The 50726-nt window shown below is 42.4% G+C and carries 50 protein-coding genes; 33 read left to right on the top strand and 17 right to left on the bottom strand.

All coding sequences use genetic code 11. The annotated features are described in order from the left end of the window. The 5 genes from Q8865_02530 to Q8865_02510 all read left to right on the top strand — a co-directional run. On the top strand, positions 1-1776 hold a 1776-nt coding region (locus tag Q8865_02530; GenBank protein MDP4152305.1), incomplete at its 5' end, for an S-layer homology domain-containing protein. Between the two features lie 38 nt (positions 1777-1814). Beyond that, positions 1815-2570 carry a nucleoside phosphorylase gene (locus Q8865_02525; protein ID MDP4152304.1) on the top strand — a complete coding sequence of 252 codons (756 nt, stop codon included), beginning with the start codon at positions 1815-1817 and terminating at the stop codon, positions 2568-2570. 62 nt (positions 2571-2632) lie between these two features. Then, on the top strand, positions 2633-3265 hold the full coding sequence (locus Q8865_02520; GenBank protein MDP4152303.1) for a methyltransferase: 633 nt from the start codon (positions 2633-2635) through the stop codon (positions 3263-3265). Positions 3266-3436: 171 nt separating this feature from the next. Beyond that, a complete protein-coding gene (locus Q8865_02515; protein MDP4152302.1) occupies positions 3437-3772 on the top strand; it encodes a helix-turn-helix transcriptional regulator in 336 nt (111 codons plus the stop codon). After that, a complete protein-coding gene (locus tag Q8865_02510) occupies positions 3753-4316 on the top strand; it encodes a hypothetical protein (GenBank protein ID MDP4152301.1) in 564 nt (187 codons plus the stop codon). Before Q8865_02515 ends, Q8865_02510 begins: the two co-directional genes overlap by 20 nt. A 99-nt stretch (positions 4317-4415) precedes the next feature. On the opposite strand, the gene Q8865_02505 is transcribed toward Q8865_02510, so the two are convergent. After that, positions 4416-4781: a hypothetical protein gene (locus Q8865_02505; GenBank protein ID MDP4152300.1), complete on the bottom strand. Its 366-nt coding sequence runs from the start codon at positions 4779-4781 to the stop codon at positions 4416-4418. 306 nt (positions 4782-5087) lie between these two features. Here Q8865_02505 and Q8865_02500 point away from each other — a divergent pair, with 306 nt between their 5' ends. The 10 genes from Q8865_02500 to Q8865_02455 all read left to right on the top strand — a co-directional run bounded on the left by Q8865_02500 (position 5088) and on the right by Q8865_02455 (position 14304). Further along, on the top strand, positions 5088-5531 hold the full coding sequence (locus tag Q8865_02500) for a DUF4234 domain-containing protein (protein MDP4152299.1): 444 nt from the start codon (positions 5088-5090) through the stop codon (positions 5529-5531). A gap of 201 nt (positions 5532-5732) precedes the next feature. Further along, on the top strand, positions 5733-6044 hold the full coding sequence (locus Q8865_02495) for a DUF6442 family protein (GenBank protein ID MDP4152298.1): 312 nt from the start codon (positions 5733-5735) through the stop codon (positions 6042-6044). A gap of 5 nt (positions 6045-6049) precedes the next feature. Next, complete coding sequence (locus Q8865_02490) at positions 6050-6259, top strand: helix-turn-helix transcriptional regulator (GenBank protein MDP4152297.1); 210 nt, start codon at positions 6050-6052, stop codon at positions 6257-6259. A 100-nt stretch (positions 6260-6359) separates the two neighbouring features. Then, entirely contained in the window at positions 6360-6572 is a 213-nt protein-coding gene (locus Q8865_02485) for a hypothetical protein (protein ID MDP4152296.1), read from the top strand. Positions 6573-6809: 237 nt separating this feature from the next. Then, complete coding sequence (locus Q8865_02480; protein MDP4152295.1) at positions 6810-8216, top strand: cadherin-like beta sandwich domain-containing protein; 1407 nt, start codon at positions 6810-6812, stop codon at positions 8214-8216. Between the two features lie 96 nt (positions 8217-8312). Further along, entirely contained in the window at positions 8313-9047 is a 735-nt protein-coding gene (locus tag Q8865_02475; protein MDP4152294.1) for an RNA polymerase subunit sigma, read from the top strand. Next, complete coding sequence (locus tag Q8865_02470; protein MDP4152293.1) at positions 9028-9960, top strand: hypothetical protein; 933 nt, start codon at positions 9028-9030, stop codon at positions 9958-9960. Before Q8865_02475 ends, Q8865_02470 begins: the two co-directional genes overlap by 20 nt. A 200-nt stretch (positions 9961-10160) precedes the next feature. Beyond that, positions 10161-12959, top strand: coding sequence for a cation-transporting P-type ATPase (locus Q8865_02465; protein MDP4152292.1), 2799 nt, complete (start codon positions 10161-10163; stop codon positions 12957-12959). 12 nt (positions 12960-12971) lie between these two features. After that, positions 12972-13622 carry an NAD-binding protein gene (locus Q8865_02460; GenBank protein ID MDP4152291.1) on the top strand — a complete coding sequence of 217 codons (651 nt, stop codon included), beginning with the start codon at positions 12972-12974 and terminating at the stop codon, positions 13620-13622. A 16-nt stretch (positions 13623-13638) separates the two neighbouring features. Then, the gene (locus tag Q8865_02455; GenBank protein ID MDP4152290.1) at positions 13639-14304 is read left to right on the top strand and encodes a TrkA family potassium uptake protein; all 666 of its coding nucleotides are present in this window, start codon (positions 13639-13641) and stop codon (positions 14302-14304) included. Between the two features lie 53 nt (positions 14305-14357). Here Q8865_02455 and Q8865_02450 read toward each other — a convergent pair whose 3' ends face one another. Then, on the bottom strand, positions 14358-14996 hold the full coding sequence (locus Q8865_02450) for an SGNH/GDSL hydrolase family protein (protein ID MDP4152289.1): 639 nt from the start codon (positions 14994-14996) through the stop codon (positions 14358-14360). A 136-nt stretch (positions 14997-15132) separates the two neighbouring features. On the opposite strand from Q8865_02450, the gene Q8865_02445 reads away from it, so the two are divergent. The 7 genes from Q8865_02445 (at position 15133) to Q8865_02415 (ending at position 22488) form a co-directional block, all read left to right on the top strand. Beyond that, the gene (locus Q8865_02445; protein MDP4152288.1) at positions 15133-15441 is read left to right on the top strand and encodes a hypothetical protein; all 309 of its coding nucleotides are present in this window, start codon (positions 15133-15135) and stop codon (positions 15439-15441) included. A gap of 253 nt (positions 15442-15694) precedes the next feature. Next, on the top strand, positions 15695-18373 hold the full coding sequence (locus Q8865_02440; protein ID MDP4152287.1) for a calcium-translocating P-type ATPase, PMCA-type: 2679 nt from the start codon (positions 15695-15697) through the stop codon (positions 18371-18373). Between the two features lie 113 nt (positions 18374-18486). After that, complete coding sequence (locus tag Q8865_02435) at positions 18487-19344, top strand: hypothetical protein (GenBank protein MDP4152286.1); 858 nt, start codon at positions 18487-18489, stop codon at positions 19342-19344. 240 nt (positions 19345-19584) lie between these two features. Beyond that, positions 19585-20487 (top strand): lysylphosphatidylglycerol synthase transmembrane domain-containing protein, encoded by a 903-nt coding sequence (locus Q8865_02430; protein MDP4152285.1) that lies wholly within the window; start codon positions 19585-19587, stop codon positions 20485-20487. A 120-nt stretch (positions 20488-20607) separates the two neighbouring features. Continuing rightward, positions 20608-21336, top strand: coding sequence for a 30S ribosomal protein S2 (gene rpsB / locus Q8865_02425; protein ID MDP4152284.1), 729 nt, complete (start codon positions 20608-20610; stop codon positions 21334-21336). A gap of 37 nt (positions 21337-21373) precedes the next feature. Continuing rightward, entirely contained in the window at positions 21374-22288 is a 915-nt protein-coding gene (gene tsf, locus Q8865_02420; protein MDP4152283.1) for a translation elongation factor Ts, read from the top strand. A gap of 62 nt (positions 22289-22350) precedes the next feature. Further along, on the top strand, positions 22351-22488 hold the full coding sequence (locus tag Q8865_02415) for a hypothetical protein (GenBank protein MDP4152282.1): 138 nt from the start codon (positions 22351-22353) through the stop codon (positions 22486-22488). A 181-nt stretch (positions 22489-22669) separates the two neighbouring features. On the opposite strand, the gene Q8865_02410 is transcribed toward Q8865_02415, so the two are convergent. Both Q8865_02410 and Q8865_02405 read right to left on the bottom strand, forming a co-directional pair. Beyond that, entirely contained in the window at positions 22670-23176 is a 507-nt protein-coding gene (locus tag Q8865_02410) for a ferritin-like domain-containing protein (protein ID MDP4152281.1), read from the bottom strand. A 94-nt stretch (positions 23177-23270) separates the two neighbouring features. Beyond that, complete coding sequence (locus Q8865_02405) at positions 23271-24041, bottom strand: DeoR/GlpR family DNA-binding transcription regulator (GenBank protein ID MDP4152280.1); 771 nt, start codon at positions 24039-24041, stop codon at positions 23271-23273. Between the two features lie 213 nt (positions 24042-24254). Here Q8865_02405 and Q8865_02400 point away from each other — a divergent pair, with 213 nt between their 5' ends. The 6 genes from Q8865_02400 to Q8865_02375 all read left to right on the top strand — a co-directional run bounded on the left by Q8865_02400 (position 24255) and on the right by Q8865_02375 (position 31263). After that, positions 24255-25721: a rhamnulokinase family protein gene (locus Q8865_02400; GenBank protein ID MDP4152279.1), complete on the top strand. Its 1467-nt coding sequence runs from the start codon at positions 24255-24257 to the stop codon at positions 25719-25721. A gap of 28 nt (positions 25722-25749) precedes the next feature. After that, the gene (fucO, locus tag Q8865_02395; protein ID MDP4152278.1) at positions 25750-26901 is read left to right on the top strand and encodes a lactaldehyde reductase; all 1152 of its coding nucleotides are present in this window, start codon (positions 25750-25752) and stop codon (positions 26899-26901) included. Positions 26902-26920: 19 nt separating this feature from the next. Next, entirely contained in the window at positions 26921-28174 is a 1254-nt protein-coding gene (gene rhaA / locus Q8865_02390) for an L-rhamnose isomerase (GenBank protein MDP4152277.1), read from the top strand. A gap of 1 nt (position 28175) precedes the next feature. Then, entirely contained in the window at positions 28176-28991 is an 816-nt protein-coding gene (gene rhaD, locus Q8865_02385; protein MDP4152276.1) for a rhamnulose-1-phosphate aldolase, read from the top strand. Between the two features lie 131 nt (positions 28992-29122). Then, complete coding sequence (locus Q8865_02380) at positions 29123-29509, top strand: BlaI/MecI/CopY family transcriptional regulator (GenBank protein ID MDP4152275.1); 387 nt, start codon at positions 29123-29125, stop codon at positions 29507-29509. A 2-nt stretch (positions 29510-29511) separates the two neighbouring features. Further along, a complete protein-coding gene (locus tag Q8865_02375) occupies positions 29512-31263 on the top strand; it encodes a M56 family metallopeptidase (protein ID MDP4152274.1) in 1752 nt (583 codons plus the stop codon). A gap of 8 nt (positions 31264-31271) precedes the next feature. Here the strand turns inward: Q8865_02375 and Q8865_02370 are convergent, their stop codons facing one another. From Q8865_02370 to pyrE, 13 genes are all read right to left on the bottom strand, one after another. Then, positions 31272-32261, bottom strand: coding sequence for a tyrosine recombinase XerC (locus tag Q8865_02370; protein MDP4152273.1), 990 nt, complete (start codon positions 32259-32261; stop codon positions 31272-31274). Between the two features lie 49 nt (positions 32262-32310). Continuing rightward, a complete protein-coding gene (locus Q8865_02365; GenBank protein ID MDP4152272.1) occupies positions 32311-33075 on the bottom strand; it encodes a hypothetical protein in 765 nt (254 codons plus the stop codon). A gap of 358 nt (positions 33076-33433) precedes the next feature. Continuing rightward, a complete protein-coding gene (gene radA / locus Q8865_02360) occupies positions 33434-34798 on the bottom strand; it encodes a DNA repair protein RadA (protein ID MDP4152271.1) in 1365 nt (454 codons plus the stop codon). A gap of 3 nt (positions 34799-34801) precedes the next feature. Beyond that, positions 34802-35530: an N-acetylmuramoyl-L-alanine amidase gene (locus Q8865_02355; protein MDP4152270.1), complete on the bottom strand. Its 729-nt coding sequence runs from the start codon at positions 35528-35530 to the stop codon at positions 34802-34804. A gap of 48 nt (positions 35531-35578) precedes the next feature. After that, on the bottom strand, positions 35579-36181 hold the full coding sequence (locus tag Q8865_02350; GenBank protein MDP4152269.1) for a hypothetical protein: 603 nt from the start codon (positions 36179-36181) through the stop codon (positions 35579-35581). A gap of 87 nt (positions 36182-36268) precedes the next feature. Further along, positions 36269-38092: a translational GTPase TypA gene (gene typA, locus Q8865_02345; GenBank protein MDP4152268.1), complete on the bottom strand. Its 1824-nt coding sequence runs from the start codon at positions 38090-38092 to the stop codon at positions 36269-36271. A 91-nt stretch (positions 38093-38183) separates the two neighbouring features. Continuing rightward, positions 38184-38693: a hypothetical protein gene (locus Q8865_02340; protein ID MDP4152267.1), complete on the bottom strand. Its 510-nt coding sequence runs from the start codon at positions 38691-38693 to the stop codon at positions 38184-38186. Position 38694: 1 nt separating this feature from the next. Continuing rightward, positions 38695-39300 (bottom strand): DnaJ domain-containing protein, encoded by a 606-nt coding sequence (locus tag Q8865_02335; GenBank protein ID MDP4152266.1) that lies wholly within the window; start codon positions 39298-39300, stop codon positions 38695-38697. Beyond that, complete coding sequence (locus tag Q8865_02330; GenBank protein ID MDP4152265.1) at positions 39297-40133, bottom strand: DUF5685 family protein; 837 nt, start codon at positions 40131-40133, stop codon at positions 39297-39299. Before Q8865_02330 ends, Q8865_02335 begins: the two co-directional genes overlap by 4 nt. 6 nt (positions 40134-40139) lie before the next feature. Beyond that, positions 40140-42989: an excinuclease ABC subunit UvrA gene (gene uvrA, locus Q8865_02325; protein MDP4152264.1), complete on the bottom strand. Its 2850-nt coding sequence runs from the start codon at positions 42987-42989 to the stop codon at positions 40140-40142. Then, positions 42989-44950 carry an excinuclease ABC subunit UvrB gene (gene uvrB / locus Q8865_02320; protein ID MDP4152263.1) on the bottom strand — a complete coding sequence of 654 codons (1962 nt, stop codon included), beginning with the start codon at positions 44948-44950 and terminating at the stop codon, positions 42989-42991. Before uvrB ends, uvrA begins: the two co-directional genes overlap by 1 nt. 13 nt (positions 44951-44963) lie before the next feature. Then, positions 44964-45644, bottom strand: a complete 681-nt coding sequence (radC, locus tag Q8865_02315; protein ID MDP4152262.1) for a DNA repair protein RadC — start codon at positions 45642-45644, stop codon at positions 44964-44966. An 11-nt stretch (positions 45645-45655) separates the two neighbouring features. After that, entirely contained in the window at positions 45656-46234 is a 579-nt protein-coding gene (gene pyrE, locus Q8865_02310; protein ID MDP4152261.1) for an orotate phosphoribosyltransferase, read from the bottom strand. A 164-nt stretch (positions 46235-46398) separates the two neighbouring features. On the opposite strand from pyrE, the gene Q8865_02305 reads away from it, so the two are divergent. The 5 genes from Q8865_02305 to Q8865_02285 all read left to right on the top strand — a co-directional run. After that, entirely contained in the window at positions 46399-47364 is a 966-nt protein-coding gene (locus tag Q8865_02305) for an RluA family pseudouridine synthase (GenBank protein ID MDP4152260.1), read from the top strand. Positions 47365-47448: 84 nt separating this feature from the next. Continuing rightward, positions 47449-48498, top strand: coding sequence for an ABC transporter ATP-binding protein (locus tag Q8865_02300; GenBank protein MDP4152259.1), 1050 nt, complete (start codon positions 47449-47451; stop codon positions 48496-48498). Beyond that, positions 48495-49331, top strand: a complete 837-nt coding sequence (locus tag Q8865_02295; protein ID MDP4152258.1) for an ABC transporter permease — start codon at positions 48495-48497, stop codon at positions 49329-49331. Before Q8865_02300 ends, Q8865_02295 begins: the two co-directional genes overlap by 4 nt. Continuing rightward, positions 49328-50146 (top strand): ABC transporter permease subunit, encoded by an 819-nt coding sequence (locus Q8865_02290; protein MDP4152257.1) that lies wholly within the window; start codon positions 49328-49330, stop codon positions 50144-50146. Before Q8865_02295 ends, Q8865_02290 begins: the two co-directional genes overlap by 4 nt. A gap of 1 nt (position 50147) precedes the next feature. Then, positions 50148-50726, top strand: a 579-nt coding sequence (locus Q8865_02285) for a spermidine/putrescine ABC transporter substrate-binding protein (protein MDP4152256.1), incomplete at its 3' end; no start/stop codon positions are given.

Below are 50726 nucleotides of genomic sequence, written 5' to 3'. Positions count from 1 at the left end.
ACAGTGGCTTCTCATACTGAACAGATCAAGGATCAGCCTGCGCCAACGGGATTAACAGGAGTAGCACCGACGACATCGGCGAACACCGATGGGCAGATAACGGGTGTTTCGACGGATATGGAATTTAGACTAAGCGGCGATTCCACATATACGCCTGTAACAGGGACAACGATTACAGGTTTGATACCGGGAACCTATTATGTCAGATATGCGGAGAAGGACGGATATAACGCAAGCCCGGATACAGAGGTAACAGTGGCTTCTCATACTGAACAGATCAAGGATCAGCCTGCGCCAACAGGATTAACAGGTGTTGCGCCGACGACATCGGGGAACACCGATGGACAGATAACGGGTACTGATTGGGCAATGGAATACAAACTCTCGGCAGACACAAATTATACTGCCGTTACAGGAACTGTGATAACCGGTCTTGCAGCTGGAACATACGACGTGAGGTATGCGGCTAAAGACGGATATAACGCAAGCGCAGACGTAATAGTAATTGTTCCGGGATATACGGCAGCGCAACCAGGCTTTTCAGGAGGCGGGACAACAAAAACGGCATCGGATGTACAGCAGGAGACAAGCGGAAACACTACGACCCTTACTGCAACAACCGCCGGAAAAAGTGACGCGCTGGGAAAAGTAACAGCAAGTGTCGCAGCCTCTGCGTTAAATAATATGGCAGACAGTGCCGCTGACGCAGAAAAACAAGGCAAATCTTCAAATGTTATTATAAGTGTAAATTCATCCTCAGATAGTGCATCAGTTACTGCAGATATGCAGAGGAGTGCGTTTGACAATATTGCCGACAAAACAAATGCTGATGTTAAAGTTCAGACCGGTTTAGGATCAATTACATTTGACAGTAAAGCAGTTGACAGCATCAGCAAAACGTCTTCTTCAGGCAATGTCGATGTCAGCATCGCTGTTATGGATAATTCAGCCTTGTCTTCTTCGCTTCAGAAAGCTGTTGGAGACAGACCGGTTTACGATTTGTCTGTCATGGTTGGCAGCGCACATGTTTCAACATTCGGCGGCGGTGCTATTAACGTTGCTTTGCCGTATGCTTTGAAAGACGGAGAAGATCCGAGAGCAATAGTAGTTTACTGGATAGACGATTTGGGAAAACTTCAAACTGTCAAGGGCGCATACAATACAGCAACAGGCATGGCGGAATTCACAACCTCGCATTTTTCCAAGTATGCGGTGGGATACAACAAGGTCATGTTCAGTGATGTTTCGGGAAGCGCATGGTATAGTGGTGCGGTAACATTTATTGCCGCCAGAGGCATTACAACAGGCACCAGCAATAACTGTTTCGATCCGGATGCCCCACTTACAAGAGGTCAGTTTCTCGTAATGCTGATGCGTGCTTATGGAATCAGCCCTGATGCTAATTCCAGCAATTTTTCAGATGCGGGCAATACTTACTATACAGACTATCTGGCGGCTGCAAAGCAGCTTGGAATAGCTGGGGGTGTTGGAGACAACAAGTTTGAACCGGACAAAATGATAACAAGACAGGATATGGCGGTATTGCTTTATAGAGTGCTTAAGGCAATAAATGAACTTTCAGTAAGTGCAAACGGCCAAACTGTTTCGAGCTTTTCCGACGCTGACTCTGTTTCGAGCTATGCGCTTGACGCCATGAACGCATTGGTGTCGGGCGGGATAATCTCCGGAAGCAGCGGAAAGCTTGATCCGTTGGGATATACAAGCAGGGCACAGATGGCTCAGGTGTTGTACAACCTGTTATCTAAAACGTTTTGATATTTTGTGAATTTTATTTATGACAGTGAGGAGAGAAAATGATAACCGATACTTTTGATGTGGCCACTGAAGTGATTATATCTCCGGAAAAAATTTATGGAACTCACAAGGCGTTATGCGACATATGTATAATTACTTTTTCTAATCAAATCATAGCTAAAATTATTAATCAATTTGCATGCGTAAAAATTGCTGAAATTAAAAGCGCTAACGGGTCTATACCTTGTTATAAATTGAACTATAAAGGAAAAGATATTGCTTTTTATATGACAATGATCGGTTCGGCTGGCGCAGGAGCGTGCATTGAAGAAACACACTGTCTCATTGGTGCTAAAAAATATATCATGTTCGGAACATGTGGTTGTCTTGATAAAGATATTACCGAAGGTAAAGTTATTGTTCCGACGGACGCCTATCGGGATGAGGGGCTTTCATATCATTATGCAAAAGCATCAAATTATATAAAGATAAAGAACTCTGATTTTGTTGCTTCATTTTTAAGTGAAGCTGGAATTCCATATGTAACAGGAAAAACTTGGACAACCGATGCATTTTACCGTGAAACGCGCGGCAACATGGAAAAGCGGAAGGCTGAAGGGTGTATTGCTGTTGAAATGGAATGTGCAGGGGTTCAGGCAGTGTGTGATTTCAGAAATCTTGAATTATATAATTTTTTAATTAGCGGTGACCTTTTAGACTCTCCTGAATGGGATCGGCGAATACTCGGGGATGCAGGTGGAACCCATCAGATAAAAAGTTTTTATATGGCTTTAGAGTTAGCTTTAAGAATCTGATTAGAGAATAAATGAAGCGATAGGCGTTTTAATTTGTAATTACGCTTAAAGGAGATATAATTATGCGGAAATATGAAGAGAAACTTCATTTTGATAAATACTATAACAAGCTGCAGGAAAACAACGTTCTACAGAGGTACAGTGGTGTTGTATGGGGGATCGCAGGGTATGTTTTACTTTATTATTTCGCCAGATATATCCTTGCCTATATTCCGGATTTTCGACCCTGGGGTGACATCGAAACATGGTTTGCTGTTGGTGGCGTAAGATTTATAAAAGCTGATTTAGTCTATTTTACGTTCGGACTTATCCTAAACTGCTATGGCACCGTTAGACTTTCAAAGATAACGGTTCAAAACCACAGTGCTAGAAGTGAAACAGGCCATATGCCGCAAAAATTACTGGTTAATGGCTTTTATGCCAAGGTGAGGCATCCAATGTACGGAACATTTATCATACTGCAGGCTGGCTTTATGCTTTCTCTCCGGTCTTTTGCGGGAATGATCATTGCACTGATAGTTATAATTATTCAATATTCCAATGCAATTATCGAAGAAAAAAAGCAGCTAAAGCCAATCTTTGGCGAAGAATATAATGTATATATCAAGAATGTAAGTTGCATCCTTTTAACAAGGAGCCAAATCGCCGCACTTGTATTAGCAGCACTATTTAGTGCTGCCGGCTTCGTATTTTGAGTAAAATGCCGGCAGTAAATAAAAAAATGTCCAGATATACATATTCCTTAAGCAGCAGCAGACGATAATTTCTGCTGCTGTTTTTTATATAGAAAAAATTTCTTTCTATATACATTGACATTCTAGGTATATAGTATATAATGATATATAGAAAAAGGAGGTGACGACATTATGCCCAGCAACTCAATAAAAGGAAATATGTCTCTGATATTGCTTTCGGCACTGCTCGAAGGCGATAAGTATGGTTATGAGATTACAAAAGAGATTTCACTATTAACTAACGATGAGGTTCAATTAAAAGAGGGCAGCCTCTATCCGGCACTTCATAAGCTGGAGAAGGACGGGCTTGTCGAAAGCTATTGGAGCCAGCAGGAACAGGGAAGACCGGGAAGAAAATACTATAGGATTACCCAAAAGGGCGAAAAGACAGTTGAAGAGGAAAGAAAAAAGTGGAAAACCTTTATGGGTACTATGGGGAGAATCATTTATGGAGAGCAGAATTCCTGAATTTGATGCTTACATAAAAGCATTATCGGGAGGGTTGAATACAAACTCGGATGTCAACAAGCATATTTGTCTGGAGGTTGAACAGAACCTTTATGACAAATATAACGAATATTTGATACAGGGTTACGGATTAAGCGGCAGTATAAGCTATACTATCAAAACTTTTGAAGAACCGAGTAAACTCGCAAAAATGTTCAATAAAATTTATCGGGAGGACCAAGTTATGGATATCAAAAAATTAATCTACAATAAATGGGTAATAGTCAGCAGTTTTATAATAATATTTCTAATGACTGTATACGGATTTTCATTCTCTCTCTCCGGTTTTTTATCTGTTGCAGGTCAGGATAACGGAAGACTGGGCTGGCATGCAATCGATTCTAATGTTATAAACGGAATGGTTTTATCGGCGCCACTATTAGTTTTGTATATCGGCAGTCTATTCAATATAATTTTCAAAAAGCTGCTTCCGCCGAAAATAGTTATATGGACGGCATATATTAACTTTTTCCTCATTATGTTTTTTAACCTTGCCACAAAGTGAGCTGTTTAATTACAGCTTAGGAAAAAGCAGGTGTAGGTACAAAAGCTGTACCTACACCTGCTTTTTTCACTGTTAAACCGTAAATCGTCCCAAAAAAATCTATTTTCGTTTTACGCTATTAAAAATCTCCGTAGCCTTTGCATTAGTTGATTCCAACACGAATACACCATTTACTGGCCAGCTAGAAATCATATTATAATCTTTTTTTGACTTTTCATAAGTAGCTATATCTTTATATTGATAAATTTTAACAGTACTGCCGTTTATGTCAAAGATTACCCCATCTATCGCCCCGATCATTGAGAAAAAGGGCTTTTCACTTTTATCAACCGTAATTCCTGCATCTTGATATGCTTTGATAAAATCATCCATCGTTCTTTTGTCATTATTGCTGCTGCATGATGCAAAACTAATGCACAATAGCAGGCAACACAAGAAAACCCCCATAAGTTTAAAATGTTTCACGTACAATTCCCCCTTTATATATTGCAACATATTATGGCACATATTGTAATAATTTTCAATATGTAGAATTACAACTGATATGTTAAAACAAGCAAGGGAACTGTATATTCGCTATGAATAAGAAACATTAACGTTGCAATATAGGCGATCGCTAATAGAATGTTTGAAGAAACATAATGTTACGAAAACAGCAGTTAAATACAATTATGCTGACAATATCCATTTTAAACATATTGACATAAAAGGAGAATTGAGGTATTATATAAGAAATTTTAGCAAAAAATGTATTATATTGGGGGCTTTCGAATGGGTGCGCAAACACCACAAAGTTATCAGGTATCAACTGCGCCGATTGGGCAATTGAAAAAAAATCGTAGTTTAGCTAAATTGATCCTTTTAGGAATAGTTACATTAGGAATTTATCCTATAGTGTTTTTCTCAGGCATTTCAAGTGACATTAACATCATTGCAAGTCGTTACGATGGTCAAAAAACGATGCATTATTGTCTATTAGCGTTTTTAGTCGGTCCGGTAACGATTGGTATTGCTTTTTTAGTATGGTTTCACAAAATTTCAGAACGTATTAGCTGTGAGTTGATACGTCGTAACATAAAATACGATTTTGGCGCAAAAGATTATTGGTTATGGAATGTGCTTGGCTCTTTAATTATAGTCGGGCCTTTTATTTACCTACATAAACTTGCAACTGCCAGCAATAAGCTTGCAGAACACTATAATATAAATGGTTAATTTAATTATAAATTTCAAAATTATAACGCGAGAATACTATGCCTCCAGTCGTAATCAAAATACGATTGGAGGTTTTTAATATATTGTTACAATGCTTGTCATATATAAATAGCCAAGTATGAAAGAAATATTGTCTTGCATACTTGACAAAAAGCCAAGAATATTATACAATCCATTTATATTAGAAAGGTGGTTTTATAAATGGATCGTGACGAAATATTAAACCGTAATAAAGCTGGAAAGCCTAAAGATGAAGGTAAAGAGTTTATTGAAAATAAGTCAAGCAAGTCCGGGGCATGGGGACTTAGCATATTTTTTGTTTTACTTGTCCTATACAATTTTTTTAAAGGTCTTCAAATCTATGACCTATTGGCGATTTTTTGGGGGTATCTAGGAGTGAACTATATTTCACAGTACAGGATTCTTAAAACCAAAAGCGCACTGTTAACAGCTGTTTGCGGTATGATTGCTGCTGTTGGATTTTTATTGGTCTATATTTTTCAAACGTGGTAATTTGAATGGAAAATGAATTGAAATTTAATAATCGCATTAGGATGTGGCGCGCTGAAAAGAGAATATCACAGGGCGATTTGGCCGAAATGGTTAATGTTTCGCGACAGACTATAAGTTCGATTGAAAATCTGCAATTTTGCCCCAGCGCCAAGCTGGCTTTGCTTATATGCGTTGCTCTCGATAAAAGTTTTGAAGATGTCTTTTACTTTGAATAAAATAATACCTTTTTTATATAGATTAAAAAGTAATATTCAAAACACGATAAGGAATATAATAACATACAATGATATGAAACCATTTTAGGAGGGCAGATAGATGGATCTTAAAAATAACCAGATTACAATAGGTGAAATAGCTTCTAATCCTGAAGCAAAAAATATACTTGAACAGGAATTTTCGAATATTGTGAATCCTATGCTTATGCGTATGGCGTGGAATATGTCACTAAACGACGTTTTAAAGTTTGCAAGGGGGCGTGTTCCTCAGGAAAAAATAGACCATACCTTAGAAGAACTTAAAAACGTGTAATACTTAGTTTCGAGTAAGGGGCTGTTGCAAGACGCCCCTTTAGAAAAATAATGCACAAAATGCGCCCTGATTTGGCCACCAAAAGCCATTTCAAAGCGCATTTTTGTATTTATTAAGCTGCTTTCGCAAATTTATTTTGCAACAGCATCTTATTTTTTTCATGGATACCCCAAAATAATAAACCTTCAAAGCGAATTAAGTAATAGCGTACTAAATAAGAGATTTTGGAGGAATGGTATGAAAACCAAAAAAGTATTACGAATGATTTGTGCTTTTGCTTTATGTTTTGCAATTGCCGCGAGTGGAGCCGTGTTCGGTTTTGCGTCGTCAAACGCCGGCTTAAGCTCCTTAAGCCTCGGAGATATTGTATTTACCCCTGAATTTTCAAGCGATATCACAGCCTATAGCGCAAACGTACCATACTCTACAGTCAGCGTGACGGTAACACCGGCAGCTGCTGACAATGGTGTTGTGACAGTAAAAGATATAGCTATTACAGGCATTACGCCTTTTGTCACTGTTGAGCTTAGCGAAGGAGAAAATACGATACCCGTTGTTGTAACATCAGAAGATGGCTCGGCGACAAAAACTTACACTATTACAGTTACAAGACAGGCAGCGGAAGATTCTGCTGATCTTAGTGGACTTTCATTAAGCAGCGGCACATTATATCCAGAGTTTTCAAGCGATGTTACTGAGTATAAAGCAAACGTTGAGAACGCTGTTGAAAGCATCACAGTGACCCCAACTGCTGAACAGCCCACTGCAACAGTGAAAATCGGCGATGCCGTCATTGAAGCCGGCAGTTCTTCTTTGCCATTAGCGCTTAATGAAGGAGAAAATTTAATCGCTGTTAACGTCACAGCCCAAAACGGCAACATTAAAGTTTATAACATTACAGTCACTCGTGAAAAACCAGCGGATTTCACTGATGCTGATCTTACTTCCATAACATTAAGCTGCGGAAACCTTGCACCTGACTTTATCAGAGAAGTTACTTCTTATACCGCAGCTGTCCCGTCAGATACAGAGCAGGTCGAGATAACTCCCACAGCTGCTAATACAAACGCTGTAATTACAGTTAATGGAGTAGGCCTTGTGGACGGAAAAGCAAATATTTCTCTCGCAGAGGATAAAACAGATGCTGCGATAGTTGTTACACTCGGCGAGGTAACAAAGACATATAGCATAACAATTACCAAACAGCCTGAAGAAACAAGCACAGCTGGTTCTGTGGATCTTAAGAGCATAAATCTTGCTCATATCAAACTAAAAGATAATCCGAATATGACTGATTTCACAGTAAGCGTTCCCTATGCAAGAGAAAAAATAATGCTGATTCCCAAAGCTGTAGATAAAAATGCAGTGATTACAATAAACGGTGCACCTTTTACAACAAGAAATACCAATGGCGGAAATGTAAGACTGAATGTCGGCGAAAATAAGGTTTTGATCGTTGTGACAAACGGTGACGCTTCCAAAACTTATACTGTAACTATAATACGGGAAGAGAATAAAAAATCCGATAAATCTGTCAAGGACAATAATCACGGGAAAAATGGCGCTCAGCCCGCTGCCCCGGGAAAATCAGCTAAATCTCATCAGTCAGGCAAAGCTCAGCACCAAAACTCCAAAAAGAAATAAAACTTAATAGCATACAAAGCCCTCCAGAAAAAACCGAGGGCTTTGTATACTGTTTAGTGTTATAATGAATACAGTAATTGCGTTAGGAGATTGCGGATGCGGGATTTGGATCAGATGGCGGTCAGCGCCGCTGCTGATGAGCGGGTTTTAAACGAACTTATCAGTATAAATGAAACATATATCTTACAGTGCGCCTCCCGGGCAACACATCGCTATATAACCAAAAGCGATGATGAATGGTCGCTGGCGCTTTCTGCGTTTACTAATGCGGTTAATACCTATGATTTGAAAAAAGGCAGCTTTCTCGGTTTCGCAAATGTGGTGATAAAAAGAAAGCTAATTGATTACTACAGATCAAACTCGAAAAAGAAAAATGAGATTGTGGTAAACCCAGCCGTATTCAACACAGACCCCGAGGATTACGATGATGATCTTGCGATTTACCGTAAGGTGGTTGAGCAAAAAGCTCAGGACAGCAATGATCAGCTTAAGGTTGAGATTGAAGCGGCAAATGAGACATTTTCACAATATGGATTCTCATTTTTCGACCTTACCGGATGCTCACCGAAAGCAGGGAAGACCCAAAAAGCCTGTGCAAAGGCGATATCCTTTCTAGTGCAAAACACGTTTCTTATTCAAGATATGCGTTTGTATAGACAATTACCAATAAAAGAAATTGAAAAAAGCTGCAAGATTCCCCGAAAAATTTTAGAGCGTCATCGTAGATATATAATAGCGGCAATTGAAATCTTGACCGGAGATTATCCCTGTCTTGGCGAATATATGGAATCGATCAAAAAGGAGATTGAACATGAAAGCTGTTATCGTTGAATTTCGAGATAAATACGCGGCGGCTTTAGCAGACGACAGCAGGATAATTAAAGTCAAAAACAAAAATTATGCCGTTGGGCAGATCATCGAGATAAAGAAAACAAGAATAGACAAAAAAATTGCCGCATGGTCGGCATCTGCCGCCGCAGTTCTGATGCTATGCACCACAAGCACTTTAGCATACTTCACTCCGTATTCATATGTGGGGCTTGACGTTAACCCATCGATAGAATATTCACTCAACCGATTTGAGCGAGTGCTGTCTGTAAAAGCAGTAAACAGTGATGGCGAAAAGATTTTGAAAGAAATAGGCGCCGATAACCTTCGCCACAAAGATATAAAAGAAGCTGTTGATAAAACTGTAAAGCAAATTACTGACGACGGTTATTTAAAGGCTGAAAATGGCGGAGGGATAATAATTTCGACCTCCGGCAAAAATGAAACAAAGGCAGAGAATCTTGCGCAAAAGCTGCGTGACGGGATTAAAACCGAAACAAAGAATCACAGTGAAGAAACTGACATTGAGGCTGTCAGCGTCGGCGAAGAGCGCGTAAAAGAAGCAGATGAACTGGGCGTTACGCCAGGCAAACTTAATCTCGTTCAGAACCTTGAGGAGAGCGCGCCGGACTCGCAGAGTATAGACCGTGAACAATGGTTAAAGAAACCTGTTAAAGAAATCATGGACGCGATAAAAGAAAACAAAAAAGAGACGAAACCTGAAGTTAAACCTGCTAAGGATAAAACTGATGAAGCCGCCGTATCCGCAGACAAAAATAAAGGTAACTCAAAACAGAGCAGTAGTAAAAGCAAAAAAAATAATTCAAATTCTAAAAAAGATGTAAATAAAACGGACGCCTCTTTAAATAAGGGGCAGTCACAAAAGGATAATCCGGGCAAGGGAAAAAGCAACTAAAGTTTATATGAAATCGCTTTTTCGGTGCGTGTAATATTTCGACAGTCTGAGCAGATAAGTCATTGGCTTATCTGCTATTTTTTTAATAAAAATTAGAAAAAAGAACTATAATATACACATAATTGTAATTAAATATTGCAATTTTAAAAAAAGGATATAGTATATTACTTGTAATATGTAATTATAAGGATTGGTTGCAAATGGAAGAAAAGACGAATGTTAATGAAAGCATCTACAAGCAAACATATGATGAAGCTCTTGCTGCTCTGGGGACAAGAAGAGACGGGCTGACAGCCTCAGAAGCGGAGGAAAACCAGCATAAGTTTGGCAAGAATGTGATAAGCGAGAAAAAAGGAAAACCGATCTGGTTGGTGTTTTTGTCTAATTTCATAAGTCTTATGGCGATCCTCTTATGGATCGGCGGCATTATCGCAATAATTGCCGACATGCCCGAACTTGGAATCGCTATTTGGCTTGTAAACGTCATCAACGGCGTTTTCAGCTTTTGGCAGGAGTATAGAGCCGGAAAGGCGACTGAAGCGCTTAAAAGTATGCTGCCCTCCTATGCAAGGGTCGTTAGAGGCGGGCAGGAACAGCAGATACTGGCTGAAGACCTTGTGCCCGGGGACATAATGTTGCTGCAGGAGGGCGACAAGATATCCGCAGACGCGCGCCTTTTAGAAAGCAGCGATTTTCAGGTGAATCAATCGACACTTACAGGCGAATCGAACCCTGTCCGTAAAACGCATGAGCCTGTTCTTCGCGAAGATCTCTCAAGGTTTGAAGTTCCAAACCTTATTTTCACGGGCACCAGTGTTGCAAGCGGCACAGCTAAAGCTGTTGTAACGACCATCGGAATGCAGACTGAATTCGGCAAGATCGCCAATCTGACACAGTCTATGAAAGAGGAACAAAGCCCTCTTCAAAAAGAGCTTGATAAACTGACAAAACAGATTTCAATTATCTCGTTAAGCATAGGAATTATATTTTTCATTGCCGCAATATTTTTCGTAAAAGAACCGGTTGCCCAGTCATTCGTTTATGCACTTGGCATGATTGTGGCATTTATTCCTGAAGGCCTTCTTCCGACGGTTACGCTGTCACTTGCTATGGCTGTACAGCGGATGGTCAAGGAACACGCCCTTGTAAAGAGGCTGTCTGCTGTTGAAACGCTGGGGTGCACCACTGTTATCTGCTCTGATAAGACCGGAACGCTTACACAAAACGAGATGACTGTAAACAATCTGTGGCTGCCTGGCAGAGAATTAAAGGTAACAGGGCTTGGCTATGCCCCTGTCGGCAAGGTCGTGGACGGAGAAAAGGAAATCAATGCGAAGACCGATAGTGAACTGAATCTGCTTCTTACAGCGGCAGGACTTTGCAGCAATGCTCGTGTCGTCCCCCCGGAAGAAGAATCGGGCAGATATACTGTTTTAGGTGATCCGACGGAAGCTTGCCTCGGTGTCGTTGCAAAAAAAGCCGGTATAGATATTGAAAAACAGGCGTCGCTTACGCCAAGGATAAGAGAACTGCCCTTTGATTCGAGACGTAAAAGGATGACAACGGTTCACCAGCTGGATAACCCCATAAACGGCTGCAACCGCATTGCATATATCAAGGGTGCGCCGAGAGAAGTTTTGGATCTTTGTACAAGCATATATTTAAACGGCAAGCAGGAAAAAATCACTGATGATCAGCGCAGTGAGATAGTTGGAGCAAATGATAAATATGCAAGAAACGGCTTAAGGGTTCTTGCTGTCGCATATAGATTAATATCAAGGGAAAGCAATCTTCCGGCGGCGCTTAGCGCATATACGCCAGAACTTGTTGAGCAGGATCTGACTTTTGTAGGGCTTGTAGTTATGGCCGATCCGCCAAGACCGGAGGTTGCCGACGCAGTTGCACTTTGCCACAAGGCTAATATCAGAATCATAATGATAACCGGCGACTATGGACTTACCGCTGAGAGCATAGCAAAGCGCATAGGGATCGTTCAGGGCGAGCATCCGCGCATATTATCAGGCGTTGACCTTGAAAATATTTCGGATGATGAGCTGAAAGAGGCCCTTAAAGATGAGATCATATTCGCAAGAGTTGCGCCGGAGCAGAAATACAGAGTCGTCTGCTGTCTGCAGGAAATGGGACACATTGTTGCAGTGACGGGTGATGGAGTCAACGACTCGCCGGCACTTAAAAAGGCTGATATTGGCGTTGCAATGGGCATTTCGGGAACTGACGTTGCAAAGGAAGCCGCGGATATGATTTTGACGGACGACAATTTCGCCTCAATCGTAAGGGCAATCGAGGAAGGCCGCGCGGTTTACAGCAATATCAGAAGATTCTTGCTTTATATCCTAAACAGCAACACGCCGGAGGCTGTGCCTTCAGCGGCATTCCTGTTCTCAAGGGGCGGAATCCCGCTGCCGCTGTCCGTAATGCAGATACTTGCTGTCGATCTTGGAACAGATATGATGCCGGCGCTTGGTCTTGGATGTGAGCTTCCTGAAAAAGGTGTTATGGATCAGCCGCCGAGGTCAAGAAAGGACACTTTACTTCATAAAAACCTTATTATAAAAGCATTTTTATGGTATGGACTAATTGAATCGGTCATTTCAATGGGCGCATATTTCTTTGTGAATTATCTGCATGGCTGGCCGAGTGTGCCGCTTGCCTCAACTGGGTTTGTTTACAGACAGGCGACGACTTTGACTCTTGCCTCCATCGTATTCTGCCAGATAGGTATCGTGCTGAACTGCCGAACTAATGTTCAATCATTATTTAAAGTCGGGATATTCAGCAACAGAAAAATCGTTTTCGGCATCATATTTGAGATATTTTTGCTTAGCGCACTTATATATGTACCGTTCCTTCAGGGAATATTCAACACGGCGCCGATCGGTCTTAAAGAATGGTTGTTCCTAATTATTCTGCCGATTCCGCTCGTTCTTATAGAAGAACTCAGAAAACTTATTTTCCGGAAATACAGTAAAAGAAGGTAGGAGGTTTATATTATGAAAGTCATTATAGTCGGATGCGGCAAGCTGGGTTCGGGACTCGCTTTGAACCTTTTGAAAAAAGGACATAATGTAACGGTTATTGACAATGATCCCGAAGCTTTCCAGCTTCTCGGCAAAGACTTCAAGGGAGAAACCATTGTTGGCGTCGGCTTTGACCGTGGTATTCTTGAAAAAGCGCAGATAAAAATGGCTGACGCAATCGTCGCTTGCAGCAAAAGCGATGAGGCAAATGCTTTGATCGGGCGGATTTCCCGTAATATCTATAAAGTCCCGCGTGTTATTTCGAGACTGTACGACCCGAGAAAGGCAGAGGTCTACCGCTCGCTTGGCATTCAGACTATATCTACCACTACCTGGGGCGTTCTGCGCACAACTGAAATGCTTAGCTATAACCAGCTTGACAGCGTTCTCACTATCGGCGACAGCAATGTCGAGCTTGTAAGAATTGATACGCCCACACTTCTTGTCGGAAGAACCGTCAACGAGCTTACTGTTGTTGGCGAAATACATGTTGTCGCCATCAGCCGTGACAATAAAACTTTCCTTCCCACAATGGGTACGGCTTTGCAAAAGCATGATGTTATTTATATTGCAGCTTTGTCATCGTCTACAAAAAGGCTGAAATCTTTACTGGGTCTTTATTAGAAGTGGAGGGAAAGCAATGAATGTTATTATTATAGGCGGAGGTCAAGTCGGAGCTTATGTTGCCGGTTTGCTTTTAAAAAATAACTGCACTGTTAAAGTGATAGAAAACCGCGAAAGTGTTTTTGAAAAAATCAAAAATGAATTGCCGCCTGAAGTGCTAGTTTTCGGGAACGGGACAGACCCGAGCATACTTGAGTCATGCGGGATAACGGAAGCCGACGTGGTTGCCGCAGTTACGGGTGCTGACGAGGCAAACCTTGTTGCCTCAACTATCGCAAAATTTGAGTTTAACGTTCCGCGTGTGATCGCCCGCGTGAACAATCCGCAAAACTCATGGCTGTTCAATGCCGGTATGGGTGTTGACGTGGGACTTAATCAGGCTGACCTGATGGCTCATATCGTCGTCGAAGAGATGAATCTAAAAAATGTTCTGACCCTGATGAAGATGAGCCGAGGAAATTATTCAATCGTACAGGTCAAAGTCGACAGTCAGTCGGCAACAGTGAACAAGGCGGTCAAAAATTTGGATATACCGGCGGATACTGTGCTTATTGCTGTATATCACGATAATGGAGTCGTGATTCCTCACGGTGATACGATAATAAATGCAGGCGATGAGATAATCGCGTTCACAGACGGTGAATCTCAGGAAAAACTGAATACCCTTTTTGGAGCAAAATAATAAAGAGGCAGGGTTGACATATCCTGCCTCTTTTGTTATATTTAAGGTATCGATTACAGCGTATTCATAAACGCTGCTATTTTATGCGCCAACCGCTCGTGACCTGCATTGCTGAAATGAAGACCGTCGGGGCGGAATGTGCCATCGTCAAGATAACAGCTCATGCCGGAACAGCTGTAAAGGTCAAGAACAGGTATACTATAAATATCGGCGGCTGTTAAAATAGCATCTCTGTAATCTTTTAATATGTGGCCGGAAGTGTTCGGAGTGAAAGACTCCCATCCGTAAAACGAGCTTTTGCATTTTGGCGGCGTGATAAAAAATATTTCGGCTCGGGGGAATTTTTTGTATAGCCCATTAATCATAACGTTTATTGCGCCGAAAAAGGTGGAAACATCATTGTCGCTGACAGTGCCAAGTGGAACGCCTTTGCAGAAGTCGTTCATTCCTCCAAAAACGCTGATTACATCAGCGTCATTGTCCATCTCTACATATCTCTCAGCCATTCCTTTTTCCAAAGCAAGTTTGTTTCCGTTTATTCCGTAATTTCTGCATTCGTAAAGCCCCGTTAAGTCTTTCATATGGCCTGTCCACGGAATGCCTTGAAGACCTTTTCCCGATATGTCGCCCTTTGTGAGACTATCGCCCAGTGCGTTCATTTTACAGTCCTGCCATCTGAATTGAACTGACATTGTTCTCCCTCAAATCTTTTACATTTTTATGTTTAATTATAGCCCGCAGCGTCTCATGTTACAAGTGTAATCTACGTTAAAAAGAACAGGGGATGGGATTATAAAAAAGATAAATTCGATAGGTTTCGGCGAAGTGATGGCAGCTGCTATCTCGGTTTTTTTGGTGATACTGCCCGTGCTGCTGCATATCGTCAGCACTTTCAGCCATGCAAAATATATCGTATGGATAATAAAAATTTCGATCGCTATAGGGATAATCCTGTTTTTGACCCTGTTTGTCCTTTTGAAAATAGAGCAAAGGCAGGACAGAAAAATCATCCGTGAATACAAGAAAAACACGAAAATACGGCTTGAAAGCGGTTATTACGAGTGCCAGACATGCGGCTTTAATAAGCTGTCAAAAAACGACGAATACTGCAGATCATGCGGGATACGTTTCAGTTAAGCTTGTCTCAAACGAGTATTTTTTACGGTCAGATGATAAAAAATTTTGCAAACCTATTTACAAACTTTTGAGTTGCTGATATAATAACCCTTGTAAGGGAGTAACCGACATTTTAATGTTTTAAAGTCAACAATCGGTGTCACGCCTGGCTTTGAATTAAATGGTGAGACTTATACATAATACTTATTTGTATTATGTATAAGTCTTTTTTAATGTCACGGTATCTCCTAATTTATCGAAAAGGAGAATTTAAATGGCGCTTTGGTATTCACAGCCGAAAGAAGAGATCGAAAAGACCCTTGAAACAAATTTAAAAACGGGGCTAACGGTAAAACAGGCTGAAGAGCACCTTCAAAAACACGGCAAAAACAAGCTTCCTGAGCAGAGAAAAAAGACTGCAGTTGAAAAGTTCTTATCCCAGTTCACCGACCCTACAATCATTGTGCTGCTTGTTGCGGCGATAATATGTATCGCTATCGGCGAGATCGTCGACGGCATAATCATTTGTTCGATCGTCATAATTAACGCTGTAATAGGTCTTGTTCAGGAGCAGAAGGCTGAATCAGCACTTGAATCGATCAGAAAAATGACTTCGCCTAAAGCAAAGGTTATACGCGACGGGTCACAATTAGTTATAGACTGTGAAGACGTAGCTTTGGGCGATCTTGTGGTTATGGAGGCCGGGGACTATGTTCCGGCAGACGTCCGCATCACAAAATGCTTTAACATGAAGGCGGATGAATCGTCTCTTACCGGTGAATCAGTCCCGGTCGAAAAGACAGATACTGTTCTTTCTAATGAAAAACGCGGCATTGGCGACATGACCAATATGGCATTTATGAGCACAGTTGTGACATACGGCAGAGCTTATGGCGTCGTCACTGAAACTGGCGCCGGAACAGAAATAGGAAAGGTTGCAAATTTGCTGAGCGGTGCGGAGAAAAATGCAACGCCGCTTCAAAGAAGACTGAAGGAGCTTTCAAAGATTCTGTCGATTTTTGCGCTCGCAGTCTGTGTTACAATATTTATAATAGGATACCTTCAAAGCCATGAGCTTATGACGGTATTTCTAAACTCATTAAGCCTTGCCGTTGCGGCTATACCTGAGGGCCTTCCTGCAATCGTTACTGTAGTTCTGGCTATAGGAATGCAGCGTATGGTGAAAAAGAACGCCATAATGAAAAGCCTGCCCGCCATCGAAACCTCCGGTTCCGCCACGGTTATATGCAGCGATAAAACAGGAACACTTACTCAAAACAAAATGACAGTCGTTAAATCTTACGTCAACTTTGATTATGTAACAGCGTCGGACATATCTATTGAGGGCACAGCCGGAAAATTTTTGACCTTTGGCGTTTTGTGCAACGACACAAGCGTTAAAAAAGAAAGCGAAAAATACGAAAGCGTCGGAGACCCGACAGAGGTCGCGCTTATTGATGCTGCTGTCAGACGTGGGATGAACCCGATCGAGATAAAAGAGCTGAACAAAAGGGTAGAGGAGATCGCTTTCGACTCTGACAGAAAGCTTATGACAACCGTGAATAAAATGAACGGCGAACTTATTTCAATAACAAAAGGCGCCCCTGATGTTTTGCTTCAGCGCTGTACCGCAGTTGAGGACGACAGTGGCGTAAGCCCCATCGACGATGAGTTTGCAAAGAAGATTGCCGAAGCAAACGAGGAAATGTCTAAAAGCGCGTTAAGAGTTATCGCTGTTGCATATAAAAAGATCGAATCTGACATGCTGAGTTCAGTTTCGACAGAAACACTTGAGAACGATCTTATTTTTGTTGGACTGTTCGGCATGATAGACCCGCCTCGCGAAGAGGCAAAAAAAGCAATTGAAAAATGCAAAACAGCTGGAATCCGCCCGATTATGATAACTGGAGACCACGTTATAACTGCAAGCGCTATCGCTCGTGATCTTGGCATACTCGGTGAAGGCGACATGGTGATGAGCGGCGCTGAGCTGGAAGAGATTTCGGACGAAGAGCTTACAAAAAATATCCACAGCTATAGTGTGTTCGCACGTGTATCCCCTGAGCATAAACTAAGAATAGTAAAAGCTTTAAAAGCTAATGGTCATGTTACTGTCATGACGGGGGACGGAGTGAACGACGCGCCTGCTTTGAAACTTGCCGATATAGGCGTTTCTATGGGCGTCACCGGGACAGAAGTCGCAAAAGGCGCCGCCGATATGATACTTGCAGACGACAACTTTGCAACGATAGTCTCGGCTGTAAGCTATGGCCGGGTTATTTACGATAATATCCGCAAGGCTATCCATTTTCTGCTTTCGAGCAATATCGGCGAGATAATAAGCATCCTGCTTACAACACTGCTTGGAACGCTTCTTTTCAGTATGCCTGTCCAAATGCTCAGCGCTGTTCAGATATTGTGGATCAACCTTGTTACTGACTCGCTTCTTGCCATCGCGCTCGGCATGGAAAAAGCTGAACCGGGAATCATGAATCGCCCTCCGCGCAAACTCAATGAATCTATCTTCAGCAGTGGTCTTGGTCTTCGTATAGCATTTCAGGGCGTATTAATCGGATGCCTGACGTTTTTTGCTTATTACATCGGATTTAAAGAGGGGGTAGCCTCGGGGACTGAAATCGCATCAAGAACAGGCTCTACTATGGCGTTTATGACGCTTGCGTTCATACAGTTTTTCCATGTGTTCAACGCCCGTTCAATGAATTATTCTATATTCAAGATCGGCATATTCTCAAACCTTTATGTTGTCGGCGCGTTTGTTATAAACGTTATTCTTCAGCTTGTCACTATCTGCATTCCGGCTGTCCGTACCAGCGTATTCAGGCTGGAGCTTATAAGTCCTGTTCAGTGGGCAATAGTTATTGCGCTTTCTTTAACGCCTGTTGCGGTTGTAGAAATGCAGAAAGCGTTCTCTCATATATTAAAAAAACAATAATTATATGAAAGCGGTGCAAAGAAGTGATAAAAAAATACTAACATAATGCTTTTCCTTGCATACACTGATATTGAAGCAGGCAACTTCAATACCATTGTAGGAGGATAAATACTATGAGCGAAAAAGTAGTTCCGGGACCGCTTTCCTGCGCTAACGGATTTAAAGAAGCCGTTTGCATTAATACTACTAAGGTTTATGATACATGCAAAGATAAAGACTGCCTTGAGGATCTGAGAGTCTATTTTGATAGCCGTTCACAAGAAATTATAGACAAAGCAATCAATGTTAAAGTCAGAAAAGCTGAAATCATCTGGGTTTACATCGATGTCGAAGAGGTTCCTTTCAACAGAGGTTTTTATGCTATTGATGTAAAATATTTCTTTAAAGTCACGCTTGATGCATTCTGCGGTGTTTCGAGACCTATGGAGGTTCGCGGACTAAGTACATTTGACAAAAAAGTCATTCTTTTCGGCAGCGAGGGCTCAGCAAAAACATTTACATCTTCATACAGACCAGACGGACTCGATCCGAATCCTATCCGCTCAAGCAACCAGCCGAAGGCTATTGTTGAAGTAGTGGATCCGATCGCGCTCGGCGTTAAACTGGTTGAAAAATGTGAAAAACATTGCGGCTGCGGTGTAGATCTCTGTTCTGTACCGGATGCAATCTTAAGAGAATTTGACGGCGATCTTGTTGACAATGATCCTGAGAAAATGGTTTATGTTACACTCGGCATTTTCTCGATCATTAAAATAGTCAGAGACGTTCAGCTTTTGATTCCGGCTTATGATTTCTGCATTCCTGAGAAAGAGTGCATTGGAAACGAAGACGATCCATGCAGGCTCTTCAGAAGCATTAAGTTCCCGACAGAAGAATTTTTCCCGCCGGCATCCATGGAAATCGAAGACGAAGACAGGCATAGACACTGTGAACCCGAAGATGACAGACACAGGGGCTGCGGATGCAGATAAGTTGGTTTACGCTTTAAGCGGCAAATCAATATACATATGGCATGATTATGCCGTGTGTGATAAGTTATCTGAATTTATGATAAAACGCGCGGAAGAACCGCGCGTTTTTTTATCTACATATTTTGAGATTTAAAATAAGATAATAAAAATATGTAAGCTGCATTAATTCTTTTAATTAAAAATATGAATTAATTGTTAAGGTAATGGAAAATGGTTACACTAGTTGAAGGGAGAAATAGCGTGAAAATTCCTTTTAAGCGGCTTGGAGATATATCAAGAGTTGCATTCATATGTGTAATTATACCTGCTATAATATTTTATTTTTATCATCTTATTTCTAAAATTGATTTAAGACAGATCTCTGAGCTGAGGGTAAATCCTTTGCTTGCTTTGATTTCGATCATCTTATTCGCACTGGGCATTTACAACAAAGGTTTAGTGCTCAGCTGTGAACTTGCGGATATTTCAAAAAAAGATGCATTCAGGATCATGAGCGTGGGCGAGGCGATCAATATGGTTGTTCCATTCAGACTTGGAGACAGTACAAAAAGCAATATGCTGCCGAGGGAATATTCATTCTGGAAAAAAACTTATATAATGTACATTCCAAAGCTATTTGATATAATAGTATTAATTATATTTTGCCTTTTATCGATTTTTTTCTATAACAGCCTTGAAAATGAGGTAGGCTTGGATTTCATGTTCTATTCCGGGATTGTTCTCGGCCTCATAGTTATTGCTTTTACGGTTGCGCAGTTTTTCCCGAAAACAAAAGAAAAAACAGCGGAATTCATCAAAGAAGACCTCGGCGGAGTTTCAAAACATATTTTTACATCATGGCTTTTTATCTATGCGTCTATTGTAATAGCTCTTTTCTCACTCAATATGCCGGCTGATGTGGCTTTTCGCGGCGCACTTGGCGTAATAGTGGCAACGAACATTTCAATGCTGGTGCCAGGCACACCGGGAGGAATAGGCTATTTTGAGGCTTTGACAACACTTGCACTGTCGGACTTGATAAACCAAAGTTACGCGTTAGGTGCTGCGCTGCTTATACATTTGATCCAGTATGCCGCTCTGCTGCCTCTGGGATTTTTTATGTTCTTTTTTGGCAAAAAACTTAAAAAAACGTCTTGCAAATAATGCTGTAATATGGTATCATAACACAGATAATTACACACATACTGCGATTTCCGCACCGGTGCATATGCTGTGCGGGAAAATGAACGGTATGGCGGTAAAAACCAAGGAGGAAAAATAATAATGTCAGTAATCTCAATGAAACAACTGCTCGAAGCAGGCGTTCACTTCGGCCATCAGACCAGACGCTGGAACCCTAAAATGGCTGAGTACATCTTCACCGAAAGAAACGGTATTTACATCATCGATCTGCAGAAGACCGTAAAAAAGGTTGAAGACGCTTACATGTTCATCCGCAATGTTGCAGCTGAGGGCGGCGAAGTTCTGTTCGTAGGAACAAAGAAACAGGCTCAGGATTCTATTAAAGAAGAGGCTGAGCGTGTCGGCATGTATTTTGTCAATGCCAGATGGCTTGGCGGTATGCTGACAAACTTCAAGACAATAAGAAAAAGAGTATCAAGACTAAAACAGCTCCGTAAAATGTCCGAAGACGGCACATTCGAAGTTCTGCCAAAGAAGGAAGTTACAAAGCTTCGCGGTGAAATAGAAAAACTTGAAAAGTTTTTAGGCGGCATAGAGAATATGGAAAGACTTCCTGCTGCGCTCTTTATCGTTGATCCTAAGAAAGAGAGAATCGCTGTATCAGAGGCAAGAAATCTTGGTATTCCGATCGTTGCAATCGTTGATACAAACTGCGATCCTGATGAAGTGGATTATGTTATCCCGGGCAACGATGATGCTATAAGAGCCGTTAAACTGATCGCCGAGACAATGGCTAACGCTGTTCTTGAAGGCAGACAGGGTGAACAGTTCGAAATGGATGAAGAGGAAGCCGCTGGGGACAAGGAATAACAGCATAATATTTAAAATAACGGAGGATTGAATATATATGGCATTCACAGCTAAAGATGTTGTGACATTAAGAGAGAGAACAGGCGTCGGCATGATGGACTGCAAAAAGGCACTTACACAGGCTGACGGGGATCTCGAAAAAGCAGTAGAAATATTAAGAGAAAAGGGTCTTGCCGCTGCCGCTAAGAAAGCAAGCAGGATTGCGGCGGAAGGTCTTGTTGCTTGTTATACCGACGACGCTAAAAAAGTCGGCGTTGTTATCGAAGTCAATTCAGAAACAGACTTTGTTGCGAAAAATGCTGATTTCCAGGGCTTTGTAGCAGGATGCGCAAAGACTGTTGCAGACACCAATCCGGCAGACGTTGACGCTCTGCTTGAAACAAACTATGAGGGCGGAAGCTCTAAAGTTGCAGACGTTCTGAGAGATAAGATCCTGACGATAGGTGAAAACCTTAAGGTCAGAAGATTCGAGCGCTATGAGGGCATTACTGAAACTTATATACACGGCGGCGGCAGAATCGGTGTTATGGTTAAGTTCGATACAACTGATGAAGCTGCTGGAACTGAGAAATTCAAAGAGTTTGCTAAGGATATAGCAATGCAGGTTGCAGCTTCAAATCCTTCCTATAACAAAAGAGAAGAAGTTCCGGCTGAAGTTTTGGATAAGGAAAAAGAAATCCTGAAAGTTCAGGCAATAAATGAGGGCAAACCTGAAGCAATCGCTGAAAAGATGGTTGCCGGTCGTGTACAGAAATTCTATAAAGAAAACTGCCTTATTGAACAGGTTTATATCAAGAACAACGATATGTCTGTTAAGCAGTATATGGATTCAGTTTCTAAAGAAATCGGAGCTCCTATTTCTATCGCAAAGTTCGCGCGCTTTGAAAAGGGCGAAGGACTTCAGAAGAGGGAAGACGATTTTGCAGCTGAAGTTGCTAAAATGGTTAAATAATTTAATTTATTCAAAAGAAGAGCCTGCTTTTAAAGCAGGCTCTTTTCGACTTATTTAAAAAGTTGTTTGATAAGTTGACAGACGCTCGAAAAGGGCAGTCAGACGAAAAGCAGGTGCTCGTTGATGATGCATACAGCAGGGCGCCTGTTGGTAAAGTTTGCAAAGGTGCCTCGATATGGGGACGCTTGCGCTATTTTTGATTTTTATAACTTAACAGGAAGAGTGCGTTTGAAAGCCTGATACTTCCATTTTGCGTTTTCACCTATGAATCGCTTTTGCGGTGCGCGTCCTTTTTCGGCAGGCTGAAAATGGGCTGCTATAAAACTTTCGATTTGTAGCAGCCCATTTTTTTGAGTTTGCATAGTCTATAATGCAAGGAGATTACACATCGCAGCCGTTTTTTGAGTATATGTAGCTGTAAAGTATTCCGTGACGGATCTCGTCTGTTATTATTTCTGTAAGCATATTGATCTGTCTTCTGTCCTGAAGCGCAAAAAGTATACGGCGGTATTTTCTTACTGCATTCTGTTCGCCGAAAAGCGCGCGTTTGATACCATCACAATATGAAGCAGGTTTTTCAAAAGTCGGCTCTTGAGCGATTGTGGGCATTTGACCTGTCAGTTCGTAATAAAGCTGCCTGAACATGCTGTAATGCCGCATCTCGTCATCACGGATGCTTTCGATGATTCGTTTTTCCTCTTCTGATGGGGCAATGCTTATCAGGTATTCGTAGAACATCCTGTCTTCAGTCTCGCCGCTTAATGCATCACGAATAAGCTGAAGTGCCACCGATAGACCGTTGTTATAGCCATAAGGGTCCTGTGACATATAGGGAGTGTACTGAGGAGCATTACCCTCATTATCGGGATTATTTCCATAGTGTTGCATACGGGATCCCCCTTTTAAATATTACATATTATTATATGAAAAAGGGGAAAAAGGTGTTAAAATTTACTAAAGTGCGCAATAATTTATTTTTTTATTATAGGTTATCTTCAGCTATTATTTCACACCCTGCTGTAGTTATAGCGTTTGCAAGTTCTGCATCAGGCGTTTTATCACTTATAAAATAATCTATGCCGTTAAAATCACAGGTTCGGCATAAGAAGGTATGTCCGAATTTACTGCTGTCACAGAGAAGAATCCTGGATTTTGCATTCGACAGCATTTTCCGTTTAAGCTGTGACTGTTCAAATGATCCCTCGGTGATGCCCGAAATGGTGTCAATCCCGGCACATGAAATAAATGCCACGTCGACATTGATATGTGATATGTATTCAAGTGTGTCACTGCCGGTGATAGTGTTTGAATTCGGAGCAATCATGCCGCCCGGGACATGAACACGCACATCCGTTTTTTCCATAAGCAGCAACGCGTTTTTTATTCCTGTTGTTACTACTGATAGGTTGCGAAATCTAGTAAGATGCGGGACAAGAAATCCCGCTGTACTGCTTGAATCCAAAAAAATAGAGTATGAATTTTTTATAAAATCAGCAGCAAGGTTTGCAATGACCTTTTTTTCCTTTATGTTTTCGTGCTCACGAATAACCTGTGACGGCTCTGCATTTGAGCTTTCATATAGAACTGCGCCGCCGTGTGATCGAGTGATTAGCCCTGACTTTTCCATTGCTGTAAGGTCACGGCGAATCGTTGCGGGGCTGGCAAAAAGTTTTTTGCTCAGTTCATTCACGGTAACAGACTTTTTCTTGTTTAGGATTTCAAGAATTTTGTTATGCCTTTCAAGTGTAAGCATAGGTTTCTCCTGTTTCTTGTGATTATTTTTGCTCACTACACTAGTTTTTTATGCTGATTAAACAACATGACGCTCAAATATAGATGAAAATGAACACGTGTGATATTATAATAATACTTTTTTATATTCTTTACAACTGTCTAAAGATAATCTTGGTATGCCGCTTGCCGAAAATGCGGCAGCCGCTAAAAGTTATGCGGTTTTGGAGCATATATGGCAAAAAAAATGCTTGCTTTTGACCTTGGCGCGTCAAGCGGAAGAGCAATGCTTGGAACGCTTGAGAACGGCAAGATAAAAATCGAAGAAATACATAGATTTTCAAACGACCCCGTAATGATAGGGGGAACGCTTCATTGGGATATTTTAAGGCTGTTTTTTGAAATTAAACAGGGAATATCGAAAGCCGTCGCTCTCGGCGGCGGATTCGACAGTATCGGTATAGATACATGGGGTGTCGACTTCGGGCTTTTGGATAAAGAAGGGCGCCTTTTGCAAAACCCTGTGCATTATCGTGATGCAAGAACTGAGGGAGTTCCAGAAAAAGTATACGAGAAAGTTTCAAAAGATGAGCTGTTTTCGCGCACGGGCATACAATTTATGCGCATAAATACGCTGTATCAGCTGTACTATCTTGCTCATAGCGGCGGGCTTGAAGGCGTCGATAAGCTGCTTTTTATCCCGGATCTTTTAGCTTACTTTTTGACTGGTGAACAGCATGCCGAGTATACAGTTGCGTCGACATCTAATCTTTTAAATCCTCATACACGCGACTGGGATCAAACTCTTCTTGAAAAACTAGGTATTCCCTCTGGCATTTTTCCGTCAATAATCGAGCCGGGCAGTACATATGGAATGCTGAGCAAAGGAATTTGTGAAGAACTCGGATGCAAACCAGTTCCTGTTGTCGCGGTAGGCGAACACGATACCGCATCGGCGGTTGCGGCAGTTCCGTCTAAAGTCAAGCATTTCGCATATATCAGCAGCGGAACATGGTCGCTTCTTGGGACAGAACTTGACAAACCGGTTGTTTCAGACGATGCCGCCAGAGCTAATTTCACTAACGAGGGCGGATACAATAATAAGATCCGCTTTATCAAAAATATAATGGGTCTATGGCTTATACAGGAATCACGCCGTCAGTGGCAGCGTGAGGGTCAGACGGTTTCCTTTAACGATCTTGAGCGTGAGGCGCTTGATACAGAGCCGTTTGAAAGCTTTATTGATCCTGACGCGCCTTTGTTTGAGGCCCCAGGCAATATGCCTGAGCGTATTCGCAAATTCTGCCGTGAAACGGGTCAGCCTGTCCCTGAAAGCAGGGGCGCAGTGATGCGCTGTATATATCAGAGCCTTGCTATGAAGTATAAATACGCGTTTGAAACGATGAAATCACTCACTGGGTATGATTTTGAGATTCTGCATATCGTAGGCGGCGGAATAAAAGATACGTTTTTATGCAAGATGGCTGCCGGAGCATGTGGAGTTATGGTAAATGCCGGGCCTGCCGAGGCAACGGTAATAGGTAATATTGCGGTTCAGCTTATTGCCGCTGGCGAACTTGCCGATCTTAAAGATGCGAGAAAGGCTGTTCGTGCCGCGGTTGATATACAGCAATTTGCACCTCACCAATCTGATGAATGGGAGATGCATTATCCTAAATTCAAGGGAATTGCAGGGCTGTAAACATAAATTAAAAAGGAGTGGTGTTAAAATGGCAAACAGAATGATTTTGAATGAAACTAGCTATTTCGGTAAAGGGGCAATTGCTGAGATCGTTAACGAGGTCAAAAATCGCGGTTTTAAAAAGGCACTCGTTGTAACTGACAAGGCGCTCGTAAAGTTCGGCGTTGCCGGCAAAGTAACGACTATGCTAGATAACGCTGGACTCGCATATGAGGTATATGATGAAGTTAAGGCTAATCCTGCAATCACAACCGTGAAAAACGGCATTGAAAAATTTAAAGCTGCAGGCGCTGACTATCTCATCGCAATAGGCGGCGGCTCACCGATCGATACTGCAAAGGGTATTGGCATCATAGTTAACAACCCTGAGTTTTCCGATGTTAGAAGCCTTGAGGGCGTTGCAAATACAAAGAAGAAAAGCGTTCCGATCATTGCCGTTCCTACAACTGCTGGAACAGGCGCAGAGGTTACGATCAACTATGTTATAACTGATGAAGAGAAAAAACGTAAATTTGTCTGTGTTGACCCGCATGACATCCCGGTTATAGCTGTAATCGATTCTGACATGATGTCTTCAATGCCGAAAGGTCTTACAGCTTCCACAGGAATGGACGCTTTGACACACGCAATCGAGGGCTATACAACAAAGGGCGCTTGGGAGCTTACGGATACGCTTCATCTTAAATCAATAGAAATCATTTCACGTTCACTGCGCTCTGCTGTTGCCGGAGAGCTGACAGGCAGGGAAGATATGGCTCTAGCTCAGTATGTTGCCGGTATGGGATTTTCTAATGTCGGTCTTGGCATAGTTCATTCGATGGCTCATCCTCTCGGCGCTTTCTATGACACGCCGCACGGTGTTGCAAACGCTGTTATTCTGCCGACAGTTATGGAATACAACGCACCTTGCACAGGCGACAAGTTCCGTGAGATCGCTCGCGCTATGGGTGTAAAGAATGTTGACGAAATGGATATCGAAACTGCACGTAAAGCGGCAGTTGATGTAGTTAAAAAACTGTCTGAAGACGTTGGCATCCCGAAAACACTGCGTGAAATCGGTGTAAAGGAAGAAGACTTGCAGGCACTTTCAGAGGCGGCTTATGCAGACGTATGCACAGGCGGCAACCCGAGAGAGACAAGCGTTGCTGATATTCTGAAATTATATAAATCACTTTATTAATCGAAACGGATGTGAACAAATGGGCAGCACACAAAAGGCTTACGAACTTGCTCGTGAGCTGTATGCAGGGCTCGGGGTTGACACCGACCGTGCAATAGAAAAACTGAAAAACATTAAAATTTCACTTCACTGCTGGCAGGGCGACGATGTTAAGGGATTTTTATTTAACAATGAGCTGACCGGCGGTATACAGGTTACGGGCAACTATCCTGGGGCTGCCCGCACGCCTGATGAACTCAGGCAGGATCTTGACAAGGCATTGTCCTTTATACCTGGAAAACATAAGTTGAATCTGCATGCAATCTATGCGGATACAGATGAAAAGGTCGATCTTGACGAGCTTGAGCCAAAACACTTTGAAACATGGGTTCGCTGGGCTAAAGAGCGCGGCTTGGGGCTGGACTTCAATCCTACCTGTTTCTCTCATCCGTTCGCTGACAGCGGTTTTACTATCAGCAGTGCAGATGACAAGATTCGTAATTTCTGGATCCGTCACTGTAAATTAAGCCGTAAAATCGGCGAATATTTCGGGCGTGAGCTTGGACAGAAATGTGTTACTAATTTCTGGTTTCCGGATGGATATAAAGACATTCCGGTCGACCGTGTCGCCCCGCGCCGCCGCATGATGGAGGCGCTTGACGAGGTATTTGCCGAGCCGATTGATAAAAAGTATAATGTTGATGCGGTTGAAAGCAAGGTTTTCGGCATTGGAACCGAAAGCTATGTCGTTGGTTCAAACGAATTCTGTGTAGGATATGCTGTCAAAAACGGCAAGCTTGTCTGCCTCGACGCGGGACATTTTCACCCTACTGAGGTAATTTCTGATAAAATATCTTCCGTTCTGCTTTTTACGGATGAGCTGCTGCTTCATGTCAGCCGTCCTGTAAGATGGGACAGCGACCATGTAGTCATTTTGGACGACGAACTGCAGAATATCGCATATGCTTTGGTTCGCGGAGGATTTTTAGGCAGAACGCATATCGGGCTTGACTTTTTCGACGGAAGCATAAATCGTATAGCAGCCTGGACTATCGGCTCTCGGAACATGCTGAAAGCACTGCTGAGAGCTCTGCTTGAGCCTACTGATGAACTTAAGAAGCTTGAGCTTTCAGGCGATTATACCAGCCGCCTTGCAATGATGGAAGAGTTAAAATCCTATCCGGCTGAGGCAGTCTGGGACTATTACTGCGAGATGCAGGGCGTTCCTGTTCGTGAGGATTGGCTGAAGCTCGCAAAAGAATATGAAGTTAATGTTTTAAGCAAGAGGGTTTGAAATGAAAGATATATTAAAGGCGCCGTTTTTAACGGAGTTTTGTGACATTGCGGATAATATGTATCGTATGGGCTGGGATGAGCGCAACGGCGGAAATATAAGCCTTATACTCGATCCTGAAGAGGTAAAGCAATATCTTGACCTCGATACAGTCAAAAAGTGGATACCGATAACGTTCCACGCAGTAGATCTTGCTGGAAAGATATTCTTGGTCACAGGCACGGGAAAATATTTCCGCAATGTTTTAAAGAAACCGGCCGACTGCCTTGGAATAATCAAGGTTGCCGAAGACGGAAAAAGCATCGGTATCCTTTGGGGATTTGAAGACGGCGGCAGACCTACAAGCGAGCTTCCGGCACATTTCATGAGCCATATCGAACGCCTTAAAGTTGATCCGAAGCATCGTATCGTCATACATACTCATGCAACTAATGTTGTCGCAATGACTTTTGTTCACGATCTTAGCGAGCGTGAGTTTACCCGCACTTTGTGGCAGATGTGCACCGAGTGCCTTGTCGTATTCCCGGACGGCGTCGGCGTTTTGCCATGGATGCTCTGCGGAAACGATGAGATCGGCAGGGCTACCGCTGAAAAGATGAAGGAATACAGACTTGTCGTTTGGGGTCAGCACGGCATTTTTGGCACCGGCCGTGACATCGACGAAGCGTTTGGACTCATCGAAACGGTTGAAAAAGCCGCAGAGATTTATATCAAAGTAATGAATCATGAAATAAAGCAGTCTATAACAGACGAGCAGCTTTGGATTTTAGCAAACGCATTCCACGTTACTCCTAAGGAAGGATTTCTGAACAAATAAGTTCAATAATTTATTCCCTGCGGCATTAAATTGCCGCAGGGATTTTTTTTTATTTATATTATTGACATTTATATTCTACGAGTGTAGAATATAAACAAAGGCATTCGACAATTGTAGAATGGAATGATATTATGGATAATGAAATGAAACGGCTTCCGGATTCTGAGCTTGAAATAATGATGGTTCTTTGGGAAGCGGGTGAGCCTGTATCGTCGGCATACGTAATTGAAAAACTTAAAGGGAAAAGAAATTGGAAGATAACATCAGTATTGACCTTTCTGTCTAGACTTGCCCAAAAAGGCTTTATAAGCGTGGAAAAGGACGGAAAAAGCAATATATACCGCCCTTTAATTGATGAGCAGGATTATCTTAAGTATGAAAACAGGTCATTTCTTGAAAAGTTATACGGCAATTCCGTCACAACATTTGTTTCGTCTCTCTATAACAGCAAAGAGATCGGCGAAAAGGAGCTTGACGAGCTTCGGCGGTTTATCGATGAAGCATCGAAGGGGGAATAGGAGTGCTTGAATCATTTTTCAGGCTGATAACTCAAACTTCTTTATCTACTTCTTTGATAGTTGCCGTTTTACTGCTGCTTTTTCCGTTTATAAACCGGAGATATTCAGCAAAATGGAGATATTTTGTGTGGCTCATTATTGCTTTAAGGCTTATTTTTCCTTTTGATATAAAAACAGAAAATAAGCCGATAAATATAAATATTCCAGCTAATTATATTGAATCGATCAGTCAAGCTGATCATCAATCTGCGGTATACTTGACCTCTGATAAAAATGAAACGCAATCAAATAATAAAATCGACTTTAAAAAAACTATTTCGTTTATTTGGGCGGTTGGATTTGTATTATTTATTATTTATCATATTGGCGGATACTTTATATTTTTGAAAAATATCAGAAGATATTCAAAACCCGCTGATGAAAAAATAAATTCATTATGGCGCTTAGTAAAAAATGAGGCAAGGGTTTCCAAAAATATAAGAGTTTTGGTATGCAAAAAGATTAAAAGCCCGATGATGACAGGATTTTTTAAACCTATTCTTCTTTTGCCGGAGCAGGAATTTGATGGCAATGATCTGCCGGTGATTTTAAAGCATGAACTCATACACTATAAACGAAAGGATGTCTGGTATAAACTAACGCTGATTTTTGCAAACGCGCTTCACTGGTTCAATCCACTCATATATCTGATGGTTTATGCAGCGGACAGGGACGTTGAGATAGTCTGCGACAGTGAAGTGATCAAAAATGCTGATATCGATTATAAAAAGCGTTACAGCGAAGCGATTTTAAAGGCTGTGAGTAAAAACAGCGCGCACAGTCCGGCATTATCCACCTATTTTTATGGAGGGAAGAGTATTTTGAAAGAGCGTTTTAAAAATATTTTCAATATAAATAAAAAGAAAAAGGGCATTTTAGCCCTCTGTGCAGTTATCATTATAATAAGTATTTTCGGAGTGTCTGTTGTGTATGGCGATAACGCAGAGACAAAAACAACTATAAATAATTCATTTAAAGCCTACAGCACAGATTTATATAGCTTGTCAGCACCTGCGAGTTGGAATGTTGAAGCAGCTTTTGACGGCACAGTTTCATTTAAAAAAGACTCTGAAGACCAAGGCTCTCTGTCGGTGTTAAATTATGACCCGACTTTACCGATTTCACAGTTTGAAGGCAATCATGCAGAAACGCTGAGCACAAAAAAGCTCGACGGGCTTCGCTATCCGGCGACTGAGACTGTTATCAGACGAACAAAGCCTGCGGCGGCAATGGACGATTCATATGTTGACGAGCTTCATGTTTACCTGATACCCGAAAATAGTGCTTTTGCCTATGATCTTAGTTTTGACTCGTCAAAAGCTGACGAAAAAACAGTGCTTGAAATCGCCAAAAGTGTCATAATAAAAGAAGGCGCAAGCGAAAAAATAAAGGATAATGAGGCAAAGTTTATGGTTGCCGGAAAATGGGCACAGGCTGTCAAAGACCGTCAGGGCAGGGCGCAGTATGATCTTCTAAGCAATTCCCTTAAGAGTTCCAAAAAACAGTGGTATGAGGATATGGGCTGGGTGACAGGCACGTCAAGCCCATGGGTCGAAAACTATAGCTTAATAGCAAGCGACGGCGGCATAAAGATCATCTATGAATATGCGACGTCGGCTGGGCCAGAAGGCAAATATGAACAAATGTTGCATTTTATAAAAGAGGGCGGGGAAATGAGGATAGGCAGCTTTTCGGAGCCTAAGAAGATAAGTTAAAATTACTGTTATTTTTTATTTTTTCTGCTTTCGATTTTAGCGCCTGTTACTTTTGAAAGCGGGTTTTTCATAGCGGCTTTTTTGAGCTGTTCGTCTGAAACATGCGTATAGATCTGTGTAGTAGTAAGCTGTGCATGACCGAGGATTTCCTGAAGTGTGCGCACATCGACGCCGCCGTCGCGGAACATCAGCGTTGCGGCGGTATGGCGCAGCTTATGAGTAGAATAATGCTTGCCATCAAGTCCGGCGCTCTCTATGTATTTTTTTACAAGCCACTGAACGGTTTTCGGGCTGATTCTTGTTTTCCGTTTGCTTAAAAACAGAGCGTTTTTTGAATCAGCCGGAACGCCGTCACGAGGCCGTATCTCAAGATATTTATATATTGCGTCAAGACATGCGTCATTTAAATATACAGTACGTTCTTTATTGCCTTTGCCGAGGACGCGGAGCGTGTCGTCTTTGATATCAGTTATATCTATCCCGACAAGCTCTGAGAGCCGCATTCCGCAGTTTAAGAATAGGATCAGTATGCAAAAATCACGTTCTTTAAAAGGCCCGTCAACCGTGTTAAGCAGCTCAAGCGATTCCTCAAGCGAAAGATATACAGGAAGAGATGAGCGCAGTTTCGGCGCGTCAAGCGTCTCGGTCGGGTTGTTTTCAAGCTGATGAGTCTTTAGCGTAAGAAATTTAAAAAATGAGCGAAGAGAAGCGACCTTGCGGGCGCGTGTTGCGGCTTTGTCTTTTTTATCGCGACCTAGATAGTTCAAGTAAGAATAAATGTCGCTTAAGGTAACAGTTCTTACAAAATCAAGATCGATGTCGTCGATCGTAATGTCTGAAAATTCGGTGTCAGCAGAAACGAGCTTTCTATGTATTTTCATGAATCTGAAAAACATTCTAAGATCAAGAGCGTATTCATCAACGGTTTTCTGTGATTTGCCGCGAATGGTTTCCATATGAGTCAGAAAGTCATTTAATATTTCAGGATAGCCGTCCATTATTTTTCCTTCCCTCAATTATACAAAATTTTTATTTTGTATAATTATATTATAAATTTTGCTCAGGTGTCAATACTTCCCTTAAGGATTCTTTTACAGGGATTATCGAGCCGACATCGAAAATATCTTTGTCGGTTAAAAACAATGGCTTTATATTTCTTGCATCAATAAAGTTTAAAATTTTATCCTTGTCCGGATGGCTGTCGATTTTTCCGGTGAACGCCAATAGATTTTCAGACAGTTTCCCCGTCGCTCCGCCTATAAAACCGTAATCGTAACCATCTATTGATACATAGCCCTTAGTTATTAACAGAGACGCTATTCCATTACGCATTGCTGCCTCGTGTATAGACAGATCTTCTGTTATTATTGAGTTTTCGTCAACAACGCAGATCGAACATTTGGAATATCCCTGTTTTACGCTTATCACCTTAAACGGAAATTCGAAAAGTTTTTTTGAGATATGTTTTTTAAGACAAAACATTTTATCATCCAGAATTGCGGCATTAAGCATTATATCATCAGGATAATCATGTTTGAGTTTTTCAGCGTATACAGCATTCATTCCGATTTTTTGAGTATCAAAAAGCAATGCCGAATTAGCAGCAAGAACAAATGTTCTGCCACCTGTATGAAGTAACTGCATATCAGGATGGTCGCTTACAGGCCCCGCAAGATCTGGGCAAGAACCTACAATGAGCGCTTCGATATTTAATTTTCTTAATTTCTGTTCAAATAATTCTGCGGCTGTTTTTGAAATGATGACAGTGCTCGCCTGCCCTTTCGGCAGGTTTGGCTTTTTTATAAATTCCATAATTTATATTCCTGAATATTAAATTTAATAAAGGTTAAAATAATCACGGAAGGAATATATTGATTTTGTCTGTTTATTGATTTAAATGTCACAATTTTTCTAAGTGCCTTCCAACTGGGTAATACAACTATAGTATTACCCAACAAACACCCTAAAAGGGTTTAAAATAAAAGGATCGTTGATAGTCCTTTTCATTTCGTTTAACATGTCAAAACCCGGTTGGAAGGCATATTTTATATTGTAAGTTTTGCAAAGTAAAATTACTTTCTTTAGAGAATTCAGAGAGTTATTCTGAGTTACCGGTTGTGTTATTCGAAAAGCAAAAACGCCTGGACAATAGTCTGGGCGTTTTTTGCGTTTATAAAGCAATCTCTATCGCCTCAGCGATGTTTTTGACTTGAAAAATCTCAACCCCATCTATGGGCGGCAATTTATTGAATTTTGGAACTATGAATCTTTTAAATCCGAGTCGGGTTGCTTCCGATATCCTGCTTTCGAGCCCCGAAACGGAACGAACTTCACCTGCAAGCCCGATTTCACCGATTGAAACCAGTGTGTCGTCAACAGGTCTGTCGAAAAAGCTGGACGCCATTGAAAGGCAGACTGCAAGGTCTGACGACGGCTCAAACAGGCGAAGACCGCCTATTACGTTAACGAATACATCACAGGTTGAAATGCGAAGCCCTGCCCTTTTTTCAAGCACAGCGAGCAGCATGGAAACACGGTTTTGATCGATACCTGTTGCGGTTCGCCTAGGCATCCCGTAATTCGTCTGGACTAAAAGAGCCTGTATTTCAGCAAGAATTGGACGTGTTCCCTCAAGCACAGAAACGACGCATGTGCCAGGCACGTTTTGCGGCCGGCCGGAAAGCAGCATGAGTGATGGATTGACAACTTCTTTTAAGCCATCTGTCTCCATATCAAAAACACCTATCTCGTTTGTCGAACCGAAACGGTTTTTTGAGGAGCGCAGTATGCGATAGCTTTGATTTTTATCGCCTTCAAAATATAAAACGGTATCCACCATATGTTCAAGGACTTTAGGACCCGCGATAGCCCCTTCTTTATTGATATGCCCGACAAGGAATACCGTGAGATCTGTCGATTTTGCAAGATCGGTAAGCCTCAAGGAACATTCTCTTATCTGGCTGATGCTGCCGGGAATCGCGCTGATTTCAGGGCTGTAGACCGTCTGTATCGAGTCAACGATGACGATATCAGGCTTGTCCTTTGAAATAGTATCGGTTATATGCTCGATATTAGTCTGGGCAAGTAGGAAAAGGTTGTCCGACGTTACGCCCAGCCTGTGTGCACGCAGTTTGAGCTGACCTAGCGACTCTTCGCCTGATATGTACAGTATTTTGCATGAATTGCCGAGAAACTCGCAGATTTGAAGAAGCAGCGTTGATTTTCCAATGCCGGGGTCACCGCCGATCAGCGTAACAGAACCCTTTACGGCGCCGCCGCCCAGTACCCTATTCAGCTCAGACAAGCCTGTGTCAAAGCGAATATTATCTGTAAAGCTTATTTCATTTACACTTACTGAATGCTGTATTGTCGACCCTCTGGCAGTTTCACGCTTTATTTTTTTTTCTTTTTCCGGCGTTCTTATCTCTTCTGTAAGAGTGTTCCACGATTCGCATCCTGGACATTTTCCATACCATCTAAGCGATTCGTAGCCACACTCTGAACAGACGAAGACACTTTTTGTTTTTTCAGACATTTTCTACTCCTGTATATTTGGTTGTTCCGGCACTGCGGGCAGTTTTGATTTTTCCAACTGGGAATAAAAATTATTAATGCCTTTTGATATAACATCCGCAATATTATCCTGATATAACGGGTCTTGAAGATTTTTAAGGTCTTCACTGTTGGATAAAAATCCGCATTCCACGATCGTTGCACAGATTGGGGCATGCTTTAAAATATAGATACTCCTATCGGCAACTTTAGATTCACGTTTATTTTCAGGCTGAAGGTCTTTAACTGCACCCTGTATGCATTCGCCCAGCAGTTTCCCCTCTTTTGCATTTTGTGAATAAAAAGTCTGAAGACCTTTATACTGAGACTGACCGAATTTGTTGCAATGGACGCTTACATATATAGCCTCCGGGTGAGTTTTCATTAATTGAACACGCGCGCGCGTATCCTCGGCCTTGGAGGACGCCAGCGCAACGTCGTCACTTCTTGTCATTATGACCGCAATTCCCTGTTTTAAAAGTATTGTTTCAAGTTTTTTTGCGATCGAAAGGTTTATATCCTTTTCAACAACGCCATTGTCGGCAACAGCACCGCCGTCAAATCCGCCGTGCCCTGCATCTATTATAACGGTTTTGGCGTCAGCGAGCGCAGGCGTATCTTTATGATATTGAGATATGCCGAGCAGGCAAATTGGAATAAAAATCAAAACCCCAAGAGTAATTAGTATAGTTCTTTTATTAATAACTAAAAACATTAGGCATCACCAATAAATCGTATTCGGTAAATATGCCCGCTATGCTTTTTATTTTTTCTTTTTTAGATTTCTTAAGTTTTTCTCGTTTAATATACTTTTTGCGGAATCGTTTCTAACAGGTTTGTTGAAAGCATTAAAAGAGCCTGCAGTAAAGCCGCGGACAACGCTTAATTCCCTATAGCCCAGGATATACGAGATGCCGAGCGTAAGAGGCGCAATCAGCGCCAGAAGGGCGATATATACTTTTGTACCGTGGTTTATAAAATATATTATAAATTCTATAAATGCGTAAAGCCATGTCCTTAATGCGATATTAAAGAAAGATGAGGTATTATTGTCGATATGGCTTAAAAAGAAACCTATGAGGAGTATTGCGGATGGGATAAAAGTAAAGGCGCCGGCAAGGAATCCTTTAAAATAATTCTCTTTTTGGTGATTGAACTTGACTTCATTTCTGTCACGAAGCCCCTGATTCCACCCGAATGAGTAATGTATAGAGATATAGATTAAAGCGTTAGCGAATGTCAATATCCACTTCAGTATGCCGCCTTGTGATATTATTCCGAAAGTTGCGCCGATAAGAAGACATATTATTGCTGCCATAACTGTAAACCATAGAGCTTTAAATAAAAATTTCAGCGTTGGGTTCATAGCATATCTCCGTATTTAAATTTTTTATAAAAAAACCGCATTAAAAAACCTTGTACTGCAAGGGCATTTTAATACGGTGATTTTTACTTACGCCTTTTTATTAAGCTGGCTGTTGTATTTTGCGCGAAGCTCCGTATCAAGAATGCGTTTGCGCATACGAAGATTATCCGGGGTAACTTCCAGCAGTTCATCATCATCGAGCAGTTCAAGATAACGCTCAAGACTCATAAGTCTTGGAGGAGTGAGCCTAAGCGCCTCATCCGAGCCGGATGCACGCATATTTGTAACATGTTTTTTCTTGCATACGTTTACAACGATGTCGCCTAATTTGTTGTTAAGTCCAACGACCATGCCTTCGTACACTTTTACTCCCGCGTCGATGAAGAGATCGCCGCGCTCTTGCGCGTTGTAAAGCCCGTATACGACAGATTCGCCGGTTTCCCATGCGACAAGGGCGCCGCGGCTTCTGCCAGGGACAGAGCCTTTTACAGGATAATATCCGTCAAACAGTGTATTCATAACGCCGTTGCCTTTTGTATCGGTTAAAAGCTCGCTTCTATAACCGATAAGTGCGCGGGACGAAATAAGAAATTTTATTCTGGTATAACCTCTGGAAACTGCGTGCATATCCTTCATTTCACCTTTGCGCTGAAGGATCTTGTCTATGACTGTACCAGTGAACTCGTCAGGAACATCTACAAACAAGAGCTCATACGGTTCGCATTCAACGCCGTCTATCTCTTTTAAGATAACATTAGGCTTTGAAACCTGAAATTCATATCCCTGCCGTCTCATATTTTCAATAAGGACAGATAAATGAAGCTCGCCGCGGCCGGAAACTTTGTATGTGTCGGCTGAATCCGTTTCCTCGACCTTCAAGCTGATGTTGGATTCAAGCTCTTTAAACAAGCGGTCACGCAGGTGGCGGGAAGTAACGAACTGCCCTTCCCTGCCCGCGAACGGGCTGTTGTTTACGCTGAAGTTCATGCTTAAAACCGGCTGATCGACTTTTATGAACGGAAGGGCTTCGGGATAATCGTTTGCACAAATCGTGTCACCGATGTTTATGTCAGTAACGCCGGAGATTGCAATCATGTCGCCGAAGAACGCCTCTTCCTCAGGCACTTTTTTAAGCCCCTCATAGGTGTATAACGCAGAAATTTTTCCGTGATCTATATCGCCGTTCTGGCGGCAGACAGAGATGTTCTCTTTATTTGAGATCTTTCCGCGGTTGATACGACCTATAGCTATTCTTCCGGTGTATTCATCATAGTCTATATTGGAAACGCTCATCTGGAACGGACCTTCCTCATCGCCCTGCGGTGACGGGATAGTCTCAACGATCATATCAAAAAGCGCTTTCAAATCGTTTGTCGGGTCTGTCGTAAGACTTGCCCATCCGTCACGCCCGGAAGCGTAAATAACGGGGGAGTCAAGCTGTTCATCAGATGCCTCAAGGTCGATCAGAAGCTCAAGCACCTCATCTACGACCTCATATGGACGGGCATTGGGCCTGTCCACCTTATTGACAACTACAATAGGCTTAAGGTGAAGATCAAGGGCTTTCTTTAAGACAAATCGCGTCTGAGGCATACAGCCCTCGAATGCGTCTACGAGAAGCAATACTCCGTCAACCATGCTGAGGCTGCGTTCAACCTCACCGCCGAAATCGGCGTGTCCCGGTGTGTCAACTATGTTTATCTTAATTCCTTTATAAAAAAGAGAGGTGTTTTTCGCAAGTATCGTGATGCCCCTCTCACGTTCAAGATCATTGGAATCCATGACCCTTTCGGCAACGACTTCATTTTCCCTAAAAGTGCCGCTCTGCTTTAACATTGCATCCACCAGCGTAGTTTTGCCGTGGTCAACGTGCGCAATAATTGCGATATTTCTTATATTCTCTTTATCCAAAAATGTCAACTCCTTAACGAAAAAACAGTATACCACAAATACGGTAAATAGGCAAGAAAAAGGTATATGTGTATCTTTTTAATATATTATTTTAAATAAATTTTTTTAATTTAAATGAGATTACCGAGATTAACCGGGAAAATGCGATGTCATACAGCACAAAAGTAACGTTATAAATAACAAAGAATAACGCAAGCGTATGCCCCAGTTCGTCTGGCATTTTGAATACAAACTTAGCTGCAAAATATAAAATAGTTATATCGGCGTTGAAAAACGCAAGTTTAATGACCCATTCCCACAAAAGGTTACCAAGCCTCTCGATATAATTCTTTATGAAGGTGTATGGCCCGAAAAACGCAACGTAAACCAGGGCAGTATCTTTGCCCGGAATAAGAAGAAGGCTCAGCACTGAAACTGCTATAAATACTAAAAAAGCAGTTTTTTTACCGCTGTGCAGTATCACTAAAACAAGAGCGCAGCCTGCCGCCGCTGCAAATCCGAACTGTCCGCTCGGAATAATCGCGGAAAGGAACAGAACGGCAACCGACAGCGCCGCCACTATGCCCCCATATGCGATCTGTTCAGTAAATCCCTTTTTCATATCAGCAGCATGGAATAAGGTCGCCGCCGCAGGATTCACACAGACAGTCGGCACACCAAAGCTGAGCACAGCAGTTGCATAATTGATCGTTATTGTTGCCGTAATTTCTATATCCGCCGAAATTTCCGGCGCTTTGAGATATATTGTTGTATGCGTTGGCGTATTCGGCGTTTGATGGGTCAAGCGAACATGCAGTGCCGAAATGACCACGAGCCTCAAAAACCCAGCCCTTTTTATAAAGGGCACTGCCCATCAGAAAATGCCATTCGGCGCCGCGCTCGCGAGCCGAAACGGCATTAAGACGGTTTATTGCCTCATCAGCCTGACCTCGCATTATGGTTTCACGAATATCGGGGTAATTCGATGAACCTGTTCCCTGCCATCCGCCGCTGTAAGTGCTTTGTCCCCTATCCCCGCTTGCGCGTTTATTCATGATCTCGTCGTATGCTTCGTTTACTTCCTTCATCTTCTCGTTTGCAAGATCGGCTAAAGGATTTCCTGCGTAATTGTCGGGGTGATACTTCTTTGCAAGTTCGCGATAGGCGTTTCTGATCTCTTCATCAGATGCTGACGGGGAAACGCCAAGCACGCTGTACGGGTCTTTCATTGTTTGTTTTCCTTTCCGAAAAGAATTTGTTTTTGTTTCATGGGAAGCCCCATATATATTATGTTATCGAGTAACCCCTTATATGGTCCCGGTTCGAGCAGCTCATAAGCGCGGGAAGCGAGAACAAGGGAATCGGTAAGCGTTGTGCTGATAGCGTTTTTATCGTTTTCAATCCCGATTAAAGGGTTGAAACGCCCGAGCTTTTTATCATCTTCAAGATCGTCGCAGGCGTCGATGATGTATATCCAGCGCCCGATATGATAGCCAAGCTGAGACAGAACGGACTTATATTTCTCGTCTGACGGCAGTTCTTCAAAAACTGTCATCAGCATTTTCGCAAAATTATCGGCATATCCGTCAAGGGATAAACCGGCGTTTTTTTCATCTTCCCTTAGTTTGCGTGTCAAATCCAAGGCGTATTTATCAAGCTTGGGGTAGATTTTTTTTGCTTTTCTGCGCATTAGCGAAAACGGAATTATAGCAAGCAGTGATTTTATATATTTAAAGCTTTTTTCATCGTTAAGATCGTCCAAAAGCTTGCTGTAAGTGAAGATCACGCTTGTAAAGGCGCTATACTTGACAGACTCTCCGCCGAGAAATTTGCGCTTTTTCATTGGATTTAACATGCATCTTCCGGTATATATGTGACTTCCGCTGCTTTGAACTGCAAGACCGACGAGCGCAAGAAATGCAAAGTCGTAACTTAGATTTAACCGTGAAGTAGGACCGAACTGCCGGCCCAGTTCTTTGCAAAGTCCGCAATAAATCCCCCTGTATGCCTCATACTCGCATACCTTAAGGTCGCTCTTGCAGATCGTAACATAACCAAACAAAAATCGTCACTCCTTTGCCGCTGTGTAATTTGCGTCAAGGACTGCCTTTAGATATTTGCCGGTATATGATTTCGGATTTTTAGAAACTTCTTCAGGAGTACCTTTTGCGATTATCTGACCGCCCCTTTCCCCGCCTTCGGGGCCAAGGTCGATAAGATAGTCGGCAGTTTTGATAATGTCAAGGTTATGCTCAATAACAACGACTGTGTTGCCGCTGTCGACAAATTTCTGAAGCACCTCGATAAGTTTATGGACATCGTCCATATGAAGCCCTGTTGTCGGCTCATCGAGTATATATATTGTTTTTCCGGTCGGGCGGCGTGAAAGCTCAGTCGCAAGCTTAACCCGCTGTGCCTCACCGCCGGACAAGGTTGTTGAAGGCTGTCCGATCTTAACATAACCTAAGCCGACGTCATACAATGTTTGAAGCTTTCTTTTTATTTTAGGAATGTTTTCAAAGAATGATAGCCCTTCTTCAACGGTCATATCCAGCACTTCACTGATGTTTTTGCCCTTATATTTTACCTCAAGTGTTTCTCGGTTATAACGGTGACCTTTGCAGACCTCGCATGGAACGTAAACGTCGGGCAGAAAGTTCATTTCATACTTTATGATGCCGTCGCCCTGACACGCCTCGCATCTTCCGCCTTTAATATTGAAGGAAAACCTTCCGCTTGAATAGCCGCGCATCTTCGCCTCAGGCACCGATGCGAAAATTTCACGGATATCGCCGAAAACGCCGGTATATGTCGCCGGATTGGAACGAGGTGTTCTGCCGATCGGCGACTGGTCGATATTGATGACCTTATCGAGGTTTTTTATGCCCTCTATGCTTTCACAGTTGGTATGGTGGTAACGTGCGCCGTTGAGAATATGGGCGAGATTACTATATAACACCTCGTTGATAAGGGAGCTTTTGCCCGAACCAGAAACGCCTGTAACACAGGTGAAAACCCCAAGCGGGATTTTGACTGTGACGTCTTTAAGGTTATTCTGCACAGCACCCTTGACAGTTATAAATTTTCCGTTCCCTTTCCGGCGCTTTTCAGGCACTTTAATTACTTTCCTGTGTGAAAGATATTGCCCTGTAATTGATTTTTCATTATCCATGATTTCCTCGACCGTGCCGGCGGCGACGATTTCACCGCCGTGGATGCCGGCGCCAGGACCAACGTCGATTATATAGTCGGATTCAAACATTGTTTCCTCATCGTGTTCAACGACGATAAGCGTGTTGCCGAGGTCACGAAGACGCTTAAGAGCGTCGATAAGCTTTTGATTGTCGCGCTGGTGAAGCCCGATACTGGGCTCGTCAAGTATATATATTACACCTGTTAAAGATGATGATATCTGTGTTGCAAGTCTTATGCGCTGGCTTTCGCCGCCGGAAAGCGTTCCCGCAGAACGTGACAATGTTAGATAGTCAAGCCCCACGTTTTTTAAGAATGTAAGGCGATCTACAAGTTCTTTTATTATCTGCTTTGAAATAAGCTGTTCTTTTTCAGTAAGCTTTAAGGATTTAATGAACTCAAGCTCGTCAACGATTGACATATCTGTAAGGTCTATTATGTTTTTTCCGCCGACAGTTACGGCAATGCTCTCTTTTTTAAGACGCTTGCCTTCACAGGTCGGGCAGGGATTTGATGACATGCAATTTTCAATTTCCCGACGCATAAAATCACTGGTTGTTTCTTTAAACCGGCGCTCTAAATTATTGACTATACCCTCAAAATCGGTGTTATAAGTGCCGGTTCCATACTCGTTTACTCGTGTCATTTTTATTTTTTTGCCCTGAGTTCCGTAAAGAACAACATTCTTTGCTTCCTCGGGCAGATCCTTATACGGAACGTCAAGCGAGAAGTTATATTCTTTTGCAAGTGCCTCATAATACATTTCGGCAATGGTGCCGCCGTAAATAAAGTTCCATCCTGAGGCTTTTACGGCACCTTCACGTAAACTCAGGTTTTGGTTTGGAACCACTAGGTTTGGGTCGATCTTTAAAAGTGAGCCGAGCCCCCCACAAGTCGGGCACGCGCCGAATGGATTATTGAACGAGAACATACGCGGCGTCAGCTCATCAATGCTTATGTCATGTTCTTCACAGGCAAAATTCTGTGAAAAAAGCATTTCTTCGCCGCCAATAATATCGATAGTGACTATGCCGCCTGTAAGAGATGTCGATGTTTCGATTGAATCGGCAAGGCGGCGGCGTATCTCAGGCTTTATAACCAGACGGTCGACAACGATCGAGATATTATGTTTTTTGTTTTTCTCAAGTTTAATCGATTCGGTCAGCTCATACATTATGCCGTTGACCTTGACGCGCACAAAGCCGCTTTTTTTCGCGTCCTCGAACACTTTTACATGCTCTCCCTTGCGTGCGCGGACGACCGGAGCAAGTACCTGTATACGTGTGCCCTCTGGCAGAGCGAGCACTTTATCGACTATCTGGTCTACTGTCTGCTTAGTAATTTCCTTACCGCAGACCGGACAGTGCGGAATACCAATGCGCGCGTAAAGCAGACGCATATAATCGAATATCTCCGTCACGGTTCCAACAGTCGAGCGCGGATTTTTTGAGGTTGTTTTCTGATCGATCGAGATGGCTGGGGACAGCCCGTCTATAAACTCAACGTCCGGCTTGTCCATCTGACCAAGAAACTGGCGGGCGTATGCGGAAAGAGACTCGACATAGCGGCGCTGACCTTCCGCATAGATCGTGTCGAACGCAAGCGACGATTTGCCGGAACCGGAAAGACCGGTCACGACCACCATTTTGTCACGCGGGATCTTTACGTCGATATTCTTTAAATTGTGCACCTTGGCACCTTTTATTGTGATGAATTCCTTTGCCATTAAACTTTTCCATCCTTAAGCTCTGCAATTTTATCGCGAAGATAGGCGGCGTGCTCGAATTCAAGCAGTGTCGCCGCATGTTTCATTTCTTTTGTCAGCTTTTCTATAAGTTCTTCACGCTTTTTGCGTGACAATTTGCCGGTTGTTTCTTTTTCTGTTTCTTCCTTTGAAGAGATGTCTATAATATCTCTGACGCCTTTTGATATGGTCACAGGAGTTATGCCGTGTTCTTTATTATACTGCTCTTGTATACCTCTGCGTCGGTTCGTTTCGCTGATGCAGAAGTCCATTGAATCGGTTATTTTGTCGGCGTACATTATAGCAAGACCTTCAGAATTTCGTGCGGCTCGTCCTACTGTCTGAATGAGTGAGGTTGCCGATCTCAAAAAGCCTTCCTTATCCGCGTCGAGGATAGCGACGAGAGAAACCTCCGGGATATCGAGCCCTTCTCTTAAAAGGTTTATGCCGACAAGAACGTCAAACTTGTCCATGCGGAAATCGCGGACGATCTCCATTCGTTCTATCGTTTCTATATCATGGTGCATATAGCGTATCCTGATGCCGATGTTCTCCATATACGCCGTCAGATCCTCTGCCATCTTTTTGGTGAGCGTTGTGACAAGCACCTTGGCTTTTTTCTCGACTCTGATTTTGATTTCGTGCAGCAGGTCGTCGATCTGTCCCTTCGTCGGGCGGACCTCAATAACCGGGTCTAACAGTCCTGTTGGGCGGATTACCTGCTCAACCGTCTGTTTTGAGCGTGAACGCTCAAATTCACCGGGCGTTGCACTGACATATACGACCTGATTGAGCTTTGATATGAACTCGTCGAAGTTGAGCGGTCTGTTGTCATATGCGGACGGAAGCCTGAAGCCAAACTCTACAAGGTTTTCTTTTCTTGAACGGTCGCCGCCGTACATGCCTCTAACTTGCGGAAGCGTTACATGCGATTCGTCTATGAAAAGAAGAAAGTCTTTAGGGAAATAATCAAGCAGCGTATAGGGCGTTGAGCCGGGTGCCCTGCCGCTTATTATACGGGAATAGTTTTCGATGCCGCTGCAAAATCCTATTTCACGCAGCATCTCAAGGTCATATTTCGTGCGCTGCTCGATACGCTGAGCCTCGACAAGCTTGCCACGGCTTTTGAAAAATGTGACCCTGTCTTCCATTTCTAGCTCTATTTCACGCATTGCTTGATCGAGCTTGTTACGCTGAACGACATAGTGTGATGCCGGGAATATCTCAGCGTATTTATGCCTTGCGATAAGTTCGCCTGTCAGAACGTTTATTTCTGTTATACGCTCGATCTCGTCACCAAAAAACTCTATTCTCAGCACCGTATCGGTCGAACCTGCGGGAAAGACCTCAAGCACATCGCCACGTACACGGAACTTATTGCGTATAAAATTGATATCGTTTCGCTCATACTGGATATCGACAAGACGGCAGATTACCTCGTCCCTTCCCTTTTGCATGCCTTCTTTGAGCACAAGGATAAGGTTTTGATATTCGGCAGGATCGCCGAGACTGTAAATGCAGGATACGCTTGACACTACGATTACATCACGTCTGTCAAACAGAGATGAGGTGGCACAGTGTCTCAGCTTATCTATTTCATCGTTGATCGAGGAATCTTTCTCAATGTACAGGTCGGTCTGCGGGATATATGACTCAGGCTGATAATAATCGTAATAGCTTACGAAATATTCGACAGCATTGTTCGGGAAAAACTCACGAAACTCACTGCAAAGCTGGGCGGCAAGCGTTTTGTTATGCGCAAGCACAAGAGTTGGGCGCTGAACCTTTTGTATTATATTAGCCATGGTAAAGGTTTTGCCGCTTCCCGTAACGCCCAAGAGCGTCTGTTCCGGATAGCCGTTTACAACGCCGTTTGCGAGAGCGTCTATAGCCTCTGGCTGGTCGCCCGACGGCTTATATTCCGAAACAAGTTCAAAATCCATTGTATCCTCCAGTTTAAAAATGCAGAAAGTGGCTTTCCGCGAAACTGATAGTGTCGTTATCAGCCACTATGATATGATCTATTAGCTTAACGTTCATAAGGTCTAGCACTTCTTGTATTTTTCGTGTCGTCGCTATATCCTCTGCCGAGGGAAGCGCTATCCCTCCGGGGTGGTTATGAGCAATTGCGACTGCGGAAGCGTTGAACCTGATGACGGTCTCAACTATTTTACGGATATTGATGTCGGTCGAATTGACCGTTCCCTCAAAAATTGTATCACAGAAAAGCACCTTGCGTTTATTATCAAGACACATAAGTACAAACATTTCGCTTCTTTTGCCGATAAGCTTTGGAAGCACGTTCTTTATGATTCTTGCGGGAGAGTCTATCGGTTCAAGACCTTCGACCTCTCTGCCGCGGCTCTCAATGTACTTTTTGCAGACTTCAGGAATCAGCTTGATAAAAGTAGCCGCATTTTCACCGACGCCTTCAACTTCGCATAGCAGCTCATACGGCGCGTCGAGCACATTCGCAAGACTGCCAAATTCTTTTATCAGTCTATGAGCTGTGGTGTTCGTGTCTATGCGGGGAATAGCATAGAAGAGCAGCAGTTCAAGCACGTTATGCTCTTCAAAATCCTTTAGTCCGCTGCTTAAAAATCTGTCTTTAAGCCGCTTTCTATGACCGTCATGCATAAGATCTGTCCTTATTTAAGTTTTCTGCTGCCGTGTTTTACGAGCGGTATGCCCGTTTTGCAGACGGGGCAGTTTTCTGCTTCCCAAGATTCAACGTCAAGGGATATTACAGAAGCAAGTTTGCATCCGAAATCTGTTTTTCCGGCCGAGCGGTCAACGATTACGCCGACACCTGCCGGAACGCCGCCCGCCTCTTTAATAAGATCTATTACTTCTTTAACAGAGCCTCCGGTCGTTACCACGTCTTCAACTACAAGCACACGGGTTCCCGGTTCCACATGAAAGCCGCGGCGCAGCTTCATCACGCCGTCTTCTCTCTCAGTGAAAAAATTCTGGACATGAAGCTGGCGGCTTACCTCGTAAGCCATCTGGACAGCGCCCATTGCGGGCCCGATAACAAGCTCTATATTATCGTCCTTGAATTTCTCGGCAAGTGCGGCGCACAGTTCTTCACTGTAATTTGGATGCTGAAAGATCTTAGCGCACTGGAGATAACGATTGCTGTGTCTGCCGGATGTAAGCAGAAAATGTCCCTCAAGAAGAACGCCGGCATCTTTCATTATTTCTAAAACTCTTTGCTCTGTTAACATTAATTGTACCCTCCAATAAAAAGCATTACTTGATTAATTATATAATAAATTTGTAAACTAATAAATAGCAATATCGAAAAATGCAAAAATTTGTGCTAAAATAAAAAAGCGATATTTTTTATCTTGTAATGATTGCCGGGGAAATACGGCTGAACGGAGCATATATGAAGGAATTCACAATAAACCAGAACGATGCCGGCCAGAGGCTCGACAAATTTATAACCAAAACTGTTAAAAAGCTGCCCCTAACGCTTGTTTACAAATATCTTCGTCTTAAACGGATCAAGGTTAACGGCAAAAGGGCTGACGCCGCAACCCGCCTGAATGAAGGCGACACTGTTCAAATGTACATTAACGACGAGTTTTTCGAAGAAAAGGAAAATGAGAATGCGTTTTTGAAAGTCAAACCTATGCTTGACGTTGTTTACGAGGATGAAAACATATTGCTTGTATACAAGAAAAAAGGGCTTATCGTGCATTCGGACGATAAAGAGGATTTTAACACGCTTATAAACCACATAAAGGCATATCTCTATCATAAAGGGGAATTTGACCCTGAAAAGGAAAACTCATTTACACCCGCTTTATGCAACAGGATCGACAAAAATACGGAGGGGCTCGTGCTGGCGGCTAAAAACGCCGAATCACTAAGGATTTTAAACGAAAAGATAAAAAAGCGTGAAATAAAAAAATCTTATGTATGCATTGCGCACGGCTTGTTTTCAAAAAAAAGCGGGACTTTTAAGAATTTTCTTTTGAAAAACGAACGTGAAAATCGTGTTTATGTTTATGAAAGGCCTGTTCCCGGCGCAAAGGAAAGCATTACAAAATACCAAGTTATCCGCGAAAAAGAGGATTTATCATTAGTTGAGGTTGATCTTGTTACGGGGCGTACCCATCAGATAAGGGCACAGTTTGCAAACGCCGGACATCCTTTGCTGGGGGATGCCAAATACGGCACTGCCGAAATCAACAAGCCGTTTGGTGACAAGAGTCAGGCTCTTTGCGCATACAAGATAGAGTTCAAATTCGAGACGGAAGGAGAAATCTTAAGTTATTTGAATAATAAATGCTTTAAACTTGAAAATCCGGCTATTTTCCAAAGATTTTCTGATATTTACAAAAATTGATTGACTTTTTTCATAAATAATTCTATATTTGTATTTAATATAGTGACCCCGATTTGTTGTCGTAAAAAGGAGAAATTGCAGAGAATGGACGATAACCCGATCATTGAGCTTGTTAACATCACTAAAAGTTTCGATGGTGAGGCTGTTTTAGAAAATATTAACCTTAAAATTCAAAACAGAGAATTTCTGACATTGCTCGGACCCTCAGGCTGCGGAAAAACTACCATGCTTCGCATTATAGGTGGTTTTGTCTATCCTGATGCCGGTGATGTCTTTTTTAACGGGCAAAAAATTACACAGCTGCCGCCTTATAAAAGAAACGTCAATACTGTTTTTCAAAAATACGCACTATTCCCTTTTCTTAATGTTTATGAAAATATAGCTTTCGGACTTCGAATAAAAAAGAAGCCGGAACAGGAGATTAAAGAAAAGGTCGGTCGAATTCTTTCTATTGTTAATCTCAGCGGGTATGAAAAAAGAGACGTAAATTCACTTTCGGGCGGGCAGCAGCAGCGTATTGCCATTGCACGGGCGCTTGTGAACGAACCTAATATCCTGCTTTTGGACGAACCTCTCGGCGCATTGGATCTGAAGCTTCGCAAAGGAATGCAGATAGAACTTAAAAACATCCAGCGACAGCTTGGCATAACGTTTGTATATGTCACCCATGACCAGGAAGAGGCGCTGACGATGAGTGACACTATTGTTGTTATGAACGGTGGTGTTATACAGCAGATAGGAACGCCGCAGGATGTTTACAATGAGCCGGTAAACCCCTTTGTTGCCGATTTTATCGGCGAAAGCAATATACTTCATGGTGTCTATGGCGATACATACAGCGTCAGTTTTGCAGGCAATACATTCAAATGCGTGGATACTGATTTTAAAAAGAACGAAAATGTCGATGTCGTCATACGCCCTGAGGATCTAAAAATCACAACGCCGGACAAGGGGCAAATATCAGGATCAGTCGAGTCTGTCATCTTTAAAGGCGTTCATTATGAAATAATCGTCGATCAGGGCGGATTTAAATGGATGATTCATTCCACCTCTGCGGCGGAAAAAGGAACCAAACTAGGGCTTTTCTTAAACCCTGACGACATCCATATAATGAAAAAGGGAGGGCTTGTATGAAGCGCTCTGCTTTCGCCTACCCATACCTTTTTTATGCGATGATTTTCTTTTTGGCTCCCCTGCTTTTGATCGTATACTACAGTTTTACCACTCATACCGCAATGCATACCGTTTTTACGATAGAACATTTTAAGCGTTTTTTTGACTTTAAAAATCCGCAGTATATGGTTGTGCTGCTCAAATCATTTAAAATATCATTTATAAGCACAGCAGCATGCCTGATTATAGGCTATCCGATGGCATTTATCCTTTCAAGGCTGAAGCCGGGCGTTCGCGGGATTCTTTCGATGCTTTTCATCCTTCCCATGTGGATGAATTTCCTGCTTCGTACATATGCATGGGCAACGCTTCTTGAAAAAAACGGTATTATAAACATGGTTTTAACGGCGATAGGTCTTGCGCCGATCAATATCATGTATACCGATACGGCAGTAATAATCGGACTTATTTATAACTTCCTGCCATTTATGATTCTTCCGATTTACAATATGCTTACTAAGATCGACGGCAGTCTTGTCGAAGCCGCGGAGGATCTCGGAGCTTCGCCGTGGAGGACTTTTTGGAAAGTAACGTTCAGACTTACCCTTCCCGGCGTGATGTCCGGAATAAACATGGTTTTTATGCCTGCCGTAACTACGTTTGTAATTTCTCAGCTTCTAGGCGGGAACAACTCCATTCTCATAGGCGATGTCATTGAGAAACAGTTTAAAGTGGCGGACGACTGGGGATTCGGGTCGGCTATGTCAGTTATAATAATGGCACTCGTTCTGCTGTTCATGGCTTTGTTTTCGGGCTTTGACAAGCAGGGCGAGGAAGACGGTATGGTTTTATGAAAAAACACCGTCTTACTAACATATTTGCGGGAACATATTCTGTTTTTGTGTTTTTATTTTTATATGCCCCGATTGTCGTTTTAATGGCTACGTCGTTTAACGACTCCAAGTTCCGAAACAAATGGGGCGGATTTACGCTTAAGTGGTATTCTGACCTCTTTCACGATTCGGTCATTATGACTTCGCTGAGGAACACGGTGCTTCTTGCCCTGTTTTCAGCGGTTATTGCAACTGTGATCGGAACATTTGCGGCGATTGGGATTTATTATCTGAGAAAAGGCATAGTAAAAACAGCGCTTATGAATTTGACCTATATCCCTATGCTGAGCCCTGATATCGTAACGGGTATTTCGCTTTTGCTTCTTTTCACATTTTTCGGGATCACACTCGGTTTCAAATCCCTGCTGCTTGCGCACATAACGTTCAACATACCCTATGTAATACTTTCGGTTATGCCTAAGCTCAGGCAGATGAACCAGTTTACATATGAGGCGGCACTCGACCTTGGGATGAGGCCTTTTCAGGCTGTAAACAAGGTGATAATCCCGGAGATCTTTCCAGGGATCATTTCAGGGTTTTTACTTGCGCTTACTTTGTCGATAGATGATTTTGTCATAAGTTTTTTCACGACGGGTCCGGGGGTTTCGACTCTTTCGATAACGATATATTCTATGACGCGCAGAGGCATAAAGCCTGAAATAAACGCCCTTTCAACATTGATGTTTGCAACAGTTTTGACTCTGCTTATCATAATAAATTTAAGAAACAGCAAAATGGAAAAGGCTGAAAGTTTAAATAATGGAGGGAACCGATAAATTGAAAAAGAGTATAAAAATTCTTGCGCTCATACTTACTGCGATTATGATAATCGGGGTTTTGCCCGGCTGCGGAAGCAGCAAACAGGTTGTCAAGGTTTACAACTGGGGCGATTACATCGATCCGGATGTACTTAAGCAGTTTACAAAAGAAACAGGCATAAAGGTCGTTTATGACACATTCGAGACAAACGAGGATATGTTTTTAAAGATAAAAAACAGCGGCGGGTATTCATACGATGTCGCTATCCCCTCGGATTATATGATCAAAAAGATGATAGACAACGACATGCTTGCCGAAATCAATTATAACAACGTGCCGAACTTCAAAAATATTGACTCCAAATTCCTCAATATGTCATATGACCCGGAGAACGCGTACTCCATACCTTATCAGTGGGGAACCGTCTGCATTGCTTATAATGACACAATGGTGACCGACCCTGTCGACTCATGGGACATACTTTGGAATCCAAAGTATAAAAAGAAGATTTTTATGATGAACAGCGAACGTGATTCCATCGGGGTTGCACTTTTATCTCTCGGCTATTCGCTTAATACCGAGAATCCGGAAGAGCTT

Source organism: Bacillota bacterium (assembly GCA_030705925.1).
Lineage (GTDB): Bacteria > Bacillota > Clostridia > Oscillospirales > Feifaniaceae > JAUZPM01.
This window is presented reverse-complemented; position numbering and strand designations above follow the sequence as displayed.

Coding starts and splice junctions, on each gene's coding strand:
- Q8865_02340 (MDP4152267.1), bottom strand. CDS start 38,693: ATGAAAAAGGGATTTACTGAACAGATCGCATATGGGGGCATAGTGGCG.
- rpsB (MDP4152284.1), top strand. CDS start 20,608: ATGTCAGTAATCTCAATGAAACAACTGCTCGAAGCAGGCGTTCACTTC.
- uvrB (MDP4152263.1), bottom strand. CDS start 44,950: ATGGATTTTGAACTTGTTTCGGAATATAAGCCGTCGGGCGACCAGCCA.
- Q8865_02335 (MDP4152266.1), bottom strand. CDS start 39,300: ATGAAAGACCCGTACAGCGTGCTTGGCGTTTCCCCGTCAGCATCTGAT.
- Q8865_02440 (MDP4152287.1), top strand. CDS start 15,695: ATGGCGCTTTGGTATTCACAGCCGAAAGAAGAGATCGAAAAGACCCTT.
- Q8865_02370 (MDP4152273.1), bottom strand. CDS start 32,261: ATGGACGGCTATCCTGAAATATTAAATGACTTTCTGACTCATATGGAA.
- Q8865_02445 (MDP4152288.1), top strand. CDS start 15,133: ATGGCAGCTGCTATCTCGGTTTTTTTGGTGATACTGCCCGTGCTGCTG.
- Q8865_02480 (MDP4152295.1), top strand. CDS start 6,810: ATGAAAACCAAAAAAGTATTACGAATGATTTGTGCTTTTGCTTTATGT.
- rhaA (MDP4152277.1), top strand. CDS start 26,921: ATGGGCAGCACACAAAAGGCTTACGAACTTGCTCGTGAGCTGTATGCA.
- Q8865_02515 (MDP4152302.1), top strand. CDS start 3,437: ATGCCCAGCAACTCAATAAAAGGAAATATGTCTCTGATATTGCTTTCG.
- Q8865_02490 (MDP4152297.1), top strand. CDS start 6,050: ATGGAAAATGAATTGAAATTTAATAATCGCATTAGGATGTGGCGCGCT.
- Q8865_02470 (MDP4152293.1), top strand. CDS start 9,028: ATGAAAGCTGTTATCGTTGAATTTCGAGATAAATACGCGGCGGCTTTA.
- Q8865_02455 (MDP4152290.1), top strand. CDS start 13,639: ATGAATGTTATTATTATAGGCGGAGGTCAAGTCGGAGCTTATGTTGCC.
- Q8865_02510 (MDP4152301.1), top strand. CDS start 3,753: ATGGAGAGCAGAATTCCTGAATTTGATGCTTACATAAAAGCATTATCG.
- Q8865_02495 (MDP4152298.1), top strand. CDS start 5,733: ATGGATCGTGACGAAATATTAAACCGTAATAAAGCTGGAAAGCCTAAA.
- Q8865_02485 (MDP4152296.1), top strand. CDS start 6,360: ATGGATCTTAAAAATAACCAGATTACAATAGGTGAAATAGCTTCTAAT.
- pyrE (MDP4152261.1), bottom strand. CDS start 46,234: ATGTTAACAGAGCAAAGAGTTTTAGAAATAATGAAAGATGCCGGCGTT.
- Q8865_02295 (MDP4152258.1), top strand. CDS start 48,495: ATGAAGCGCTCTGCTTTCGCCTACCCATACCTTTTTTATGCGATGATT.
- fucO (MDP4152278.1), top strand. CDS start 25,750: ATGGCAAACAGAATGATTTTGAATGAAACTAGCTATTTCGGTAAAGGG.
- radC (MDP4152262.1), bottom strand. CDS start 45,644: ATGCATGACGGTCATAGAAAGCGGCTTAAAGACAGATTTTTAAGCAGC.
- Q8865_02400 (MDP4152279.1), top strand. CDS start 24,255: ATGGCAAAAAAAATGCTTGCTTTTGACCTTGGCGCGTCAAGCGGAAGA.
- Q8865_02410 (MDP4152281.1), bottom strand. CDS start 23,176: ATGCAACACTATGGAAATAATCCCGATAATGAGGGTAATGCTCCTCAG.
- Q8865_02290 (MDP4152257.1), top strand. CDS start 49,328: ATGAAAAAACACCGTCTTACTAACATATTTGCGGGAACATATTCTGTT.
- Q8865_02465 (MDP4152292.1), top strand. CDS start 10,161: ATGGAAGAAAAGACGAATGTTAATGAAAGCATCTACAAGCAAACATAT.
- radA (MDP4152271.1), bottom strand. CDS start 34,798: ATGTCTGAAAAAACAAAAAGTGTCTTCGTCTGTTCAGAGTGTGGCTAC.
- Q8865_02435 (MDP4152286.1), top strand. CDS start 18,487: ATGAGCGAAAAAGTAGTTCCGGGACCGCTTTCCTGCGCTAACGGATTT.
- Q8865_02365 (MDP4152272.1), bottom strand. CDS start 33,075: ATGGAATTTATAAAAAAGCCAAACCTGCCGAAAGGGCAGGCGAGCACT.
- Q8865_02475 (MDP4152294.1), top strand. CDS start 8,313: ATGCGGGATTTGGATCAGATGGCGGTCAGCGCCGCTGCTGATGAGCGG.
- Q8865_02520 (MDP4152303.1), top strand. CDS start 2,633: ATGCGGAAATATGAAGAGAAACTTCATTTTGATAAATACTATAACAAG.
- rhaD (MDP4152276.1), top strand. CDS start 28,176: ATGAAAGATATATTAAAGGCGCCGTTTTTAACGGAGTTTTGTGACATT.
- Q8865_02500 (MDP4152299.1), top strand. CDS start 5,088: ATGGGTGCGCAAACACCACAAAGTTATCAGGTATCAACTGCGCCGATT.
- tsf (MDP4152283.1), top strand. CDS start 21,374: ATGGCATTCACAGCTAAAGATGTTGTGACATTAAGAGAGAGAACAGGC.
- Q8865_02525 (MDP4152304.1), top strand. CDS start 1,815: ATGATAACCGATACTTTTGATGTGGCCACTGAAGTGATTATATCTCCG.
- Q8865_02355 (MDP4152270.1), bottom strand. CDS start 35,530: ATGTTTTTAGTTATTAATAAAAGAACTATACTAATTACTCTTGGGGTT.
- uvrA (MDP4152264.1), bottom strand. CDS start 42,989: ATGGCAAAGGAATTCATCACAATAAAAGGTGCCAAGGTGCACAATTTA.
- Q8865_02350 (MDP4152269.1), bottom strand. CDS start 36,181: ATGAACCCAACGCTGAAATTTTTATTTAAAGCTCTATGGTTTACAGTT.
- Q8865_02380 (MDP4152275.1), top strand. CDS start 29,123: ATGGATAATGAAATGAAACGGCTTCCGGATTCTGAGCTTGAAATAATG.
- Q8865_02450 (MDP4152289.1), bottom strand. CDS start 14,996: ATGTCAGTTCAATTCAGATGGCAGGACTGTAAAATGAACGCACTGGGC.
- Q8865_02405 (MDP4152280.1), bottom strand. CDS start 24,041: ATGCTTACACTTGAAAGGCATAACAAAATTCTTGAAATCCTAAACAAG.
- Q8865_02460 (MDP4152291.1), top strand. CDS start 12,972: ATGAAAGTCATTATAGTCGGATGCGGCAAGCTGGGTTCGGGACTCGCT.
- Q8865_02300 (MDP4152259.1), top strand. CDS start 47,449: ATGGACGATAACCCGATCATTGAGCTTGTTAACATCACTAAAAGTTTC.
- Q8865_02305 (MDP4152260.1), top strand. CDS start 46,399: ATGAAGGAATTCACAATAAACCAGAACGATGCCGGCCAGAGGCTCGAC.